At 64.2% G+C, this 55001-nt stretch carries 53 protein-coding genes, 1 tRNA gene and 1 pseudogene (2 of these 55 running past the window's edge); 27 read left to right on the plus strand and 28 right to left on the minus strand.

The features are described from left to right. On the minus strand, window positions 1-453 hold the 5' end (the start) of the coding sequence (locus ACVWY5_RS02720; protein WP_028332849.1) for an MFS transporter. It extends 861 nt beyond the left edge of the window; only the first 453 of its 1314 coding nucleotides appear in the window; the start codon lies at window positions 451-453; the stop codon falls past the left edge of the window. 278 nt (window positions 454-731) lie between these two features. Between ACVWY5_RS02720 and ACVWY5_RS02725 the strand changes: the two genes are divergently transcribed. The 10 genes from ACVWY5_RS02725 to ACVWY5_RS02770 all read left to right on the plus strand — a co-directional run bounded on the left by ACVWY5_RS02725 (window position 732) and on the right by ACVWY5_RS02770 (window position 9655). Further along, window positions 732-1649: a LysR family transcriptional regulator gene (locus ACVWY5_RS02725; RefSeq protein ID WP_028332850.1), complete on the plus strand. Its 918-nt coding sequence runs from the start codon at window positions 732-734 to the stop codon at window positions 1647-1649. A gap of 1081 nt (window positions 1650-2730) precedes the next feature. Then, window positions 2731-2925, plus strand: a complete 195-nt coding sequence (locus tag ACVWY5_RS02730) for a hypothetical protein (protein ID WP_028332851.1) — start codon at window positions 2731-2733, stop codon at window positions 2923-2925. A gap of 5 nt (window positions 2926-2930) precedes the next feature. Beyond that, window positions 2931-3686 (plus strand): metal ABC transporter ATP-binding protein, encoded by a 756-nt coding sequence (locus ACVWY5_RS02735; RefSeq protein ID WP_028332852.1) that lies wholly within the window; start codon window positions 2931-2933, stop codon window positions 3684-3686. 5 nt (window positions 3687-3691) lie between these two features. Further along, window positions 3692-4561: a metal ABC transporter permease gene (locus tag ACVWY5_RS02740; protein ID WP_028332853.1), complete on the plus strand. Its 870-nt coding sequence runs from the start codon at window positions 3692-3694 to the stop codon at window positions 4559-4561. Between the two features lie 5 nt (window positions 4562-4566). After that, window positions 4567-5439 carry a metal ABC transporter substrate-binding protein gene (locus tag ACVWY5_RS02745; RefSeq protein WP_028332854.1) on the plus strand — a complete coding sequence of 291 codons (873 nt, stop codon included), beginning with the start codon at window positions 4567-4569 and terminating at the stop codon, window positions 5437-5439. A 55-nt stretch (window positions 5440-5494) separates the two neighbouring features. Next, the gene (locus ACVWY5_RS02750) at window positions 5495-6547 is read left to right on the plus strand and encodes a CobW family GTP-binding protein (protein ID WP_028332855.1); all 1053 of its coding nucleotides are present in this window, start codon (window positions 5495-5497) and stop codon (window positions 6545-6547) included. Further along, a complete protein-coding gene (locus ACVWY5_RS02755; RefSeq protein ID WP_028332856.1) occupies window positions 6547-7566 on the plus strand; it encodes a WD40 repeat domain-containing protein in 1020 nt (339 codons plus the stop codon). The genes ACVWY5_RS02750 and ACVWY5_RS02755 overlap by 1 nt, the downstream gene beginning before the upstream one ends. 98 nt (window positions 7567-7664) lie before the next feature. Continuing rightward, window positions 7665-8381 carry an MgtC/SapB family protein gene (locus ACVWY5_RS02760; protein ID WP_018269700.1) on the plus strand — a complete coding sequence of 239 codons (717 nt, stop codon included), beginning with the start codon at window positions 7665-7667 and terminating at the stop codon, window positions 8379-8381. A gap of 81 nt (window positions 8382-8462) precedes the next feature. Continuing rightward, window positions 8463-8795 (plus strand): hypothetical protein, encoded by a 333-nt coding sequence (locus ACVWY5_RS02765; RefSeq protein WP_028332857.1) that lies wholly within the window; start codon window positions 8463-8465, stop codon window positions 8793-8795. 119 nt (window positions 8796-8914) lie between these two features. Further along, window positions 8915-9655, plus strand: coding sequence for an acetoacetate decarboxylase (locus ACVWY5_RS02770; protein WP_028332858.1), 741 nt, complete (start codon window positions 8915-8917; stop codon window positions 9653-9655). A 129-nt stretch (window positions 9656-9784) separates the two neighbouring features. On the opposite strand, the gene ACVWY5_RS02775 is transcribed toward ACVWY5_RS02770, so the two are convergent. From ACVWY5_RS02775 to ACVWY5_RS02800, 6 genes are all read right to left on the minus strand, one after another. Beyond that, window positions 9785-11227 carry a saccharopine dehydrogenase NADP-binding domain-containing protein gene (locus tag ACVWY5_RS02775; protein WP_028332859.1) on the minus strand — a complete coding sequence of 481 codons (1443 nt, stop codon included), beginning with the start codon at window positions 11225-11227 and terminating at the stop codon, window positions 9785-9787. Between the two features lie 40 nt (window positions 11228-11267). Then, a complete protein-coding gene (locus ACVWY5_RS02780; RefSeq protein ID WP_028332860.1) occupies window positions 11268-11657 on the minus strand; it encodes a RidA family protein in 390 nt (129 codons plus the stop codon). A gap of 91 nt (window positions 11658-11748) precedes the next feature. Then, window positions 11749-11916, minus strand: coding sequence for a hypothetical protein (locus ACVWY5_RS02785; protein WP_167350407.1), 168 nt, complete (start codon window positions 11914-11916; stop codon window positions 11749-11751). 11 nt (window positions 11917-11927) lie between these two features. Then, complete coding sequence (locus ACVWY5_RS02790) at window positions 11928-12545, minus strand: GNAT family N-acetyltransferase (RefSeq protein WP_028332861.1); 618 nt, start codon at window positions 12543-12545, stop codon at window positions 11928-11930. 130 nt (window positions 12546-12675) lie between these two features. Further along, entirely contained in the window at window positions 12676-13818 is a 1143-nt protein-coding gene (locus tag ACVWY5_RS02795; RefSeq protein ID WP_028332862.1) for a type III PLP-dependent enzyme, read from the minus strand. Window positions 13819-14491: 673 nt separating this feature from the next. After that, window positions 14492-14752: a hypothetical protein gene (locus ACVWY5_RS02800; RefSeq protein ID WP_028332864.1), complete on the minus strand. Its 261-nt coding sequence runs from the start codon at window positions 14750-14752 to the stop codon at window positions 14492-14494. A gap of 130 nt (window positions 14753-14882) precedes the next feature. Between ACVWY5_RS02800 and ACVWY5_RS02805 the strand changes: the two genes are divergently transcribed. Genes ACVWY5_RS02805 through ACVWY5_RS02815 form a run of 3 tightly spaced genes read left to right on the plus strand, consistent with a single transcriptional unit; the run spans window position 14883 to window position 18713 of the window. Continuing rightward, the gene (locus tag ACVWY5_RS02805; RefSeq protein ID WP_028332865.1) at window positions 14883-16958 is read left to right on the plus strand and encodes a M3 family metallopeptidase; all 2076 of its coding nucleotides are present in this window, start codon (window positions 14883-14885) and stop codon (window positions 16956-16958) included. Between the two features lie 13 nt (window positions 16959-16971). Further along, entirely contained in the window at window positions 16972-17610 is a 639-nt protein-coding gene (locus tag ACVWY5_RS02810) for a DUF1007 family protein (protein ID WP_028332866.1), read from the plus strand. After that, the gene (locus ACVWY5_RS02815) at window positions 17607-18713 is read left to right on the plus strand and encodes a nickel/cobalt transporter (protein WP_321176653.1); all 1107 of its coding nucleotides are present in this window, start codon (window positions 17607-17609) and stop codon (window positions 18711-18713) included. Before ACVWY5_RS02810 ends, ACVWY5_RS02815 begins: the two co-directional genes overlap by 4 nt. A gap of 155 nt (window positions 18714-18868) precedes the next feature. Here ACVWY5_RS02815 and ACVWY5_RS02820 read toward each other — a convergent pair whose 3' ends face one another. After that, complete coding sequence (locus ACVWY5_RS02820; RefSeq protein WP_028332868.1) at window positions 18869-19267, minus strand: MAPEG family protein; 399 nt, start codon at window positions 19265-19267, stop codon at window positions 18869-18871. 114 nt (window positions 19268-19381) lie between these two features. Between ACVWY5_RS02820 and hemH the strand changes: the two genes are divergently transcribed. From hemH to ACVWY5_RS02835, 3 genes are all read left to right on the plus strand, one after another. Further along, entirely contained in the window at window positions 19382-20419 is a 1038-nt protein-coding gene (hemH, locus tag ACVWY5_RS02825; RefSeq protein ID WP_028332869.1) for a ferrochelatase, read from the plus strand. Window positions 20420-20602: 183 nt separating this feature from the next. After that, the gene (locus tag ACVWY5_RS02830) at window positions 20603-21607 is read left to right on the plus strand and encodes an SPFH domain-containing protein (RefSeq protein WP_028332870.1); all 1005 of its coding nucleotides are present in this window, start codon (window positions 20603-20605) and stop codon (window positions 21605-21607) included. A 41-nt stretch (window positions 21608-21648) separates the two neighbouring features. Next, window positions 21649-22095: an NfeD family protein gene (locus ACVWY5_RS02835; protein WP_028332871.1), complete on the plus strand. Its 447-nt coding sequence runs from the start codon at window positions 21649-21651 to the stop codon at window positions 22093-22095. A gap of 154 nt (window positions 22096-22249) precedes the next feature. Here the strand turns inward: ACVWY5_RS02835 and ACVWY5_RS02840 are convergent, their stop codons facing one another. Continuing rightward, window positions 22250-22585, minus strand: a complete 336-nt coding sequence (locus ACVWY5_RS02840) for a winged helix-turn-helix transcriptional regulator (protein WP_028332872.1) — start codon at window positions 22583-22585, stop codon at window positions 22250-22252. 87 nt (window positions 22586-22672) lie between these two features. On the opposite strand from ACVWY5_RS02840, the gene ACVWY5_RS02845 reads away from it, so the two are divergent. Continuing rightward, window positions 22673-23212 carry a carboxymuconolactone decarboxylase family protein gene (locus ACVWY5_RS02845; RefSeq protein WP_028332873.1) on the plus strand — a complete coding sequence of 180 codons (540 nt, stop codon included), beginning with the start codon at window positions 22673-22675 and terminating at the stop codon, window positions 23210-23212. A gap of 97 nt (window positions 23213-23309) precedes the next feature. On the opposite strand, the pseudogene ACVWY5_RS02850 reads toward ACVWY5_RS02845, so the two are convergent. Next, window positions 23310-24318, minus strand: a pseudogene (locus ACVWY5_RS02850) (KpsF/GutQ family sugar-phosphate isomerase). A 261-nt stretch (window positions 24319-24579) separates the two neighbouring features. Between ACVWY5_RS02850 and ACVWY5_RS02855 the strand changes: the two are divergent. Then, window positions 24580-26265, plus strand: coding sequence for an outer membrane beta-barrel protein (locus tag ACVWY5_RS02855; RefSeq protein WP_321176652.1), 1686 nt, complete (start codon window positions 24580-24582; stop codon window positions 26263-26265). A gap of 178 nt (window positions 26266-26443) precedes the next feature. Here ACVWY5_RS02855 and ACVWY5_RS02860 read toward each other — a convergent pair whose 3' ends face one another. Together ACVWY5_RS02860 and gltB are read right to left on the minus strand one after the other, a co-directional pair. Continuing rightward, window positions 26444-27901: a glutamate synthase subunit beta gene (locus ACVWY5_RS02860; protein ID WP_028332876.1), complete on the minus strand. Its 1458-nt coding sequence runs from the start codon at window positions 27899-27901 to the stop codon at window positions 26444-26446. Window positions 27902-28060: 159 nt separating this feature from the next. Further along, window positions 28061-32797, minus strand: coding sequence for a glutamate synthase large subunit (gltB, locus tag ACVWY5_RS02865; protein WP_028332877.1), 4737 nt, complete (start codon window positions 32795-32797; stop codon window positions 28061-28063). A gap of 470 nt (window positions 32798-33267) precedes the next feature. Here gltB and ACVWY5_RS02870 point away from each other — a divergent pair, with 470 nt between their 5' ends. Further along, complete coding sequence (locus ACVWY5_RS02870; protein ID WP_028332878.1) at window positions 33268-34068, plus strand: hypothetical protein; 801 nt, start codon at window positions 33268-33270, stop codon at window positions 34066-34068. Between the two features lie 225 nt (window positions 34069-34293). Here ACVWY5_RS02870 and ACVWY5_RS02875 read toward each other — a convergent pair whose 3' ends face one another. Further along, window positions 34294-34770 carry an Hsp20 family protein gene (locus tag ACVWY5_RS02875; RefSeq protein ID WP_028332879.1) on the minus strand — a complete coding sequence of 159 codons (477 nt, stop codon included), beginning with the start codon at window positions 34768-34770 and terminating at the stop codon, window positions 34294-34296. Window positions 34771-34991: 221 nt separating this feature from the next. Here ACVWY5_RS02875 and ACVWY5_RS02880 point away from each other — a divergent pair, with 221 nt between their 5' ends. After that, the gene (locus ACVWY5_RS02880) at window positions 34992-35939 is read left to right on the plus strand and encodes an alpha/beta fold hydrolase (protein ID WP_028332880.1); all 948 of its coding nucleotides are present in this window, start codon (window positions 34992-34994) and stop codon (window positions 35937-35939) included. Between the two features lie 63 nt (window positions 35940-36002). Here ACVWY5_RS02880 and ACVWY5_RS02885 read toward each other — a convergent pair whose 3' ends face one another. Both ACVWY5_RS02885 and ACVWY5_RS02890 read right to left on the minus strand, forming a co-directional pair. Next, a complete protein-coding gene (locus ACVWY5_RS02885; RefSeq protein WP_028332881.1) occupies window positions 36003-36662 on the minus strand; it encodes a hypothetical protein in 660 nt (219 codons plus the stop codon). 60 nt (window positions 36663-36722) lie between these two features. Then, complete coding sequence (locus ACVWY5_RS02890) at window positions 36723-38522, minus strand: adenylate/guanylate cyclase domain-containing protein (protein ID WP_028332882.1); 1800 nt, start codon at window positions 38520-38522, stop codon at window positions 36723-36725. Window positions 38523-38759: 237 nt separating this feature from the next. Here ACVWY5_RS02890 and ACVWY5_RS02895 point away from each other — a divergent pair, with 237 nt between their 5' ends. Continuing rightward, window positions 38760-39395 carry a LysE family translocator gene (locus tag ACVWY5_RS02895; RefSeq protein ID WP_028332883.1) on the plus strand — a complete coding sequence of 212 codons (636 nt, stop codon included), beginning with the start codon at window positions 38760-38762 and terminating at the stop codon, window positions 39393-39395. A 16-nt stretch (window positions 39396-39411) separates the two neighbouring features. Here the strand turns inward: ACVWY5_RS02895 and ACVWY5_RS02900 are convergent, their stop codons facing one another. Continuing rightward, window positions 39412-40164 (minus strand): sulfite exporter TauE/SafE family protein, encoded by a 753-nt coding sequence (locus tag ACVWY5_RS02900; RefSeq protein ID WP_028332884.1) that lies wholly within the window; start codon window positions 40162-40164, stop codon window positions 39412-39414. Between the two features lie 92 nt (window positions 40165-40256). Between ACVWY5_RS02900 and ACVWY5_RS02905 the strand changes: the two genes are divergently transcribed. Beyond that, on the plus strand, window positions 40257-41150 hold the full coding sequence (locus ACVWY5_RS02905) for a LysR family transcriptional regulator (protein ID WP_028332885.1): 894 nt from the start codon (window positions 40257-40259) through the stop codon (window positions 41148-41150). A gap of 8 nt (window positions 41151-41158) precedes the next feature. Here the strand turns inward: ACVWY5_RS02905 and ACVWY5_RS02910 are convergent, their stop codons facing one another. The 3 genes from ACVWY5_RS02910 to ACVWY5_RS02920 form a co-directional block, all read right to left on the minus strand. Then, window positions 41159-42136 (minus strand): tripartite tricarboxylate transporter substrate binding protein, encoded by a 978-nt coding sequence (locus ACVWY5_RS02910; protein WP_321176651.1) that lies wholly within the window; start codon window positions 42134-42136, stop codon window positions 41159-41161. Window positions 42137-42209: 73 nt separating this feature from the next. Further along, window positions 42210-42989, minus strand: a complete 780-nt coding sequence (gene hisN, locus ACVWY5_RS02915) for a histidinol-phosphatase (protein WP_028332887.1) — start codon at window positions 42987-42989, stop codon at window positions 42210-42212. 571 nt (window positions 42990-43560) lie between these two features. Further along, window positions 43561-44448 carry an N-formylglutamate amidohydrolase gene (locus tag ACVWY5_RS02920; protein WP_028332888.1) on the minus strand — a complete coding sequence of 296 codons (888 nt, stop codon included), beginning with the start codon at window positions 44446-44448 and terminating at the stop codon, window positions 43561-43563. Between the two features lie 305 nt (window positions 44449-44753). Between ACVWY5_RS02920 and cpdR the strand changes: the two genes are divergently transcribed. Both cpdR and ACVWY5_RS02930 read left to right on the plus strand, forming a co-directional pair. Then, window positions 44754-45113 carry a cell cycle two-component system response regulator CpdR gene (cpdR, locus tag ACVWY5_RS02925; protein WP_016843340.1) on the plus strand — a complete coding sequence of 120 codons (360 nt, stop codon included), beginning with the start codon at window positions 44754-44756 and terminating at the stop codon, window positions 45111-45113. Window positions 45114-45191: 78 nt separating this feature from the next. Then, window positions 45192-45266, plus strand: a tRNA-Val gene (locus ACVWY5_RS02930). A gap of 42 nt (window positions 45267-45308) precedes the next feature. Here ACVWY5_RS02930 and ACVWY5_RS02935 read toward each other — a convergent pair. The 5 genes from ACVWY5_RS02935 to ACVWY5_RS02955 all read right to left on the minus strand — a co-directional run bounded on the left by ACVWY5_RS02935 (window position 45309) and on the right by ACVWY5_RS02955 (window position 48436). Further along, on the minus strand, window positions 45309-46445 hold the full coding sequence (locus tag ACVWY5_RS02935; RefSeq protein ID WP_028332889.1) for a site-specific integrase: 1137 nt from the start codon (window positions 46443-46445) through the stop codon (window positions 45309-45311). A gap of 208 nt (window positions 46446-46653) precedes the next feature. Continuing rightward, window positions 46654-46863, minus strand: a complete 210-nt coding sequence (locus tag ACVWY5_RS02940) for a hypothetical protein (RefSeq protein ID WP_321176650.1) — start codon at window positions 46861-46863, stop codon at window positions 46654-46656. Then, window positions 46860-47429 (minus strand): hypothetical protein, encoded by a 570-nt coding sequence (locus ACVWY5_RS02945; RefSeq protein WP_321176649.1) that lies wholly within the window; start codon window positions 47427-47429, stop codon window positions 46860-46862. The genes ACVWY5_RS02940 and ACVWY5_RS02945 overlap by 4 nt, the downstream gene beginning before the upstream one ends. A gap of 219 nt (window positions 47430-47648) precedes the next feature. Continuing rightward, complete coding sequence (locus ACVWY5_RS02950) at window positions 47649-47969, minus strand: hypothetical protein (protein ID WP_028332891.1); 321 nt, start codon at window positions 47967-47969, stop codon at window positions 47649-47651. Beyond that, window positions 47966-48436, minus strand: a complete 471-nt coding sequence (locus tag ACVWY5_RS02955) for a hypothetical protein (protein ID WP_038377293.1) — start codon at window positions 48434-48436, stop codon at window positions 47966-47968. The genes ACVWY5_RS02950 and ACVWY5_RS02955 overlap by 4 nt, the downstream gene beginning before the upstream one ends. 83 nt (window positions 48437-48519) lie before the next feature. On the opposite strand from ACVWY5_RS02955, the gene ACVWY5_RS02960 reads away from it, so the two are divergent. The 3 genes from ACVWY5_RS02960 to ACVWY5_RS02970 all read left to right on the plus strand — a co-directional run bounded on the left by ACVWY5_RS02960 (window position 48520) and on the right by ACVWY5_RS02970 (window position 50050). Further along, window positions 48520-48711, plus strand: a complete 192-nt coding sequence (locus tag ACVWY5_RS02960) for a ribbon-helix-helix protein, CopG family (protein WP_080666984.1) — start codon at window positions 48520-48522, stop codon at window positions 48709-48711. Between the two features lie 143 nt (window positions 48712-48854). Continuing rightward, window positions 48855-49328 carry a type II toxin-antitoxin system antitoxin SocA domain-containing protein gene (locus tag ACVWY5_RS02965; protein ID WP_028352048.1) on the plus strand — a complete coding sequence of 158 codons (474 nt, stop codon included), beginning with the start codon at window positions 48855-48857 and terminating at the stop codon, window positions 49326-49328. 152 nt (window positions 49329-49480) lie between these two features. Beyond that, window positions 49481-50050 (plus strand): hypothetical protein, encoded by a 570-nt coding sequence (locus tag ACVWY5_RS02970; protein ID WP_028332892.1) that lies wholly within the window; start codon window positions 49481-49483, stop codon window positions 50048-50050. Window positions 50051-50103: 53 nt separating this feature from the next. Here ACVWY5_RS02970 and ACVWY5_RS02975 read toward each other — a convergent pair whose 3' ends face one another. The 4 genes from ACVWY5_RS02975 to ACVWY5_RS02990 all read right to left on the minus strand — a co-directional run. Next, window positions 50104-50436, minus strand: a complete 333-nt coding sequence (locus ACVWY5_RS02975; RefSeq protein WP_028332893.1) for a hypothetical protein — start codon at window positions 50434-50436, stop codon at window positions 50104-50106. A 3-nt stretch (window positions 50437-50439) separates the two neighbouring features. Beyond that, on the minus strand, window positions 50440-54024 hold the full coding sequence (locus ACVWY5_RS02980; RefSeq protein WP_028332894.1) for a hypothetical protein: 3585 nt from the start codon (window positions 54022-54024) through the stop codon (window positions 50440-50442). After that, window positions 54017-54658 carry a hypothetical protein gene (locus ACVWY5_RS02985; protein WP_321176648.1) on the minus strand — a complete coding sequence of 214 codons (642 nt, stop codon included), beginning with the start codon at window positions 54656-54658 and terminating at the stop codon, window positions 54017-54019. Before ACVWY5_RS02985 ends, ACVWY5_RS02980 begins: the two co-directional genes overlap by 8 nt. A gap of 161 nt (window positions 54659-54819) precedes the next feature. Beyond that, a protein-coding gene (locus ACVWY5_RS02990) for a hypothetical protein (protein WP_028332896.1) crosses the window boundary here: on the minus strand, window positions 54820-55001 show its 3' portion. Its footprint extends 7 nt past the window's final position; 182 of the gene's 189 nt are visible here — the last part of the coding sequence; its start codon lies off the right edge, out of view; the stop codon is at window positions 54820-54822.

The raw sequence follows: 55001 nt of genomic DNA on the forward strand, positions 1-55001 counted from the left end.
GAGCGGCGCCGCGGCCATGAACAGCGCGGTGACGGCGGCGCGCTGCCGCGCCGGGAACCAGTAGGAGAGATAGAGGATGATGCCGGGGAAGAAGCCGGCTTCGGCGGCGCCGAGCAGGAAGCGCAGCACGTAGAAGCTGGTCGCGCCCTGCACCAGCGCCATCGCCGCCGAGACCAGGCCCCAGGTGATCATCACCCGCGCGATCCAGATCCGCGCGCCGATCTTGTGCAGGATGATGTTGGAGGGCACTTCGAACAGGAAGTAGCCCCAGAAGAAGATACCGGCGCCGAAGCCATAGACGGTCGGCGACAGGCCGATGTCCTTGTTCATGGTCAGCGAGGCGAAGCCGATATTGACGCGGTCGATGAACGCCACGAAGTACAGCAGCATGATGAACGGCACGATGCGCAGTGAGATCTTGCGCAATACGCGCGCGCCAAGCTGGCTTTCCATAGGCTTCTTCCCCGGGTTCGTCTTGTTTGTTGGGACGGCGCCTGTCGCGCGCCACCGGAAAGCCTAGAAGCTCGCGCCCTTTCGCTTCAATCCGCGCCGGTTTATACAAAAAAATGATATAATCCCGGCGCCGTCGTTGCGAGCCACCCGGTCGGGGCGAAGCGCCGCCGGATGACAGGCTCCGCGAAGCAATCCATTGCAATCGCATATGTGGAACGATGGATTGCTTCGTCGCTTCGCTCCTCGCAATGACGGCGCGTGAAAGGAACCCCTACGTCTTGGAACTGCACCAGCTTCGCTGCTTCGTCGCGGCTGCCGAGGAACTGCATTTCGGCCGCGCGGCCCAGCGCCTGCAGATGATGCCGTCGGCGCTCGGCCGCCACATCAAGCTGCTGGAGGAGGATCTCGGGGTCCGGCTGTTCGCGCGCACCACGCGCGCGGTGTCGTTGACCGAGGACGGGGCCGTGCTGTTGCGCGAGGGCCGCGCGCTGCTCGGCCGCGCCGAGGCGATCGAGAACGGCTTTCGCCGTCGCTTGCGCAAGCCGCAGGCGCGGCGCTTCCGGATCGGCGCGATCGACAGCGCGGCGGCCGGTCTGCTGCCGCCGCTGCTGCGCGACGTCCGCGCCGCCCATCCCGACGTCGCGGTGCAGCTGCTCGAGGAGAAGACCATCCGGCTGCTGCCGAAGCTATTGTCGGGCGCGCTCGACCTTGCCTTCGTGCGCCCGCCGGAGCGGCCCGACCGCCGCATCGAGTTTGTCCCGCTGCTGCAGGAGACCGCCGTGGTGGCGCTGTCGCACAAGCATGCGCTGGCGCGGCGCAAGCAGATCGTGCTGCCCGACATCGCGGATCAGCCCCTGATCGTGCCGGAGCGCCGCTCGCGGCCGCACAGCCACGATCTGACGACAAAACTGTTCGACGAGGCCGGGCTGACGCCGCGCATCCAAGAGATCGCCGACGAGAAGCAGACCATCGTCAACATGGTCGCGGCAAGGCTCGGCGTTGCCATCGTGCCGCGCTGGACCGCGCGGATGGCGATCCCCGGCGTCCGCTTTGTGCCGCTCCGCCTGAAGCGCGGCAGCAGCGCCGGCCGCCTGCCGCTCGCCGCCGCCTGGCTGAAAGGCTCCCGCGATCCGGTCCGCGACCAGGTGATCGCGGTGCTCGAGGCAAGGTTGAAGAGTTACGCGCGCGAGGCGTGAGGGCGCTGCGTTGCGTGATGCCTCGACGGGCGATGAATGATTTTGGCCGGTTGACCTAGGTCAACGCGACCTGCGCTGGCCGGGTGAGCGTGTTCGGCATGGCGAAGCGTCAGGACTGGGTCATGATCGCAGGGTGCGTCGCTACCGCTTTGGCGGTGGTGGCGCTCGTCGCCCTTTTCTCTGCCTGAGCTGTGTCGCCCCCGTAGTGTTACGGGGGTGTCCAGCTAGGCCCCTGAGATAACTCGGTAATTCCCAAAGCTCGAACACCGCTGGCACAAACTGCACTGGCTTGCCGAGTTCCTCCCGGCATAGCTTCCCCGTCCAACGTAGGGCGGCGTTATGGGCAACCTACTTTACAGCGTGTTTGTCGTGCTGATGGGGCTAAGCCCGGTCATCCTCGTGGCGATTGCCATGTTCATAAACTGAGGGCCGGAGCTGTGTCTTTCGGCGTGCCAACCACCGATCCATGTCGCTGGCGTGCTTAGTTAATAAATCCGCAATGCCTTAACCTGGTGAAAGGTTGGCGTCAGCGCCGGCGTGTACGCTCGCGCCCATGAATTGGGACCTGCTGTATTTCCGTCTCTCGCTCGTCTGGATGGCGATCACCGCTGCCATGCTGGTCTATGTGCTGGTCGCATAAAGGCTGCCTCTGAAGTTTGCCTTACGCGCGGCACCGCACAATTAGTGTCGTCCCGGCGAAGGCCGGGACCCATAACCACAAAAGCCGATTGTTACGCACCGTTGGAACAACAAGTCCCATCAACAACACGCGCCACGGCGTATGGGTCCCGGCCTGTGCCGGGACGACGCTGAATTTGAGGCGCGCAGGTGGGCCTCGCAATCTGCACCACGGATTCGCCGTTGTCTCGGCCGTCGCCAGGACGACGCGGAGAGAACTGCGCACGGGTGCGCCTTTGCTCCGGCACAGGTAGCCAACGGTTCCCATCCAGGCAGGTTTCCGGCAAAGCTGTCGACCGGGGCGTCACTCTGCCGGCGCGGCTCAAATCTCCCCGGTTTTGCGGGTCGGCCATGAGTTCCTCGTTTGTAGACTCGCGTTATGTTATAATATAACAGTCATTCCATGGCGCATACGCACACCCACGAGGAAAACCATCACGGCCACGCCCATCCCCACGGGCACAGCCACGCCCCGCACGCGCATCCGGCGCAGGCCGCGCACTGGTCGATCCTGCGCATGCCCGTGCCGGCCCGACTGCTCGCGGCACTGGCGGTCAGCGCCTGCCTGTGGGCTGTCGTCTGGCTGGCGATGAGGTGAGACCTGTGGCTGCTCTTGTTACCTTCCGCGACGTCACGCTCGGCTATGACCGCCACCCGGCGGTGCATCACCTCAATGGCGCCGTCGAGGCCGGTGCGCTGCTCGCCGTGATCGGCCCGAACGGTGCCGGCAAGTCGACCCTGCTGCGCGGCATCGCCGGCGTGCTCAAGCCGCTGTCGGGCGTGATCGATCTCGACGGGCTGGATCACCGCGACATCGCCTATCTGCCGCAGTCCGCCGACATCGACCGCAGCTTCCCGATCTCGGTGTTCGACTTCGTCGGCACCGGGCTGTGGCGCTCGACCGGGTTCTTCGGCGGCATCGGCAAGGCCGCGCGCGAGAAGATCCTGGCGGCGCTCGCCGCGGTCGGGCTCAATGGTTTCGAGAACCGCCCGATCGGCACGCTGTCCGGCGGCCAGACCCAGCGCATGCTGTTCGCGCGCGTGCTGTTGCAGGACGCCCGCCTGATCGTGCTCGACGAGCCGTTCAACGCCATCGATGCCAAGACCACCGCCGACCTGCTGGCGCTGGTGAAGCGCTGGAACGGCGAGGGGCGCACCGTGCTGGCGGCGCTACACGACCTCGACATGGTGCGCAACAATTTCCCGGAGACGCTGCTGCTGGCGCGCGGTCCGGTGGAATGGGGACCGACCGCCGAGGCGCTGACTGCGGACAATCTGATGGTCGCGATGCGGATGTGCGAGGCGTTCGACGACAGCGCCGCGGCCTGCGCCGCCGATCCACGCTCGCGGGCCGCCTGACGCCGATGCTATCCGACGCGCTAGTCACGCCCTTCACCGAATTCGAGTTCATGCGCCGCGCGCTGGCGGCGGTGATCGCGCTGTCGCTCGGCGGTGCGCCGATCGGCGTGTTCCTGATGCTGCGGCGGATGAGCCTGGTCGGCGACGCCATGGCGCATGCGATCCTGCCGGGGGCGGCGATCGGCTTCCTGCTTTCCGGGCTCAACCTGTTCGCGATGACGACCGGCGGCCTGATCGCGGGCTTTGCCGTGGCGCTGCTCGCCGGCCTCGTCGCCCGCACCACCGAATTGAAGGAGGACGCCTCGCTTGCGACCTTCTATCTGGTCTCGCTCGCGCTCGGCGTTACGATTGTTTCGATCAAGGGCACCAATATCGACCTGCTGCACGTGCTGTTCGGCAACATCCTGGCGATGGACGACCAGACGCTGCTGGTGATCGCGTTCAACGCCACCCTCACGCTCCTGGTGCTCGCGGTGATCTATCGCCCGCTGGTGATCGAATGCGTCGATCCGGTATTCCTGCGCACCGTGAGCCGGGCCGGCGCGCCGGCGCATCTCGCCTTCCTCGCGCTGGTCGTGGTCAACCTCGTCAACGGCTTCCACGCGCTCGGCACGCTGCTCGGCGTCGGACTGATGATCCTGCCCGCGGGCATTGCGCGGTTCTGGTCGCGCGACATCACCACCATGATCTGCATCGCGGTGGCGAGCGCGATGCTGTCGGGCTATGCCGGACTGGTGCTGTCGTACCAGACCCGGATTCCCTCCGGCCCCGCGATCATCCTGGTTGCGGCTGGGCTCTATATTATGTCGCTGCTGTTCGGCAATGTCAGCGGCCTGGTGCGGCAGCTGTTTCCCGGCCGCCATCTCGAGGCGTGAGTACGATGCGGCGATTGTTCGGTTTGATTGGTCTGGCGCTGCTGCTGGCGAGCGGACCGGCGCGCGCCGCCGAGCGCATCAATGTCGTCGCGAGCTTCTCGATCCTCGCCGACATGGTGCGCAATGTCGGCGGCAACAGCGTCGACGTGACGGCGCTGGTCGGGCCTGACGGCGATGCGCATGTCTACGCGCCGACGCCGGCGGACGCCAGGAAGGTCGCCGACGCCAAGCTCGTGGTCATCAACGGCCTCGGCTTCGAGGGCTGGATGCCGCGGCTGCTGCAGGCCGCGGGCAGCAAGGCACCGGTCGCGGTGGCGACCAAGGGGATCATGCCACGGAAGATGGGCGGCCATGACGATCCGCATGCCTGGCAATCCGTGGCCAATGCGAAGATCTACGTCGTCAATATTCGCGACGGGCTGATCGCCGCGGCCCCGGACCAGGCAGCCAACTTCAAGGCCAATGCCGACGCCTATCTGGCCAAGCTCGAGGCGCTCGACCGCGAGGTGCACGAGGCGGTGGCGAAAGTGCCAGAGGCGCGGCGCAAGGTGATCTCGACCCATGGCGCCTTCGGCTATTTCGCCGATGCCTACGGCGTCACGTTCTTCTCGCCGCTCAGCGTGTCCACGGATTCCGAGCCTAGCGCGCGCGATATCGCCGCGATCATCGCCCAGATCAAGGTTGCGAAAATTCCGGCAGTTTTTCTCGAAAATATCAGCGATCCCCGCCTGATCGAGCGGATCGCGGCCGAGACCGGCGCCCGGGTCGGCGGCACCCTGTATTCGGACGGTTTGACGGCCGAAAAGGGCGATGCACCCACTTACATTGATATGGTCAGGCACAATATAAAGGCCCTGACCAGCGCGCTCGCCGAGTAGGGCAGGGGCCTCCCTGCCGGGATTGAGTGCGGCCCCAAGTTCCTTCGGAGTTGTTATGGCTGAAGCTTCGCAAAAAATTCCTGTGACCGTGCTGACGGGCTATCTCGGCGCCGGCAAGACCACGCTGTTGAACCGCATCCTGTCGGAAAACCACGGCAAGAAATACGCCGTCATCGTCAACGAATTCGGCGAGATCGGCATCGACAACGACCTCATCATCGGCGCCGATGAGGAAGTGTTCGAGATGAACAATGGCTGCGTCTGCTGCACGGTGCGCGGCGACCTCGTCCGCATCATGGACGGCCTGATGAAGCGCAAGGGCAAGTTCGACGCTATCATCGTTGAGACCACCGGCCTCGCCGATCCCGCGCCGGTCGCGCAGACCTTCTTCGTCGACGAGGACGTGCAGAAGAACGCCCGGCTCGATGCGGTCGTGACCGTCGCCGATGCCAAATGGCTGAGCGACCGCCTCAAGGACGCGCCGGAAGCCAAGAACCAGATCGCGTTCGCCGACGTCATCGTGCTGAACAAAACCGACCTGGTCTCCAAGCCCGAGCTCGCCGAGGTCGAAGCCCGCATTCGCGGCATCAATCCCTATGCCAAGCTGCACCGCACCGAGCGTTGCCAGGTCGGGCTGACCGACGTGCTGGAGCGCGGCGCGTTCGATCTCGACCGCATCCTGGAGATCGAGCCGGATTTCCTTGAGGCCGGCGACGATCACGACCATGACCACGGTCATCACCATGACCATAATCACCACCACCATGATCACGACCACGGCCATGGCGGGTTGAAGCATTATCACGACGAGGACATGCAATCGCTGTCGCTGCGCTCCGAGAAGCCGCTCGATCCGACCAAGTTCATGCCCTGGCTGCAGCAGCTCGTCGCCACCGAGGGTCAGAAGATCCTGCGCTCAAAGGGCATCCTCGCCTTCACCGGCGATGACGACCGCTACGTGTTTCAGGGCGTCCACATGATGCTGGAGGGCGACCATCAGCGGAAATGGAAGGACGGCGAGAAGCGCGAGAGCCGCGTCGTGTTCATCGGTCGCGAACTGCCCGAGCAGGCGATCCGCGACGGCTTCGAGCAGTGCATCACCACGTGATGAAAGAGTTCGATCCGGGCGAGGCCCCTTCTTCCATCGTTTCGATCACCGACCGCGTCAAGCCGCTGCCGCTCGGCGCGGCGGTGGGCTCGGTGCATTTCCTCGGCGACCGCGCGTTCTTCGTCGGCGCCGAGGAGGGTGTTGCGATCGCGACCGCCGACGGCGAGATCACACGGACGCAGACGCATTTCGGCGCCATCCTGTGCGCCGCCTCCGACGGCAAGCGGCTCGTCACCGGCGGTGACGACGGCAAGCTGATCGCGATCGACGCCAAGGGCGAGACCGCTGTCATTGCGACCGACGCCAAGCGGCGCTGGATCGACAATGTCGCGCTGCATGGCGACGGCACGCTGGCGTGGTCGGCGGGCAAGACCGCGTTCGTGCGCAATCCCAAGGGCGAGGAGAAGACCTTCGAGGTACCGTCGACCGTCGGCGGGCTTGCTTTTGCGCCGAAGGGCCTGCGGCTCGCGATCGCGCATTACAACGGCGTGACCTTGTGGTTTCCCAACATGGCGGCCAATCCGGAGTTTCTGGAGTGGGCCGGCTCGCATCTCGCCGTCATGTTCAGCCCGGACAACAAATTCCTCGTCACCGCGATGCACGAGCCCGCGATGCATGGCTGGCGGCTCGCCGACAACCGGCATATGCGGATGAGCGGCTATCCCGGCCGCGTCCGCTCGATGTCATGGAGCGTCGGCGGCAGGGGGCTCGCGACCTCGGGCGCCGATACCGTGATCGTCTGGCCGTTCACCAGCAAGGACGGCCCGATGGGCAAGGAGCCGGCGATGCTGGCGCCGATGCCGGCGCGGGTCGCCGTGGTCGCATGCCATCCGAAGAACGACATCATGGCGGTCGGCTATGCCGACGGCACCGTGCTGATGGTCCGGCTCGAGGACGGCGCCGAGATCCTGGTGCGCCGGAACGCCGGCACGGCGGTGTCCGCGCTCGGATGGAATGCCAAGGGCACGCTGCTTGCCTTCGGCACGGAAGATGGTGACGCGGGCATCGTGGAAATGTAAGAGATCGCGGCAGACGAAGCGTTTTCGAGCGAAGTGGGTACCGGTTCGCGTGAAGAAAACGCGTCAAAAGACGAAGCTCGCGCCGGGGCCGCAGCGTCATGCGATTTCTCACCACGTTCCAGCTCGCCGACTTCATCGACACGTTAGTCAGCCTGACCACGGCCTTCGTGCTCGGCACCCTGATCGGTGCCGAGCGGCAGTACCGGCAGCGCACCGCGGGTCTGCGCACGAATGTGCTGGTCGCGGTCGGCGCTGCCGCCTTCGTCGACCTCGCGATGCATCTGGCCGGTGCCGACGGCGCGGTGCGGGTGATCGCCTATGTGGTGTCGGGGATCGGCTTCCTCGGCGCCGGCGTCATCATGAAGCAGGGCATGGATGTGCGCGGCCTCAACACCGCGGCCACGCTGTGGGCCTCGGCCGCGGTCGGCTCCTGCGCGGGTGCCGACCTCGTGGCGCAGGCGGCGGCGCTGACCGTGTTCGTGATCGCCGGCAACACGCTGCTGCGTCCGCTGGTCAACGCCATCAACCGCATCCCGCTGAACGAGAAGGCCTCGGAGGCGACCTATTACTTCAAGCTCGCGGTTACCCCCGAGGCATTGCCCGACATGCGCGACCGCCTGGTCGAGAAGCTGGAGGCAGCGAACTATCCGGTCGCCGATGTCGACGTGGTCGAGGCCGGTGACGACTTCCTCGAGATCGTGGCGACGCTGGTCTCGACCGCGGTCGAGCCCAACGAGCTGAACGCCGTGGTGGTCGACCTGCAGCATCAGCCCGGCGTGCGGCACGCGACCTGGGAGGTCAGTACCACGGATTGAGCCGAGGTTCCCGCAGGCGCCGCTTCGGAACCATGCCGTGGCGGGATCGTTGACCCCGCGGACAAGGCGCAGGTGAACGAGATGGCTGTGGATCGGACCAGGTTGCGAATCGACATGCTGATCGCCTCGACGCTGGTGGCGGCGGGCGTTGCGATCGCGGTGCTTTCGCTGCACGCGATCAATGCCGCCCCGCCGCAAGAGATCGCGCAGGCGACCCAGCCGCTGCAACCGACGCCGACGCCCGAGCCGCAGAAGACGGCGCCGCCGGCCGAGTCGAAGCCGGGCGGCGAGCGGCCGACCACGCCGGCGCCGCAGCCCGCGCGTCCCGACGATGAGGCACGGAAGGCCGGCGCCAAGCCGGTGCTGCCGCCCGCGCCCGCGGAGAAGACCGCGCCGCCGATCGAGAAAAAGTAAGCGCACCGCGGCCCGCATTGTGACGCGGATTTGACGGACGCTGCCGATTATACGGTCTCGCCTCCACCGCCCGCGCACCCCATAATCCGTCGTCTCGCCAACGACAGATGGGGCCTGCCATGAAGATCGAGGATATCCGGCGCACCGCCTATTCGATGCCGCTCACCAACCCGTCGTTTCCGCCGGGACCCTACCGGTTCTTCGACCGCGAATATTTCATCATCACCTACAAGACCGACCCGGAAGCGCTCGCCGCCGTGGTGCCGGAGCCGCTCGAGGTCGCCGAGCCGGTGGTGAAGTACGAGTTCATCCGCATGCCGGACTCGACCGGCTTCGGCGACTACACCGAGACCGGGCAGGTGATCCCGGTTCGCTTCAGGGGTGAGGAGGGCGCCTACACCCACGCGATGTATCTCGACGATGAAGGCCCGATCGCCGGCGGCCGCGAGCTGTGGGGATTTCCGAAGAAGCTGGCAAAGCCCAGGATCGAGGTCGAGAGCGACGTGCTGGTCGGCTCGCTGCATTACGGCTCGGTGCTCTGCGCCTCAGCCACCATGGGCTACAAGCATCGCAAGGTCGACCACGACACCGTCTTGAAGTCGATGACGGCGCCGAACTTCATTCTGAAGATCATCCCGCATGTCGACGGCAGCCCGCGGATCTGCGAGCTGGTGCGGTTTCATCTGGAAGACATCACGCTGAAGGAGGCCTGGACCGGCCCCGCCGCGCTCGGCCTGTTTCCACACGCGCTGTGCGACGTCGCCCGCCTGCCGGTGCGCGAGGTGGTCTCGGCGCTGCATTTCAAGGCGGACCTGACCCTCGGCCTCGGCTCGGTCGCGTTCGACTACATGGCGAGATGACGAAGTCATTCCGGGGCATCGCGTCGGCGATGAACCATGGTGCGCACTCGCGCACTGAGAATCTCGCGCAACGATCTCGAGATCCCGGGTCTGCGCGTCTAAGCGCGCATCCCGGGATGACCCTTCGGGTCAGCGCACCAGAATATTCTTGAACTGCCAGGGATCGCTGGTGTCGATGTCTTCCGGAAACAGTCCCGGACGATCCGTCAGCGGGGTCCAGTCGGTGTAGAAACCCTTCACCGGGCCGAGATACGGCAGCTGGATTTCCAAGAGACGATCGAAGTCCATCTCGTCGGCCTCGACGATGCCTTCGTTCGGGTTTTCCAGCGCCCACACCATGCCGCCGAGCACGGCGGAGGTCACTTGCAGGCCGGTGGCGTTCTGATAGGGCGCGAGCCTGCGAGTCTCCTCGATGGAGAGCTGCGAGCCGTACCAGTAGGCATTGTTGTCGTGGCCGAACAGCAGCACGCCGAGCTCGTCGATGCCGTCGACGATCTCGTTCTCGTCGAGGATGTGGTGCTTTTCCTGCATCTTCGCTGCGCGGCCGAACATTTCGTGCAGCGACAGCACGGCGTCGTCGGCCGGGTGATAGGCATAGTGGCAGGTCGGCCGATAGATCGCCGTGCCCGATGCGTCACGCACCGTGAAGTAATCGGCGATCGAGATCGACTCGTTGTGGGTGACGAGGAAGCCATACTGCGCGCCGCGGGTCGGGCACCAGGTGCGCACGCGCGTGTTGGCGCCGGGCTGCATCAGATAGATGGCGGCGCCGCAGCCGGCTTCGTGGGTGTGCGCATTCTCGGGCATCCATTTCTCATGGGTGCCCCAGCCGAGTTCGGACGGCTGCACGCCTTCCGACAGGAAACCTTCCACCGACCAGGTGTTGACGAAGACATCAGGCTCTTTCGGCGACTTGGAGCGCTGGGTGTCGCGTTCGGCGATGTGGATGCCCTTCACGCCGGCCTGCCGCATCAAGTCCGCCCATTCGGCCTTGGTCTTCGGCTTCGGGGCATTGAGCTTCAGATCGGCGGCGACATTGAGCAGAGCCTGCTTGACGAAGAATGAGACCATGCCGGGATTGGCGCCACAGCAGGACACGGCCGTCGTCGAGCCCGCGGGGCGCGCCTTCTTGGCGGCCAGCGTCACTTCGCGAAGCGCGTAATTGGAGCGCGCTTCCGGGCCCTTCGAGGAATCGAAATAGAATCCGAGCCAGGGCTCGTTGACGGTGTCGATATAGAGAGCGCCGAGTTCGTTGCAGAGCTCCATGATGTCGGTCGAGCCGGTATCGACCGACAGATTGACGCAAAAGCCCTGGCCGCCGCCTTCAGTGAGCAGCGGGCTCAGCAGGTCGCGATAATTGTCCTTGGTCACGGCCTTCTGGATGAATTTGACGTTGTGCTTTTCGCAATGCGCCTTGCGGCCCTCGTCCTTGGGGTCGATCACGGTGACGCGCGACTTGTCGTAGTCGAGATGCCGCTCGATCAAAGGCAGCGTGCCTTTGCCGATCGAGCCGAAGCCGATCATGACAATGGGACCTGTGATCTTCGCGTAGATCTGCGAGGCGGGGCTCATCATTTTCTCCAGGAGAGTGCCTAGCGGCGGATAGAGTGGATCAGGGGTTGCGACGCTTCGCGGTGACTTCGATCTCGACCTTCATCTCGGGCTTGTAGAGCCCCGCGACGATCAGCATCGTTGCGGCCGGGCGGATGTCGCCGAGGACCTCGCCGCAGACCGCGAAATGGGCATCCACGTCACGGGCATCGGTGAGGTAGTAGGTCGCGCGCACGATGTCGGCCATCGCAAAGCCTCCCTCCTTGAGGGCGGCCTCAATGGTCTTGAAGCAGTTCCGTGACTGGCTCGTGACATCTGATGGCATGGTCATCGTGGCGTAGTCATAGCCGGTGGTTCCCGCGACGAAGGCGAAGTCGCCGTCGATCACGGCACGGCTGTAGCCGGCGGTCTTCTCAAAGGGCGAGCCGGTGGAAATCAGGCGGCGGGACATGTTGGACCTCGACTGAAATGGCTTTGCGCGGGGTTTACGGGCATTTTCGGCGCCCGCGCAACCCCTTGGTTCAGGCCTGGCGCGGCCGGCGTTAGCGGGACTGCAGCGTGGTGTCCGGCGGCGACGGCGGCGTGCCGGTCCAGCGCCGGACCAGGATATCCCTGACGATCATCACCGAGATCAGGATCAGCATGACCGTGGTGACGAGGCCGCGCCAACGCGGGCGCGCGCCATCGGTGATGGGAAGGTGCTCCGACATGGCGGCCCGCCTTACGCCGCGTGCGGCACGGCGAGCGGTGCCTTCCGGCTTCGGGATCGCGTCCGCGATGCCTTGGCCTCGGGCAGCGGCGCGCCGGTCGGCGTGATCATGCCCCAGGCGCCGTCCAGCGCGCCGGCGACAAGCTCGAGGCCGAGCAGCCGCTCGCGCTCGAACGTGCCAGGCAGCGACAGCTCGCCGGTCTTGGCGGCGGTGAAGCCGAAGCGGGCGTAGTAGGGCGCATCGCCAAGCAGGATCACGGCGCCGTGGCCGCGCGCCTTAGCGACCGCCAGCGCACGCTGCATCAGCGCGGCGCCGACGCCGAGGCCGCGGCAGTCGTCGTCGACTGCCAGCGGCCCCAGCATCAGCGCGCTGCGGCCCCCCGCGCTGACGTGCCACAACCGCACGGTTCCAACCACCCGGCCGTCCTGGCGCACGGCCGCAAGGCTCAGGCCTTCGGCGGGCGCGCGTCCGTCGCGCAGGCGCTGGCAGGTGCGCGTATGGCGATTACAGCCAAAGCAGGCATCCAGCAGCGCTTCGCGTGCGACGACGTCCGAGCCACGCTCCGCACGGATCGCGAACGGGGCGGCATCTCGGATGAGGGCAACGGGGGTGTTCCGTTTTGCAGTCATGGCACGTCAGTCCCCGCTTGCAACGGCATATCGTACGCCGCGGCAAGCGTCGTTCAGGAAAATCAAAAATGATCGGGGAGGAGCCGGCGGGGCCGGCTCCCGGTTTATCGGGCCTCGAAAAGGAGGCGAGTCAGATGTGGTAGGTCTTCAGCGGCGGAATGCCGTTGAACGCCACCGACGAGTAGGTCGACGTATAGGCGCCGGTGCCTTCGATCAGCAGCTTGTCGCCGATCTCGAGCGTCACCGGAAGCGGATACGGCAGCTTCTCGTACAGCACGTCGGCGCTGTCGCAGGTCGGGCCCGCGAGCACGCACGGCGTCATGTCCGCCCCGTCATGCGGGGTGCGGATGGCGTAGCGGATCGACTCGTCCATCGTCTCGGCGAGACCGCCGAACTTGCCGATGTCGAGATAAACCCAGCGCACCTCGTCCTCGTCGCTCTTCTTCGAGATCAGAACGACTTCGGTCTCGATGATTCCGGCATTGCCGACCATGCCGCGGCCCGGCTCGATGATCGTCTCCGGGATCTGGTTGCCGAAATGCTTGCGCAGCGCGCGGAAGATCGACCGGCCATATTGCAGGACCGGCGGAACGTCCTTGAGGTACTTGGTCGGGAAGCCGCCGCCCATGTTGACCATGGTGAGGTTGATCCCGCGCTCGGCGCAGTCACGGAACACGGTCGACGCCATCGCGAGCGCGCGGTCCCATGCCTTCACCTTGCGCTGCTGCGAGCCGACATGGAACGAGATGCCGCACGGCTCCAGACCCAGGCGCTTGGCGAGGTCGAGCACCTCGACCGCCATCTCCGGGTCGCAGCCGAACTTGCGCGACAGCGGCCACTCGGCGCCGGCGCAGTCATAGAGGATTCGGCAGAACACCTTGGCGCCGGGGGCGGCACGAGCGACCTTCTTGACCTCGGCGGCACAGTCGACCGCGAACAGGCGAATGCCGAGTGCGAAGGCACGCGCGATGTCGCGCTCCTTCTTGATCGTGTTACCATAGGAGATGCGGTCCGGCGTCGCACCGGCGGCCAGCGCCATCTCGATCTCCGCGACGGTCGCGGTGTCGAAGCAGGAGCCGAGCGAGGCCAGCAGCGACAGCACTTCGGGCGCAGGATTGGCCTTCACCGCGTAGAACACGCGGCTGTCCGGCAGCGCCTTCGCGAAGGTCTGGTAGTTGTCGCGCACGACTTCGAGGTCGACGACGAGGCACGGCTCGGTGTCGAGACCATCCTGACGGCGGTTGCGCAGGAATTCCTGGATACGTTCAGTCATGGCACTCTCCAACGGCCCCAGCGACGGGATCCGCATCAACGTGACGTCGGGTGAGAGCGCTTCGGCCACATCGCGCGATGGAGGCGCGTTGAGGCCAAGAGACTCAAACCAGACTGTGCTGCCGTGGATTGGTTGGGAGAGTTTCCCGCCCGATCACCTGGCAATGAAGGACAAGCCTTTTCAGTAGCCCGGGCCGGCGTTGGACCGCCGGTAGAGACCAAAAAAGCCCGATCCGTCGTTGCTTTAAGTCGCGTCCCCCGTTGAGAGCGGGGTGCGCCGGTTCGCCTCCGGCTGCCAGTCACGGTTGCAAAGAGTGGTGAGACCTTCAACGCGGCATCCCTGGAGAGAGATGCTGGCCGCCTCGTGTCCTGATGGACGTAAGCGACCCTCGGTTCTTCCACCCCTTGGCGGCTGTCCGGCCTCTTGTCCGGATACCTACCGACTGACACACGACCACAGGCACGTGCGAAATTGGGCAAGGCAGGAAATAAGTCTTTTGACTTCGTGGCGCAAGAATTTTTTTGCGATAGCGACAAATTTCCCTAACGCGTGCTTGCGATATCGCGCGGAGCACGCGTCGGACGCGCTGAGGATGAACGGCTGTTAAGAATGACTAACGAAGCGTGTGTGCGTTTTGGCCTTGTGCCGCAGTGCTTTCTTGAATCGCTCAAGCTCACGCGCGACGCGTGAACGGCTCGACGCGTTGAGCTGCGCGGATGAAGGCGATCATGATCAGGACGCCGATGCCGAACAGCACCGCCTGCAGGATGTGCGCGGCGACGTCGTCGAGCCCGAGCAGGATCGCGAGCGCCCAGCCGCCGGCGAACGCCGCGCCGAACACTTCCGCGCCGATCAGGATCGCCGCCGAGATCACGGTGATGACGCTCGGCCAAGCGATGGTGCGGTTGCCTGAGGTGGAGGGCTGCATGGTCATGGAATAGGTCCTGTTCAGGGGGCGCAATCTCTCCGAAAAGTGCCCATCTATCAAGCGCAAAAGGCCCAAAAATGCCGTATCGCGTGATATAGATTGGGCAGCATTTTCAAGGCGAAAAACGGGACATTCGATGTCAGGAACCAGCGCAGACGCTCACGCCAACCCCCTCCTGCAGGCATGGCGGACGCCGCTCGAGACGCCGCCCTTCGCCGAGATCAAGCCGGAGCATTTCCTGCCCGCCTTCGAGCAGGCCTTCGCCGATCATTCCGCGGAAGTGGCTGCGATCACCCATGATCCGTCGCTGCCCGACTTCGACAACACCATCACCGCGCTGGAGCGCTCCGGCAAGCTGCTGTCGAAGGTCTCAGCGGTGTTCTACGACCTGGTCTCGGCGCATTCGAGCCCGGCGATCCTGGAGATCGACAAGGAGGTGTCGCCCCGGATGGCGCGGCACTGGAATCCGATCATGATGAACGCTGTGCTGTTTGGCCGCATCGCCATGCTGCACGAGAAGCGCGCCTCCCTCGGCCTGACCGGCGAGCAGATGCGGCTGCTGGAGCGCACCTACACCCGCTTCCGCCGCTCCGGCGCCGGCCTCGACGATGCGGCGAAGGCCCGCATGGCCGAGATCAACGAGCGTCTCGCCCATCTCGGCACCTCGTTCAGCCACCATCTGCTCGGCGACGAGCAGGAGTGGTCCATGGAGCTCGGCGAGGACGACCGCGCCGGCCTCTCCGACACATTTGTGGCGGCTGCCAAGGCTGCGGCGGAAGAGCGCGGCATGCCCGGCAAGGCGATCGTGACGCTGTCGCGCTCCTCGGTCGAGCCGTTCCTGCAGAGCTCGTCGCGGCGCGACCTGCGCGAGAAGGTCTACAAGGCCTTCACGGCCCGCGGCGACAACGGCAACGCCAACGACAACAACGCGACCATCGTGGAGATCCTCAGGCTCCGCGAGGAGACCGCGAAGATCCTGGGCTTCCCGACCTACGCCGCTTACCGCCTCGAGGATTCCATGGCCAAGACGCCGGAGGCGGTGCGCGGCCTGCTGGAACGGGTCTGGAAGCCGGCACGGGCGCGGGCGCTCGCCGACCGCGACGCGCTGCAGGCACTGATCGCGGAGGAGGGCGGCAATTTCGCCCTCGCGTCCTGGGACTGGCGCTACTACGCCGAGAAGCTGCGCCAGCGCCGCGCCAATTTCGACGATTCCGCGATCAAGCCCTATCTGGTGCTCGACCACATGATCGAGGCCGCGTTCGACTGCGCTACCCGCCTGTTCGGCGTCACCTTCGAGGAGCGCAAGGATATTCCGGTGTGGCATCCGGACGTCCGGGTCTGGGAGGTCAAGGGCCGCGACGGCCAGCACAAGGCACTGTTCTACGGCGACTACTTCGCGCGGCCCTCGAAGCGCTCCGGCGCCTGGATGACCTCGCTGCGCGACCAGCAGAAGCTCGACGGCGGCGTCGCGCCGCTGGTGATCAATGTCTGCAACTTCGCCAAGGGCGCCGATGGCGCGCCGTCGCTGCTGTCGCCCGACGATGCGCGGACCCTGTTCCACGAGTTCGGCCACGGCCTGCACGGCATGCTGTCCAACGTGACCTATCCGTCACTGTCCGGAACCAGCGTGTTCACCGACTTCGTCGAGCTGCCTTCGCAGCTCTATGAGCACTGGCAGGAGCGGCCCGAGGTGTTGCAGCGCTTCGCCCGCCACTACCAGACCGGCGAGGCGCTGCCGGACGACCTGCTCACGCGCTTCCTCGCTGCGCGCAAGTTCAACCAGGGCTTCGCTACCGTGGAGTTCGTCTCCTCGGCGCTGGTCGACCTCGAATTCCACACCCAGCCGGCGGCGGCGAGCTGGGACGTCCGCGCCTTCGAACAGAAGGAGCTGAAGAAGATCGGCATGCCCGCCGAGATATCGCTGCGGCACCGGCCGACCCAGTTCGGCCATATCTTCTCCGGCGACCATTATGCGTCGGGCTATTACAGCTACATGTGGTCGGAGGTGATGGACGCCGACGCGTTCGGCGCCTTCGAGGAGGCCGGTGACATCTTCGATCCCGCGACCGCCAAGCGGCTGCATGACGACATCTATTCGTCGGGCGGCTCGCGCGATCCGGAGGAGGCCTATGTCGCCTTCCGCGGCCGCGAGCCCGAGCCGGACGCGCTGCTGCGCCGCCGTGGCCTGCTCGAAACGCCTGAGGCGGCCTGAGGTGCGGCCGTCATTGAACCGGCTGATCGGCTGGCTCGTGCTTGCGGTGTCCGTCGTGCTCTGCACGGCGGCCGCCGAGGCCCATCCGCATGTCTGGATCGTTGCCAAGAGCGAGCTGATCTACGCGCCCGACGGCACCATCACCGGGGTCCGGCACGCCTGGACGTTTGACGACATGTTCTCGACCTACGCGCTGCAAGGCATCGAGACCAAGGTGAAGGGCGCCTACAGCCGCGAGGAGCTGGCGCCGTTGGCGCAGACCAATGTCGAGTCGCTGAAGGAATACGCCTACTTCACCTTCGCCAAGGGCGACGGCAAGAAGCAGAAGTTCACGGAGCCGGTCGACTATTTCCTCGAATACAAGGATTCGGCGCTGACGCTGCACTTCACCTTGCCGGTGAAGACGCCGTTCAAGGCGAGGCAGCTCTCGCTCGAAGTGTTCGACCCGACCTATTTCATCGATTTCCAGTATGCCGAGAAGGAGCCGGTCAAGCTGGTCGGCGCCGCGGCGAACTGCAAGATGCAGTTCGAACGGCCGAATAGTGACGGCACCGCCGCCGCGCAGAAGCTCGGCGAGCAGACCTTTCTCGACGGCGGCAACGGCAATTTCGGCATGATGTTCGCCAACAAGGTCTCGGTGGAGTGCCCATGACGCCAATCGTCTCGCGCATGACGCGCGGCCTCGCCGTGTCCGCGGCCGTATTGACGGCGTTTGCGCTGCTCGATGGCGCCGTTCATGCGCTGCTGGCACAGAATCCGTTCGGCGCGCCGCGCGCGGCGGAGCCGCAGGGCGGGCTGGTCGGCTGGCTATTGGCGAAACAGTCGGAGTTTTACCGCGAGATTTCGCAGACGATTCGCGCTGCGAAATCCGACGGCTCGGCGGTCTGGACGCTGCTTGTGATCTCCTTTGCCTACGGGATTTTCCATGCCGCCGGCCCCGGCCACGGCAAGGCGGTGATTTCCTCCTACATGGTCGCCAACCGCGAGACCGCGCGGCGCGGCATCGTGCTGTCGTTCGCCTCGGCGCTCATGCAGTCGGTGGTCGCCGTTCTCATCGTGGGCATCTGTGCCTGGCTGCTCAACGCGACCGCGAAGACCATGTGCGGGGCGGAGAAGGCGATCGAGATCGCAAGCTACGCGCTGATCGCGGCGTTCGGCGCCCGGCTGGTGTGGGTCAAGGGCGGCGGCTTCTTCCGCGCGCTGCAGATGCCGCGCCCGGCGCTGGCGATGGCCGGCGCGCATCAGCACGATCACCACCACCATGATCACGGCCATGATCACCATCATCGTCACGCGCATGACGATCACGAGCATCATCATGACCATGGCCACGATCACGGGCATGAGGCGCAGCACGTCCATGACGAGCATTGCGGCCATTCGCACGGGCCGACGCCGGCCGAGCTTGCCGGTCCTGGTGGCTGGCGGCGCGGCTTAGGTGCGATCCTTACGGTCGGGATCCGGCCCTGCTCGGGCGCGATCCTGGTGCTGGTGTTCGCGCTGGCGCAGGGTCTGTTCTGGGCCGGCATTGCCGCGACCTTCGTGATGGGGCTCGGCACCGCCATCACCGTGGCGGCGATCGCGCTGGTCGCGGTGTCGGCGCGCGGTGTGGCCGAGCGGCTGAGCGCGGCGCGCGACGGCGGCGGCATGGTCATCATGCGCGGCCTGGAATTCGCCGCCGCGGGCCTCGTGCTGCTGTTCGGGCTCGGGCTATTGTTCGGCTACGTCGCGGCCGAGCGCGCGACGTGCCTTTGAAGTTGCCTCGCCCGCTTGCGGGGAGAGGTCGAAATTCGCGTGCGCGAATTTCGGGTGAGGGGGTCTCCGCACGCTGCCTTCAATCGAATTTGCGGAGACGGCCCCTCACCCCAGCCCTCTCCCCGTAAGAACGGGGAGAGGGGGAAGAAACTGGCTCAACTCGTCAGATAGCCCCTGATCGCCGGCAGCAGGAAGATCGCGATGTTGATCGCGAAACCGATGCTCCAGAGGATCGAGCGCAGCGTCGGGCGGTTGCCGATATAGGTGAAGACGTAGGCGATCCGCACGATCAGGAATAGCACCGCGAGCTCGTCGATCAGCCGCAGCGGGCCGACGCGGAGTTCGGCAAGCAGCACGGCGAAGGCGAAGAACGGGAAGGCCTCGATGCCGTTCTGGTGCGCGCCGAGCGCCCGTGAGCGGATCGGGTCGTCGTAGAAGTCGGGATCGCGCGGCCTGGCATTGTCGAAGCTGCGGAAGCCGGCCCACTTCACCGACACGATCGTCAGCAGCGAGAGCATCAGCGTCCCGAAGACGCACCATTCGGCGATCGTCATGGTTCCCCCTTATTCCGCACGGGAACGTAGCCAACCCGCACTCGGCTTGACAAGGTTGGAGCAACGCGCGAAGCCCAAAGCCCCCAGGCGAAGGATATCAAGCGCAAGGCCATCATGAGCACGGTGATCCCCTTCGAGAGCGCGAAGCCTGCCGCGGCGCCGAAGCCGGAACGCGTCGGCGTGCTGCTGGTCAATCTCGGCACGCCCGATACGGCCGATGCCGCCGGCGTGCGGGTCTATCTCAAGGAGTTTCTGTCCGATCCGCGGGTGATCGAGGATCAGGGCCTGCTCTGGAAGCTGATCCTCAACGGCATCATCCTGCGCGTCCGGCCGGCCCGCAAGGCGCGCGACTATCTGAAGATCTGGAACACCGAGAAGAACGAGTCGCCGCTGAAGACCATCACGCGCTCGCAGGCAGACAAGCTGGCGGAAGCGATCGCCGATCACGATCACGTCGTGGTCGACTGGGCGATGCGCTACGGCAACCCCTCGATCAAGGAGCGCATCGAGGCGCTGGCGGCGCAGGGCTGCGGCCGGCTGCTGGTGGTGCCGCTCTATCCGCAATATTCCGCCGCAACGTCGGCGACGGTCTGCGACGAGGCGTTTCGCGTGCTGGCCGGCATGCGCGCGCAGCCGATCCTTCGGGTGACGCCGCCCTACTACGACGATCCCGACTACATCGAGGCGCTCGCGGTCTCGATCAATGCGCATCTTGCGACATTGCCGTTCCAGCCCGAGATCATCGTCGCGTCGTTCCACGGCATGCCGAAGGAATACGTCGACAAGGGCGATCCGTATCAGGCGCAATGCATCGCCACGACCAATGCGCTGCGCAAGCGGCTCGGGCTCGATGCCAACGGGCTGATCCTCACCTTCCAGTCGCGCTTCGGCAAGGCCGAGTGGCTGCAGCCCTATACCGACAAGACGGTCGAGAAGCTGGCCAGGGACGGCGTGCGGCGCATTGCCGTGGTCACGCCCGGCTTCTCCGCCGATTGCCTGGAGACGCTGGAGGAGATCGCGCAGGAGAATGCCGAGATCTTCCGGCACAATGGCGGCGAGCAATTCGCGGCGATCCCCTGCCTCAACGACAGCGACGGCGGCATGGACGTGATCCGCCAGCTCGTGCTGCGCGAGCTGCAAGGCTGGATCTAACAAGGCTGGATCTGATTGTTAACGATCCGTGACACCGGGCACGGGCATTCGTTGGCATCTGGTCATCCGACAGCAGCTTCCTATGTGCTAGGGAGAACAACAGCCGGCTGAACCGGCGGAGCGGTCCTGCCGACCAATGCACGACCGTGACTGGCGACGGTCTCGCCGGCCTTGGAGGACTTTATGACTGGCTTCGACGTCTTCGCGATCGCGTTTGTTCTTCTCGTCATCGTTACGCTGTTCGCCGGGATCAAGACCGTTCCGCAGGGTTTTGACTGGACCATCGAGCGGTTCGGCAAATACACCCGCACGCTGTCGCCCGGCCTCAATTTGATCGTGCCCTATTTCGACCGCATCGGGCGCAAGATCAACATGATGGAGCAGGTGATCGACATCCCCGAGCAGGAGGTGATCACCAAGGACAACGCTACCGTGACGGTGGACGGTGTCGCGTTCTACCAGGTGTTCGATGCCGCCAAGGCGAGCTACGAGGTCGCCAATCTCAACCAGGCGATCACCGTCCTGACTATGACCAACATCCGCTCGGTGATGGGTTCGATGGATCTCGACCAAGTGCTGTCGCATCGCGACGAGATCAATGAGCGGCTGCTGCGCGTGGTCGACGCCGCGGTGTCGCCCTGGGGCGTCAAGGTCAACCGCATCGAGATCAAGGACATCGTGCCGCCGGCCGACCTCGTCGAGGCGATGGGCCGCCAGATGAAGGCCGAGCGCGTCAAGCGCGCCGACATTTTGCAGGCCGAGGGCCAGCGGCAGTCCGAAATCCTGCGCGCCGAGGGCGCCAAGCAGGGCCAGATCCTGCAGGCCGAGGGCCGCCGCGAGGCCGCCTTCCGCGACGCCGAGGCGCGCGAGCGGCTCGCCGAGGCCGAAGCCAAGGCGACCCAGATGGTGTCGGAATCGATCGCCAAGGGCGACGTCGCCGCGCTGAACTATTTCATCGCCGACAAGTACATCAAGGCGTTCGGCCAGCTCGCGGAATCGCCGAACCAGAAGGTCCTGATGCTGCCGATCGAAACCTCGAGCGTGCTGGGCTCGCTGGCCGGCATCGGCGAGATCGCCCGCGCCACCTTCGGCGAGAGTGCGGCGTCCGCTACGGCCGCAGCACGGCGTGGCGGCTCGGTCCCGCCGGCCGGGCCGCCGGTGCCACCGCCGGTGCCGCCGCAGCGGTGAGGGCGTGACGGTGTCGCGCCCGCAATGGTAGAGGTCACGTCATGGCCGAGATGTTTTCGACATTGGGTACCTGGAACTGGCTGATCTTCGGCTTCATCCTGATGGCGCTGGAGCTCGCGGCGCCTGGGGTGTTCTTGTTCTGGCTCGGGCTCGCGGCGCTCCTTGTGGGGCTGCTGTCGTTCGCCTTCACGCCGTCCTGGCAGATACAGCTCTTGATGTTCGCAGTGTTCGCCGCGTTGGCGGTGCCGGCATGGCGCCATTTCGCGAAGGGCGCGACGGCGGCCAGCAAGACCAATCCCTTCCTCAACCGCCGCAACGAAGCTCTGGTCGGCCGCGAATTCACGCTGGAGAAGCCGATCGTCGACGGATCGGGCACGGTGCGGATCGACGACACGGTGTGGCGCGTCGCCGGCCCCGATGCGCCCGCCGGCAGCCGGGTCAAGGTGGTCCGCGCCGACGGCGCCAGCCTGACGGTGGCGATCGCTTAGTCTGGCCTGAGCCATTGACGACGACCCGGCCCCGAGCGTCGGATGCTGCTTCGGGCGAGTAATTCGTAGCCCGGGTGAGCGCAGCGATACCCGGGGAAACCGGTCCCGCATATCGCTCCGCTCATGCGGGCTACACACTGACGGCCGCCGAGGTCTAGCTGCCGCCCCGCTTGCTCCAGCGCTCGGCGAAACGGTGGAGCGGCGTGAAGGTCGGGAACAGCTCGCGGCCGAGCGCGGTGAGCCCGTAACCCTCATCCGTCAGCTCGACGAACCCGGCCTCGCGCAGCTCCGTCAATCGCGTCTGCAGGATCGTCGGCGAGGCCTCGTCGCAGGCGGTGCGCAGCGCGCGCGAGGTCAGCGCGCCCTCGCGCAGCTCCCAGATGATGCGCAAGGTCCAGCGCCGTCCCAAGAGATCGAGCAGCGCCATGATCGGGCGGCCGGACCGCGAGCCGCGGACGGCGGGTCTTGTGACTGGGCCCTGCTTCGGCATGTCGCGAATTCCTGTCGAATCTCTCTTGCGAGTCGCTACAGATATTGTAGCGTGTCGCTACATTAAATGTAGCAACGGGATCAGCCCATGTCACGCCTCGCGCCGCTCGATCCGCCCTATCCGGCGGACGTTCAACAGCATTTCGATCGCATCATGCGCGGCAAGCCGCCGCTGGTGCTGTTCCGCATGTTGGCCGGCCATCCGCGTGCCTGGGAGAAGTTTCGCGGCGGCAGCCTGCTTGACCGCGGGCCGCTTCCCTTGCGGGCGCGGGAGATCGTGATCGACCGCACCTGCGCGCTCAATGCCTGCGAATATGAATGGGGCGTCCATGTCACGGCGTTCGGCGCGGCCGCCGAACTGACGGAGCAGCAGGTCCACGCCACCGTGCGCGGTGCGGCCGATGCCGGCTGCTGGTCGCCGGCCGAACAGGCGATGATCGCGGCGGTCGACGCGCTGCATGCCCGCGCGACGCTGGATGACACGGAATTCGCGGCGCTCTCGGCGCATTACGATGAGGACCAGATCCTGGAGATCATCCTGCTGTGCGGCTTCTACCGCACGGTCTCCTACCTCGCCAACGCGCTGGCCCTGCCGCTGGAGGAAACCGCGGCGCGGTTTCCGAGGTAGCCGCTGTCATTCCGGGGCGATGCGAAAGCATCGAACTATGGTGCGCAATTGCGCATCTGAGGTTCACGCTTCGCGTGCCCCGGAATGACCGAGTGAATTACGCCACACCCGCCCGCAGCAGATCGTGCAGATGGATGATGCCGACCGGCTTCTTGGCGTCGGTCACGATCAGCGTCGTGATCTTCGAGGCGTTGAGCAATTCCAGCACTTCGCCGGCCAGCGTATCGCGGCTGATCGTCTTCGGCGTCCTGGTCATGACCTCGTCGACCGACAGCGTCAAAAGGTCGGGGCGCATCTGCCGGCGCAGATCGCCGTCGGTGACGATGCCGACGAGATGGTCGTGGCGGTCGACGATGCCGACGCAGCCAAAACCCTTGGAGGTCATCTCGACCAGCGCATCCGACATCTTGGTGCCGAGCGGCTTCAGCGGCAGCGCGTCGCCGCCATGCATCAGGTCGCGGGCATATTTCAGCAGCGCGCCGAGCTTGCCGCCCGGATGCAGCACGCTGAAATCGGTCGAGGTGAAGCCGCGGCCCTCGAGCAGCGCGATCGCCAGCGCATCGCCGAGCGCCAGCATCATCAGCGAGGAGGTGGTCGGCGCCAGATTGTGCGGGCAGGCCTCGCGGGCCTTCGGCAGCGTCAGCTGCACGTCGGCGGCCTTGCTCAGCGTCGAATCCTTGTCGGCCGTCATCGCGATCAGCGGAATGCCGAAGCGCGCGGCATAGGCGATCAGGTTGCGCATCTCCGGCTGCTCGCCGGACCACGACAGCGCCAGGATCACGTCATCGATCGTGATCATGCCGAGGTCGCCATGGCTCGCTTCGGCGGCGTGCACGAAGAACCGCCGGGGTGCCTGTCGAGGCAAAGGTCGCGGCGATCTTGCGCCCGATATGGCCGGACTTGCCGAGCCCGGTGACGATCAGCCGTCCCTTGGCCTTGCCGATCAGCTCGGACGCGGCGGTGAACGGCGCGCCGAGGTCGGACTTCAGTGCGGCGGACAGCGCTGCGACGCCGCTTGCTTCGGCATCGAGGGTGCGGAGCGCCGATTGAACGGCGCCGTCATCGGGGCCGGATGATTTTGTCATCAGCGGTTTCGGTTTGGCCATTTCGGATTCCAGGGGATGGGTTTTGCACCCGGGCGTCTCCCTTAGCACGTTCGATTCCGCGATGCGACGCGCGGCAGCCGATCCTCAACGGCTCATTAACCATAATTGTTTTAACTCCATTAACGACGTTTTCCGCCGCCCGGTGGAGCGCGTCCGACAAGTATGTGAATTCGTTGGAGTTTTTCCATCGTGTTGCGGCGGCCAGCAAGCGGCCCAGACCGGCGTGGACGCCTCGTCCGCGCGGTTTTGCCATGTCCGGCCGTGACCGCTCTGGCGCTGACCGTGACCACCGGGGTCGCCGCGGCCCAGACCGTGACGCCCGATCTGTTCAGTCCCAATCGCCAGAGCCAGGTGATCACACAGGATTCGCCGCTGCGCCGGACCACGGCCGACGCCATGGATCCGCTCAATGGCCTGAAGCTGCCTGACGCCGATCGCGATCGCCGTTCCTCTTCGTCTTCATCGACATCAACGACGACGCGGATCGGACAGGTCCCGACCTACGGGCTCCCCGCGGCGAACGGCGCCGCGACGTCGGGCTATGACTCGCTCAACCGCAAACGCCAGAAGCCGAAATATTATCCCGGCCAGGCCAGGCCGAAGCCGCCGGCCGGACCCGGCTCGCCGCAGCCGACGCCGGCGCCATCGAACGCCACCGGGCAGCTGCGACTGTCGATCCCGCCCTCGGAGACCGCCAACAAGACGCCGCTGCCGCCGGCGATGGCCGGCACCATCGTCGGCCAGCCGCCGCGCAAGCGGCTCAAGATCGACGACGATCCGTTCGGCGCGGTCGGCGATTATGCCGGCTCGTTCATGGTCAAGACCGCGGTCGAGGTGATGGCCGGCTACGACACCAACCCCGGTCGGCTCTACTCGCCGCAGGGCAGGGCGTTCTACATGGTCGCGCCGGAATTCCTCGCGGTCTCCGACTGGGAGCGTCACGCCGTCGTCGCCGATTTGCGCGGCTCCTTCAACGGCTATGGCTCCGGCCTGACGCCGAACGCCGACGGCACGCCGCTGTCGGCGCCGCTCGACATCGACCGTCCGAATTTCACTGGCCATATCGACGGCCGTCTCGACGTCACCAAGGACACGCATCTGCTGGGGCAGGCCCGCCTGCTGGTCTCGACCGACAATCCCGGCAGCCCGAACGTGCAGGCCGGCCTCGCCAGATATCCGATCTACACCACGGTCGGCGGCACCTTCGGCATCGACCAGCATTTCAACCGCATGCAGGTCTCGCTCGGCGGCACCGTCGACCGCACCGACTACCAATGGTCGAAGCTCACCGACGGCACCTCGTCGTCGAACGACGATCGCAACTTCACCCAATACGGCGGCGTCGGCCGCGTCAGCTATGAGCTCAATCCGGCCGTGAAGCCCTTTGTCGAAGTCGAGGGCGACAGCCGCTTCCATGATCTCTATCTCGACCGCAACGGTTACGCGCGCAATTCGTCGGGCGGTTATGCCAAGGTCGGTACGTCGTTCGAGTTCACCCGGCTGTTGTTCGGTGAGATCTCGATCGGCTATGCCATGCGCGACTATGTCGACCCGCGGCTTAGCCGACTCGAAGGCCTGCTCACCACGGCCTCGCTGACCTGGACCGCTACGCCGCTAACCACGGCCAAATTCTATTCCGACACCCAGATCGGCGAGACCACGCTGCCCGGCACCTCGGGCGTGCTGTCGCGCACCTACACCGTCGAGGTCGATCACGACTTCCGCCGCTGGCTGACCGGCATCGGCAAGTTCACCTACGGCACGCTCGATTACCAGGGCGACAACCGCACCGACAAGATCTACGCGTTGTCGGGCGACCTGATCTACAAGCTGACCCGCAGCCTCTGGATCAAGGGCACGCTGAGCCGGAACTGGCTGGATTCGAATCAGCCGGGACAGAGCTCGGCGTCGACGGTGGTGATGCTGGGCGTGCGGGTGCAGAATTAGCGGCGAGGATGCCTACGTCGCATCTCAAATGAGATGTCGTGCCCCGCGAAGGCGGGGCACCCAGTACGCCGCGGCCTATCCGTTCAAGCTCTGACGTCTCTGGAATACTGGATCGCCCGCTTTCGCGGGCGATGACAGCTGCGTTTGTGGATGCAGTTCGGCGAAACCGCCGGGGCACTCACCCCGGCAGATCCGTCTTCCCCATCAGGAAGGTGTCGATCGAGCGCGCGCACTGGCGGCCTTCGCGGATTGCCCAGACCACGAGCGACTGGCCGCGGCGCATGTCGCCGGCCGAGAAGATTTTTGCGCGCGAGGTCTGGTAGTCGTGCAGGGACGCACGGACGTTGCCGCGCTGGTCGAGCTCGACGCCCAGCGTCTTGAGCAAGCCCTCGTGCACCGGATGCACGAAGCCCATCGCCAGCAGCACGAGCTCGGCGTCGAGCGTGAACTCGGTGCCGGGCAGCGGCTTGAACTTGTCGTCGACCTTGACGCAATGCAGCTTCGTCACCTTGCCGTCGACGCCTTCGAACTTCGTCGTCAGCACGGCGAATTCGCGCACCGCGCCTTCGGCCTGGCTCGACGACGTGCGCATCTTCAGCGGCCAGTTCGGCCAGGTCACGCCCTTGTTCTCGTGCTCGGGCGGCGCCGGCATGATCTCAAGCTGGGTCACCGACGTTGCGCCTTGCCGGAACGAGGTGCCGATGCAGTCCGATCCGGTGTCGCCGCCGCCGATCACGACGACATGCTTGCCGCCGGCGAGGATGTCGGCGGCGCCGTTCAGCGGCTCGCCGGAGACGCGGCGGTTCTGCTGCGGCAGGAAGTCCATTGCGAAGTGGATGCCGGAAAGCTCGCGGCCGGGGATCGGCAGGTCGCGGGGGGCTTCCGCGCCGCCGGTCAGCGCCACGGCGTCATACTGCTTGGCGAGCTCCTGCGGATCGATCGCACCCGGCGTCGAGCCGCCGACGGCCTTGCCGTAATGGAAGGTGACGCCCTCGGCCTCCATCTGCGCCACGCGGCGGTCGATGATGCCCTTCTCCATCTTGAAGTCGGGAATGCCGTAGCGCAGCAGGCCGCCGGCCTTGGCGAACTTCTCGTAGACATGCACCTCGTGGCCGGCGCGCGCGAGCTGCTGCGCGGCGGCCATGCCGGCGGGACCCGAGCCGATCACGGCGACCTTCTTGCCGGTCTTAACGGCTGCGATCTCCGGCTTCAGCCAGCCATTGTCCCAGGCGCGGTCCACGATCGCGCATTCGATGGTCTTGATGGTGACCGGATTGTCGTCGATGTTGAGCGTGCAGGACGCCTCGCACGGCGCCGGGCAGATGCGGCCGGTGAATTCGGGGAAGTTGTTGGTCGAGTGCAGGTTGCGCGAGGCTTCTTCCCAGTTGCCCTGATAGACGAGGTCGTTGAAATCGGGGATCTGGTTGTTGACCGGGCAGCCCGGCGTGCCCGGCGCGGTCGAGCCGGTGCCGTGGCAATAGGGGATGCCGCAATTCATGCAGCGCGCCGCCTGGTCGCGCGTGTCCTTCTCGCTCAGCGGAATGACGAATTCCCTGAAGTTCTTGAGTCGATCGGCGACCGGCTCGTACTTGCGGTCATGCCGCTCGATCTCGAGAAAACCTGTGATCTTACCCATTGAAACCCGATGCCCCTGCATCATGTGTTCGTCTGTTCTGTTTGACCCTCATCCTGAGGAGCGGCGCGTGCGCCGCGTCTCGAAGGATGGAGGCCCGTGTGGCGGCCTCATGGTTCGAGGCGGCGCTGCGCGCCTCCTCACCATGAGGGTCTTTCAGGCCTACGCGCCGATCGCGATCTTCGGCTCGGCGTCGGCGTTCGCCTTCATTTCCTTCAGCGCGCGGCGGTACTCCACCGGCATCACCTTGCGGAATTTCGGCAGCCAGCTCTTCCAGTCGGCGAGAATCTCCGCCGCCTTCTTCGAGCCCGTCAGCTTGGCGTGACGCGTGATCAGGACGTGCAGCCGCTCCACGTCGGAGTCGAGCAGGTTCTGGAACACGTCGACCCGGCCATGCGCCTCGAGATCGCCGGAGTGGTGGTAGGTGTCGGCGTTGATCATCTCCTCCGAGAGCACCGGCTCGAGCTCGACCATCGAAAGGTTGCACAGCTTGTCGAAGTCGCCGGCCTCGTCCAGCACATAGGCGATGCCGCCGGACATGCCGGCCGCGAAGTTGCGCCCGGTCTTGCCGAGCACCACGACGATGCCGCCGGTCATGTATTCGCAGCAATGATCGCCGGCGCCCTCGACGACCGCGACTGCGCCGGAGTTGCGCACCGCGAAGCGCTCGCCGGCGATGCCGCGGAAGTAGCACTCGCCCGCGATCGCGCCGTACATCACGGTGTTGCCGACGATGATCGACTCTTCCGGCACGATGCCGGAGATCTTCGGCGGCTTGACGATGATGCAGCCGCCCGAGAGGCCCTTGCCGACATAGTCGTTGCCTTCGCCCTCGAGCTCGAAGGTGACGCCCTTGGCGAGCCAGGCGCCGAACGCCTGTCCCGCCGTGCCCTTCAGGCCGACATGGATGGTGTCGAGCGGAAGGCCGGCATGGCCGTAGATCTTGGCCACCGCGCCCGACAGCATCGCGCCGGCGGAACGGTCGGTGTTGTTGATCTCTTCCTCGATCTTGACCGGGGCGCCGCGATCGAGCGCGGCCTGCGCCTTCTCGATCAGCCGGCGGTCGAGCACGGTTTCCAGATGGTGGTTCTGGCGCTCCGAGTGATAGATCGTCTGGCCCTTCTCCTCCTTCTGCCGCACGAACAGCTTGGAGAAATCGAGGCCCTTGGCCTTCCAGTGCGAGACCAGCGCGGTCTGGTCCAGCATCTGGACCTGGCCGACCATCTCGTCGAACGTCTTGTAGCCGAGCTGCGCCATGATCTCGCGGACTTCCTCGGCGACGAAGAAGAAGTAGTTGATGACGTGCTCGGGCTGGCCGGTGAAGCGCTTGCGCAGCACCGGATCCTGGGTCGCGACGCCGACCGGGCAGGTGTTGAGGTGGCACTTGCGCATCATGATGCAGCCCGCCGCGATCAGGGGCGCGGTGGCGAAGCCGAACTCGTCGGCCCCGAGCAGCGCCCCGATCACGACGTCACGGCCGGTGCGGAAGCCGCCGTCGACCTGGACCGCGATGCGGCTGCGCAGCCGCTGGCGCACCAGCGTCTGATGGGTCTCGGCAAGACCGATCTCCCACGGCGAGCCGGCATGCTTGATCGAGGTCAGTGGCGAGGCACCGGTGCCGCCCTCGAAGCCCGCGATGGTGACATGGTCGGCGCGCGCCTTGGCGACGCCGGCGGCAACCGTGCCGACGCCGACTTCCGACACCAGCTTGACCGAGACCTGGCCGTCGGGATTGACGTTCTTAAGGTCGTAGATCAGCTGGGCGAGGTCTTCGATCGAGTAGATGTCGTGATGCGGCGGCGGCGAGATCAGGCCGACGCCGGGCGTCGAATGCCGGACGCGGGCGATCGTCGCGTCGACCTTGTGGCCGGGCAGCTGGCCGCCTTCGCCGGGCTTGGCACCCTGCGCCATCTTGATCTGCATCATGTCGGAGTTGACGAGGTATTCCGTCGTCACGCCGAACCGGCCCGAGGCGACCTGCTTGATCGCTGAGCGCATGCTGTCGCCGTTGGGCATCGGCTTGAAGCGGTCGGATTCCTCGCCGCCTTCGCCGGTGTTCGACTTGCCGCCGATCCGGTTCATCGCGATCGCGAGTGTGGTGTGCGCCTCGCGCGAGATCGAGCCGAACGACATCGCGCCGGTCGAGAACCGCTTGACGATGTCCTTGGCCGGCTCGACGTCCTCGAGCTTGACCGGCTTGCGCTTGTCGTCCTCGGCGCTCTTGATCCGGAACAGGCCGCGCAGCGTCAAGAGACGCTCGGACTGCTCGTTGAGGATCTTGGCGAACGCCCGGTAGCGCTCCTGCGAATTGCCGCGCACGGCATGCTGCAGCGTCGAGACCGATTCCGCGGTCCAGGCATGGTCCTCGCCGCGGGTGCGGTAGGCATATTCGCCGCCGACATCGAGCGCGCTCTTGTAGATCTGGCCGTCACCGAAGGCGTCGGTGTGGCGCCGTACGGTCTCCTCGGCGATCTCGCCGAGGCCGACGCCCTCGATGCGGGTGTGGGTGCCGGCGAAATACTTGACGACGAAGTCCGCCTTGAGGCCGACCGCGTCGAAGATCTGCGCGCCGCAATAGGACTGGTAGGTCGAGATGCCCATCTTGGACATCACCTTGAGCAGGCCCTTGCCGATCGACTTGATATAGCGCTTGACGATCTCGTAATCGTCGAGCGCGCCGGGCAGCCGGTCCTTCATCGCGAGGATGGTTTCGAACGCGAGGTAGGGGTTGATCGCTTCGGCGCCGTAGCCGGCGAGGCAGGCGAAGTGATGCACCTCGCGCGGCTCACCGGATTCCACGACGAGGCCGACCGAGGTGCGCAGGCCGGTGCGGATCAGGTGATGATGCACGGCGGCGCAGGCCAGCAGCGACGGGATCGGAATCCGGTCGGTGCCGGTCATGCGGTCCGACAGGATGATGATGTTGATACCCTCGCGCACCGCGCCCTCGGCGCGTGCGCAGAGCTCGTCGAGCACCTGCTCCATGCCCGCCGCGCCGAATCCGGCGTGGAAGGTGGTGTCGAGCGTGCGCGACTTGAAGTGGGTCTCGGCGACGTCGGAGATCGAGCGGATCTTTTCCAGATCGGCGTCGGTCAGGATCGGCTGCCGCACCTCGAGGCGCTTGGTCGAGGCGACGCCCTGCAGGTCGAACAGGTTCGGCCGCGGCCCGATGATCGAGACGAGGCTCATGACGATTTCCTCGCGGATCGGATCGATCGGCGGGTTCGTCACCTGCGCGAAGTTCTGCTTGAAGTAGGTAAACAGCTGCTTCGGCTTGTCCGACAGCGCCGAGATCGGCGTGTCGTTGCCCATCGAGCCGGCAGCTTCCTCGCCGATGGCCGCCATCGGCGTCATCAGGATCGCGATGTCTTCCTGGCTGTAGCCGAAGGCTTGCTGGCGATCGAGCAGCGGCAGGTTGGAGCGCACGCCCTTGGCTGGCGCATCCGGCAGCTCCTCGAGCTGGATCTGGGTGCGATGCAGCCAATCGCTGTAGGGGTGACTCTTGGCGAGGTCGGCCTTGATCTCATCGTCGGGAATCAGGCGGCCCTGCTCGAGGTCGACGAGCAGCATCTTGCCGGGCTGCAGCCGCCACTTGGTGACGATCTGGTCCTCCGGAATCTTCAGCACGCCCATTTCGGACGCCATCACGATGCGGTCGTCCTTGGTGACGAGGTAGCGCGCCGGGCGCAGGCCGTTGCGATCGAGCGTGGCGCCGATCTTGCGGCCGTCGGTGAAGGCGATCGCGGCCGGGCCGTCCCACGGCTCCATCAGCGCGGCATGATATTCGTAGAAGGCGCGGCGCTGCTCATCCATCAGGGGATTGCCGGCCCACGCTTCCGGAATCATCATCATCACAGCGTGCGGCAGCGAGTAGCCGCCCTGCACCAGGAATTCGAGCGCGTTGTCGAAGCAGGCGGTGTCGCTCTGGCCTTCATAGGAGATCGGCCACAGGCGGCTGATGTCCTTGCCATAGAGCTCCGAATGCACGGAGGCCTGCCGCGCCGCCATCCAGTTGACGTTGCCGCGCAGCGTGTTGATCTCGCCGTTATGGGCGATCATCCGGTAGGGATGCGCCAGCGACCAGGTCGGGAAGGTGTTGGTCGAGAAGCGTTGATGCACCAGCGCCAGCGCGCTGTCGAAGTCGGCCTCGTGCAGGTCAGGATAGTACTTGCCGAGCTGGTCGGCGAGGAACATGCCCTTGTAGATCACGGTGCGGCACGACAGCGAGCACGGATAGTAGCCCGCCATGCCGCGGTCGCGGCGCTGATAGATCGCCTGCGAGATCGACTTGCGCAGGATGTAGAGGTGGCGCTCGAAATCGTCCTCGGTCTTCGCAGCACCATTGCGGCCGATGAAGACCTGCATGTGGTAGGGCTCGGTCGGCTTCACGGTGACGCCGAGCGAGGAATTGTCTGACGGCACATCGCGCCAGCCGAGCAGCTTGAAGCCCTCGTTCTTGATCTCGTCGGCGATGATGCTCTTGATCACGTTCCGCCACGCGGCATCGCGCGGCATGAACAGCGCGCCGATGGCGTATTCGCCGGGCTGCGGCAGCTTGAAGCCGAGCTCCGCGGTCTTGCGCGCAAAGAAGGCGTGCGGGATCTGCACCAGGATGCCGGCGCCGTCACCGGCGCGCGGGTCGGCGCCGACGGCGCCGCGATGCTCGAGGTTGCACAGGATGTTCAGCGCGTCGGAGACGATCTGGTGCGACTTCTGGCCCTTGATGTTGGCGATGAAGCCGACGCCGCAGGAATCCTTTTCCAGGCTCGGATCAAACAGGCCTTCGGCTTCCGGGCGCCAAGTATGCAACTCACGCGCGGGCTCGGCCGCTTTCGAGTCCGCGGTCGCCGACAGCGTTCCTGCCACGATGTTTTCGCGCTCGAATTCCGACCCGCTCATGTGTCCTCTCCCTTTCGTAAGGGCCCCACCGTATTTGGCGCACCTTGGACGTTGCGGCACCCACCGGGCCACCGCTCGTCCGCCGCGAGCCGCATTTTCCTAAATTCAGACGACGGGCGTTTCAACGTCCCCTGAGGGACGGCCCTGCCTGCAGCATTCTCGGAGCTCGGGGCGCCGAGGTCTCGTTGCAATCCCTATGCCGGGATGGCCTCGAAATTGAGACAGCTTTACTGTCCTAACTTAGACCTTGCCAAATTTTTGTCTATCACACAAGCGCGAGGAAGTCCTCGCCCGCATGCTCGGATCGAACGGCTCGGCGGGGATGAGGCGCCCCCGATTCGAAGCAAACACGCCGTGATCTGGCCCAAGGAGCGACCAAGGACCGCCGAATTTGAAACTGAAGTTTTGCCCCGGGCAAGCCGGCAAGAGAGCGGAAACGCTCTAGGGCGGGGCAGACAGGAGTTACGGCGATGAAGTTGTTCACAGGTTCGGTTGCTGCCGCCGCCCTCGCGCTCAGCGCAGCCTCGGCCGAGGCCCAGCTGGCGACGTCCGCCCGGATCGGCAGCCCGCTTCTGGTCAGGGTATCCGACATGGACGGGCCCTATGCCGCCATGCCCGAGGTTCCGCCGCCGCCGCGCTTTGGCCGGGTCCCGAGCCTGTTGCCGCCGGTCGAGGTCTATACCGTCCTGCGCGAGAACGGCTATCTGCCGCTTGGCGCGCCCCGGCAGCGCGGGTTCGTCTACACGATCTCGGTGATCGACCAGGGCGGCGACGACGGCCGGCTGGTGATCGATGCCCGCGACGGCCACATCATCCGCTTCACGCCGGCCTCCCGGCTCGGCGACAATTACGAAGAGGAAATGAGCGCGACCGACGGTCCCGTCGGGCCGATGCCGCGGCCAATCCAGGCCCGGGTGCCGCGCCCGCCGCTCCCGATCCCGCATGTTGCCAGCCGTGTGCCGGTGCCGAAGCGGAACCCGCTGGCGGCCAAGGCCCAGGTTCCGGCGACCCAGGCTCCGGCGGCAGCCCAGGCTCCTGTCCCGGCGGCCCAGGCCGCCGTCCCGCAGGCGGCCACGGCCACGCCGCAGCCTGCTCAGGCAGCCGCACCCGCGACGGCCGAGCAGGCCGCAGCCCCGAAGCCGGCCGAGGCCCAGGCTGCGCCGCAAGCCGTCCAGCAAGCCGAGGCTCCGACCGTCGGTCAGGGGGCTCCGGCGCCTGCGCCCGCGATCCTGCCGACCCAGGCAATGCCCAAGGTGCAGGGATTGGAGTGACCCGCGTCGCTCTGTAGCCCGGATGGAGCCAACGGGTCGCGCGAACGCGCGCCCGATGACAGGCTCCGCGAAATCCGGGGCGGTCCCGTCGCGGACAAGTTCCCCGGATTGCGCTTCGCTTCATCCGGGCTACGCCACCACTGCGGATCGTCGGCAACAAAAAACGCCCCGGTTTCCCGGGGCGTTTTCGCGATCAGCCAATATCTGCTGACGCGGGTTTGTTGCTTAGGCGGCGGCCTTGCCGGCCGAGCCGTCAACGACCTGCGGAGCCTTCTCGCCGCCGCCGATCGGAATGCTGCGGGGCTTCTTGGCCTCGGGAATCTCGCGGACGAGATCGACGTGGAGCAGACCGTTCTCGAGCGAAGCGTTCTTCACCTGCACGAAGTCGGCAAGCTGGAAGACGCGCTCGAAGGCGCGGGAGGCGATGCCGCGATAGAGCACTTCGGAGCCGTTGCCGGAGTTCTCGTTGGCGGTTTTCTCGCCCTTGATCGTCAGCGTGTTCTCCTTCGCGACGATCGAAAGCTCGGCCTGCGAGAAGCCGGAGACCGCAACACTGATCCGGTAAGCATTCTCGCCGGTGCGCTCGATGTTGTAGGGGGGATAGCCGGGGCTGCCGTCCGAGGTTACCTGATCGAGCAGGTTGAAGAGGCGGTCGAAGCCGACGGTGGAACGATAAAACGGAGTGAGGTCGTAGCTACGCATAGGAATAGTCCTCCATTGAGCGACTGTTTCAGTTACCCGCCCGCCATCGGGCCGGGCTTAGATGTGTGCAGCCTGATGTTTCGGTTCCGAAGCACTGGTAGCGGCCTGCACGGAGGTGATATGGGAGAGGTCACGTCGCGTTCAAGAGGCGGAAACCGCGTCGCATTTTTTGGCGCCGGCGTCCTTAATCTCCACCCTGTCTCACCACTCCGGTCCCCTTCATGACGCTCGTCTCGATTCCCGCCAACCCGGTTCCGGACGACGTTGTTAGTGGCACCATCAAGACATCAGACGGGGCCGAGCTGCGCTTTGCGCGCTGGGCGCCGCCGCCCGGCCGCAAGGGCACGGTTTGCGTGTTCGGCGGGCGCGGCGAGATGATCGAAAAATATTTCGAGACCGTGCGCGATCTGCGCGACCGCGGCTTTGCGGTGGCGATGATCGACTGGCGCGGACAGGGCCACTCGTCGCGGCGGCTGCGCGATCCCCGCAAGGGCTATGTGCGCGACTTCGCCGACTACGAGGTCGACGTCGAGACCTTCGTGCAACAGGTGGTGCTGCCGGATTGCCCGCCGCCCTATTTCGCGCTGGCGCATTCGATGGGCGGTGCGGTGATGCTGCGCCTCGCGCATGCCGGCAAGCGCTGGTTCGACCGCATGGTGCTGTCGGCGCCGATGATCGACCTGCCGCGCCGCCGCGTGTCGTTCTTCCCGAGCACGCTGCTTCGGATCATGCGGCTGGCCGGGCAGGGCGGCCGCTATGTTCCCGGCGGCAGCGACGAACTGGTCGGCCTCGCGCCCTTCATCGGCAATCCCGTCACCAGCGACCCGGTGCGCCATGCCCGCAACGCGGCGATCCTGGAAGAAGACCCGACGCTCGGCATCGCGGCGCCGACGATCGCCTGGGCCGACACCGCGTTCACCGCGATGCGCACCTTCCGCGGCATGTCGTATCCGTCCGAAATCCGCCAGCCGATCCTGATGCTGGCGGCGAGCAACGACGAGGTGGTGTCGACGGCCGCGATCGAGGAGTTCGCCTATCACTTGCGCGCCGGCTCGCATCTCGTGATCGCCGGCTCCAAGCACGAAATCCTGCAGGAGCAGGACCGCTACCGCGGCCAATTCTGGGCGGCGTTCGATGCGTTCGTGCCGGGCACGCCGCTGTTCAAGTGAAACATGGCGTTTTCGAGCGAAGCGGATACCGGTTCGCGTGAAGAAAACGCGTCCAACAAAAATCTAGCGCTGTAGCAGCGCGACGATCCGGTCAGGAAAGCGCTTGTCCACGAACAGCGTCCTGACCTCGGCGACGCTGAGATAGCGGTCCTTGCCTTCGCCCTTGCCCATGATGTCGAGCAGCACCGGCCACTCGCCGAGCATCAGGAGCGGATAGTAGCAGTGCAGGATGCCGTAGGACGGCGGATGCCCGTCCTTGGCGCGCTGGAAGTTCGCCGCCATGAAGGTCTTGATCTCGGCGGTCGACAGCCCGCGTTCGACGCTGCCGTCGGGTGCCTTGTAGTCGCTGCCGAAGGTCGCGAGCCGCGCGATCTCGTCCTCATGGACCACCGCGTGCTGGTCGAGGATGCGCGAGCCGGCGCCGTGCTTGTCGAGCGGGCCGTTGCGTAACGCGTCGAGAATGGCGCCCTGGAACAGGCTGCGCAGCTGGCTGAAAGGACCGAGGCCGTTGGCGATCTGCGCCACCATGAAGATCTTCGCCCGCGCGGTGAATCCCTCGAACCCGGTCTTGCCGGTTGCGCGCCCGATGGTGCCGGTCAGTTCAGGCAGCGGCACGATATGGCCGCCGACATAGTTGCCGGCGACGAGCGCCCGCAGGAACGGGCAGGGATTGTCAGGGGAGATCTGCGGGGCGGGCGCCGCGCTTGCAGCCGTATCGGACATCAAACCACATCCTGAAAAGCTTCAGCTTAAAAAGCATCCATTACCGGTGGATGAATTCGCTCAGGAGTCGACGGCGAATTTCGAGGTGGATGCAACCAGAGCGAGTTTGCCGAACGGCAGGCCGGCTTTCAAGAGGCCGTCGCGATAATGCGCGATGTCGGCCGGGTTCTTCCAGTGGAAATTGCGCAAGTGACGCTCGACCGTCAGCTCGGGATGGTTGGCGAGCAGGGCCTCGGCCGCCTGCGCGGCCTCGTCGGCGCGGCCGAGCTGAGCAAGCGCTGCGGTGCGCACCGCAAGGCACTGCAGATGGTTCGGGTTCAGATACAGCCCCTCGCGCGACCACGATAGCGACGCGTCATATTGCCCGAGCAGATAATGGCTGAATGCGTTCAGCGCCGCCCATTGGTAGCGCGGGTCGCTGTTGCCGCGCTGGACCGCCGTCGAGAACAGATCGACCGCCTTGCGATGATCGCCGATCACCATATGGCAGATTCCCAGCACGCCGCGCGCGCCCATGTCGTAGGGGTTGAGCTCGATCGCCCGCTTGATGGCATCCATCGCGGCTTCGTAGTGGCCCTGCATCGCATGCAGATAGGCCAGCAGCGAAAATGCGAACGAGGAGCGCGGGTCGAGCCGCACGCTGCTCTCGGCCAGGCTGACCGACGAGGCCCACAATTCGCGCGTGCTCGGAATCCAGCCGAACTGGATGCTCTGGATCTGGATCAGCGCCAGATAGGCGCGCGCGATCGACAGCGCGGGGTCGAGCTCGATCGCTTCCTTGAACAGCGCGATCGCGGTTTCGCAATCGTCCTTGGTCTGTTGGTAGTAGTGCGACAGCCCCTTCAGGAAGCGATCCCACGCCGTCAGCTCGGCGTTCGGCGAGCGCGCCGGTGCCGACGCCTCGGCGCGATAGATCTCCTGGGCGACGGCGGCGGAGAGATTCGCGGTGATCTCGTCCTGCATCGCGAACAGGTCGCCCATGTCGCGGTCGTAGCGGCCGGTCCACAGCTGCTCGCCCTTCTCGGGCGCGATCAGCTCGGCGGAGACGCGGATCTTGTTGCCGGCGCGCCGTACCGAACCCTGGATCAGATAGGTCGCGTCGATCTCGCGCGCGATCAGCCGCGTCGAGACGTTCTTGCCCTTGTAGGCGAAGGTCGAGTTGCGGCTCAGCACGCGATAGAAGGATTGCAGCGACAGCGCGTGGATCAGGTCCTCGGTCAGGCCGTCCGAGAAATATTCGTCGGCGCCGCCGCTCAGATTGTCGAACGGCAGCACGCCGACGATTGCGGTCCGATATTGGCCCGGCAGATGCGGACCATCCTCCGGAACCTGCTCCTGGGCATCGGACCCGGCCGGCGCCCAGGTCCAGACATTGACCGGCTCGGCGATGTTCTTGAAGCGGTGCGGGCCGGCGTCAACGAGGGTGACGGCAAGCCGCCGTCCCGCTTCAGTGCGGGCCTTGTCCGACACCGCGATGCCGCCGGGCGTTGCGACCGTCTCGAGGCGGACGGCGATGTTGACGTCGTCGCCGAACACCTCGTCCTCGTCGGCCATGACGTCGCCCATGTGGACGCCCATCCGGAAGTGCATGGCGCGGTCGGCCGGCAGATGTTCGTTGCGCTCGGCCATCAGGGTCTGCATCGCGACGGCGGCCTCGATCGCGCCGATGATGCTCGGAAATTCCAGCAGGAAGCCATCGCCGGTGTTTTTGACGATTCGGCCGCCATGGTTGAGGATGATCGGGTAAATCGCGCTACGGTGCGCCTTGAACGAGGCATGCGTCCCCGCCTCGTCGGCACCCATCATGCGGGAATAGCCGGCGATGTCAGCGCAAAGAATGGCAGCGAGCCGTCTTTCCATGTCTTCTGTGCCCTGGAATGGCCACTTAGCCGAGGTGACCGAATCCGATACTTACAAGACAGGCCGGGTCCGGCGGAAGCCCGGTTTGCAGGCACCTATAATGCATAGTAGCAGAATTGGCATGCGACCAACGGATCGTACAGTCGTTTCTCTACTGAATTCGTGTGTCGCTGGGATGGCGCCGGCTGGCTGATCATCCTTTCCGGGCAGTTACTTGCATAGGTTAACCTCGCTGACATGCTGGGAATTCACGAACTTTGGCTGTTTGTCCTGTCCGGGCTGCTGCTCAACGTCACACCGGGCCCGGATACCGCTTATATCATTGGGCGCACGATTCAGCTCGGATGGCGCGGCGGCGCCGCTGCGGCGATCGGTATCAGCGCCGGCTGCCTGGTCCATGTGCTGGGCGCGGCGATCGGCCTGTCGGCGCTGCTGATGGCCTCGTCGACCGCGTTCCTGGCCGTCAAGCTGGTCGGCGCGGCCTATCTGGTGCTGACCGGCCTGCAGATGCTGCTGACGCGCGCCAAGCCGCTCGCGGAGATCGCCGGGCAGGGCGGCGAGACCTCGATCTCGCGCGTGTTCTGGCAGGGGGCGCTGACCAATATCCTCAACCCCAAGGTGGCGCTGTTCTTCCTGGCTTTCCTGCCGCAATTCGTGGCGGCCGATTCGCCGCACAAGACGCTCGCCTTCCTGGTGCTCGGCCTGATCTTCATCACCGGCGGCACGCTGTGGTGCCTCGGTCTTGCGGCCTTCGCGGCGCGGGCTGCCGGCCGCATCAGGCAATCGGCCGGCGTGATCGCCTGGATCAACCGCTCGCTCGGCGCGCTCTTCATCTATCTCGGCGTCCGCGTCGCGACGCTGGAGGCGCGGTAGCTCTGGCTCCGCCGCTCTAGCCGTGGATCTTGAGCAGCGCGCTGCCGGCGAGATAGACGCCGAGCAGGATCATCGCGATCAGGAACCAGCGGCGGAACACCTCGGGGTGCATCCGTGTGCGAACCGCCTGGCCGATGAACATGCCGGTGAACGACGCCGCCATCGCGACCGCGCCGGGCAGTGCGGTGGCCGCTGTCAGCAGGCCCGATGCCGTGAGGTTGAACGCGAGCGCCACGGTCGCAGTGGTAAAGAACACGCCGAGCGCCTGCACGAGTTCGTCCTTCTCCATTCCGATCGCCTGCATGAACGGCATCGAGGGGATGACCTGAACGCCGGTCGCCGCCGAGATCAGCCCGGTGATGACGCCGACGATGCCGCCGATCCATTTTTCGTCGCGCCGCGGGACCTTGAAGCTGAACCGGCTCAGGCCGACGATCGCGTAGATCACCAGCAGCACGCCCAGCACGACAGTGCCGTAGGCCGCGTATGGCCCGGTCAGCAGCCCGGCATTGATCCAGATCCCGGCCACGGTGCCGAGCATCAGCGGCCACAACCGCTTGATGATGTCGCGCAGATAGGGCCCGACGAAGGTCTGCCAGATATTGGTGACGATCGCGGGCACAATCACGATCGCGATCGCCTGGCCCGGCGCCATCGTGGTTGCGAGCAGCCCCATCGCGACCGTCGGCAGGCCGAGGCCGAGCGTGCCTTTGACGAAGCCGGCGAGCAGGAAGGCGAAGGCGATGAAGATCAGGAGATGGTCGACCATGGCGGCACATTGACCGATCGAGCCGATCGGCACAATCTGGAGGTTACGGAGTTAGCCTTCGGGTGATCCGAAGGTATGGGGCGGGAAACGTCATGCGATTCGACCTGATCGACTTGCAATTGTTCATCGCGGTTGCCGATGCGCGCAGTATCACGCAGGGCGCGGCGCGCGCGAATCTTGCGCTGGCTTCGGCCAGCGAGCGGATCAAGGGCCTCGAGGAGGCGCTCGGCGTCGCACTGCTCAAGCGCGGCCGCCGCGGTGTCGAACTCACGGCGGCGGGCGAGAGCCTGCTCGGTCATGCCCGCATCGTGATTCACAATGTCGAGGCGCTGCAAAGCGATCTCGCCGCCTATGCCAGCGGCGTGCGCGCCAACGTGCTGTTGCTGGCCAACACCTCGGGCCTGTCGGAGCATCTGCCGCGGGCGCTCGCGGCCTTCCTGCACGAGCATCCCGATATCAGCGTCGATGTCGAAGAGCGCGAGAGCACCGATATCGCGACCGCGATCGCCAGCGGCGCCGCCGATCTCGGCTTCGCCGCGGAGCACGCGCTGCCCGACAGCGTCGAGCGCTTCCTGTTTAGCGAGGACCGCTTGATGCTGGTAGCGTCGCGACGCAGCGATCTCGGCGGCCGCCGCCAGATCGACTTCCAGGAGGTGGTCGGCCGCGATTTCGTCGGCCTCACGGTAACGTCGGCGCTGCAGGTCCATATCTCGCGGCACGCCGCAAAGCTCGGCGCGCGGCTGCGCTTCCGCGCCCGCCTGCGCGGCTTCGACGCGATCTGCCAGATGGTCGCCGCCGATGTCGGCATCGCCGTGATTCCGGAGACCGCGGCGCGGCGCTGCGCGGCATCGATGCCGATCACGACGATAAGGATCCGCGACGCCTGGGCCAACCGCCGGCTGACGATCTGCGCGCGCAGCTTCAAGGCGCTGCCGCGCGCGGCCAAGCAGCTCGTGGATTATCTGCGCGCCGAAGCGCAGCGCTGACGGCTGGCTCATTTCGTCGTCACCACGCCGGCGTCCTGGATCACCTTCGCCCATTTCCTGATGTCGGCGGCGATGAAGTCACGGAAATGCTCCGGCGTGTCGCCGGCCAGCGTCAGACCCTGCTCGGCGAGCTTCTGCTTGACGATCGGATCGGCCATCGCCGCGGTGGCGAGCTGGTTCAGCCGGGCGAGGATCGCGGGCGGCGTGCGTGCGGGCGCGACCATGCCGTACCAGTTCTCGATGACCAAGTCGGGCATGCCGGCCTCGGCGGTGGTCGGCACGTCGGGTGCGATCGGCGCGCGTTCGCGCCGACCGAGCGCGATCGGGCGCAGCGCGCCCGCCTTGATCTGCGGCAGGATCACCGGCAGGTCGAGGAAGGTCATCTGCACCTGCTGACCCAACAGATCGTTCAGCGCCGGCGCAGCGCCGCGATAGGGCACGTGCACGATGTCGATCTTCGCCGTCAGCTTGAACAATTCGCAGGCGAGATGCGGCAGGCTGCCCGGGCCGGAAGAGGCGAAGTTGAGCTTACCCGGCTGCGCCCTGGCGAGCGCGACCAGCTCGTTCATGTTCTTCGCCGGCACGTTGGCGGCGACCACCAGCATCTCCGGCACTGTCGCGACCAGCGTCACCGGCGCGAGGTCGTTCAGCGTGTCGTAGGCGACCTTTTCCATGCTGGGGCTGATCGCCAGCGCGCCGGCGCTCGCGATCGCCACCGTGTAGCCGTCGGGCGCGGCCTTCGCGACCGCATCGGTGCCGAGCACGCCGCCCTGGCCGGCGCGGTTGTCGACGATGACGGGCTGCCTTGCGAGCTCCGAGATCTTCTGCCCGATCACCCGCGCGATGATGTCGTTCGGCCCGCCGGGCGGGAACGGCACGATCAGCCGGATCGGCTTGGTCGGGAAATCCTGGGCGAAAGCCGTGACGGGCGCGAGAAGCAGGAGAACGGCTGCAAGCAGCCTGCCGCACATCGTCATGTCGCCCATCCCTGACTTTTCTGGTTGCGGTCAGGATGGGCGCAGATCAGACGCCCGGCAACTCAAGAATCAGACCGGGAACTCAGGCGTTCAGCAGCTTCATCGCCGCTTCGTGCACGCGCGGGTCGCCGGCCGCGATGATGCGGCCGCCGCTTTGTGCCGGCTTGCCGTCCCAGGTGGTGACGACGCCGCCGGCGCCGGTGATGATCGGGATCAGGCCGGCAATGTCGTAAGGCTTCAGCTCGGTCTCGACCACGAGGTCGAGATGACCGGCGGCGAGCATGCAATAGGAGTAGCAGTCGCCGCCATAGCGCGACAGGCGCGCTGCATTCTCGATGCGGCCGAAGCGGGCGCGGTCATCCGGATTCATCAGCAGCGGGCTCGTGGTGAACACAGTGGCCTCCTTGACCGAGGCGCAGCGCCTAACCGAAAGCCGCCGTTCGCCCGACGGGCCGGAGTAATGCGCCGAGCCGTTGTCGCCGGAGAAGCGCTCGCCGATATAGGGCTGGTGCATCATGCCGAATACCGGCGTACCTTTGTGCAGCAGCGCGATCAGCGTGCCCCAGATCGGAAAGCCGGCGATGAAGGATTTCGTGCCGTCGATCGGATCGAGCACCCAGACATAGTCGGCGTCCTCGCGCTCATTGCCGAACTCCTCGCCGACGATGCCGTGCTGGGGGAAGTTCGACTTGATCAGCCGCCGCATTACGGCTTCCGCCGCCCGGTCGGCCTCGGTGACCGGATCGAAATCGTTCGAGCTCTTGTTGTCGACCGAGAGCGAGGTGCGGAAGAACGGCAAGATGGTCTCGCCGGATGCGGTCGCAAGGCGGCCGATGAAGGCGGTGAAGTCGATGACCGTCACGGCATGTCCCTGAACTGCGCAAACGACGCGGTAGAAATCGGATGCGTTCTTGCCTAGCTCAATCCGGCGCGGCGCGCACGATTAACGGAGTGTTATCCAGCCCGATGACGCGGTTCCGGACTTTCGATTTGGCTTCGGATTCGAAAGCGCTCCGGGTCCCGGCCTCGATCACGAAGTTGCGAATTCTGGTATACAAGCTATGCGCAGAGCGCTGGCCGCCCAGGGCTTCCCTTGTAAAGTATTGATCCTACATAAGGAAAGCCGCTCCTGCCGGCCTGTTGCAGTTTCGCCAGACTTTCCAACATTACCCAAGAAATGTTTCGAAAGTTCTTGCGCTTTGTGCAGCGCGGTCGCATATTGTTGCGGTGCGGTAGCGCCTCGCGCTATCGCTGCCCTCCTTGGGCGTTTCCTCCCTAGACTTGGGCCGCTTGTTCATTCAAGCGGCCCTTTTTTCTTGGCTCATTGCTTCCGCGCGTGAATACGGAATCCAGTTTCGCGTCAGGCCCGGTCGCCAATTGAATTCCAAGTTCACGGCTTCGGTTGGCAACCGCAGTCCCGGCTGAACCGACCGCTACTCCGCGGCCGCCTGGAACGGGCCGAGATCGCCGAACGGGATTTTCGCCAGCGCATCCGCCAGGGTGGCAAAGTCGGCGGCCACCTGCGCGAAGCGCGGGCCGCGCTCGCGGCGGCGCTCATCCATGTAGACCGCGCGGTTGAGCTCGATCTGCACGGTGTGCAGGCCGCTCGCCGGATTGCCGTAATGCTCGGTGATGAAGCCGCCGGCATAGGGCTTGTTGCGGCCGATCGAATAGCCGAGCGAGCTCATGATCTCCTCGACGAGGTCGGGCAATAGCGGCGCACAGCTCGTGCCGTAGCGGTCGCCGATCACGACGTCGGGCCGGCGCGGCTCGTCGCGCGACACGCCGACCGACGGCATCGAGTGGCAGTCCACCACGATCACCGCGCCGAACGCCTGGTGCGCCTTGTTGATCAGCCGGCGCAGCGCGCGGTGATAGGGCTTGTAGAGCACCTCGATCCGGCGCAGCGCCTCGTCGACGTCGAGCCGCTCGCGGTAGATCTCCTGGCCGTCGCCGACCACGCGCGGGATGGTGCCGAGGCCGCCGGCCACCCGCATCGAGCGCGTATTGGCAAAGCTCGGCAGCCGCCCGGTGAACATGCGCGGGTCGAGCTCGTAGGGCTCGCGGTTCACGTCGACATAGGAGCGCGGGAAGTTGACCCGCACGATCGGAAAGCCGCGATCGCTGAGGCCCGCGATCAGCTCGTCCATGAAGGAGTCTTCGGAGCGCCGCAGCGACACTACGTCGATTCGCGCCGCCTCGAGGAATTCGGCCGGATAGACCGAGCCCGAATGCGGGGAATTGAAGATGATCGGCGCGCGCCAGGCCTGCGGCTCAACGATCTCGAACGGGGGCGACAACTCGCCAGCAAATTCGGTCATTCCCTTGGCGCCGTCCCTTGCGTCCGCCTCGCCCCGCAGCAACTGAGTCTGCCGGAAAAGCGGAGATTTATGGGCACGCATTGTCGGTAATCGCGATCATTCTGCCAAGTGAAAAGAGTGTGGTTTCAGCTGGAACGCGTCTTAAAAGCAGCAAATGCGGCACCCGGTTGATTCGATGTCCGGTTCGGTCCACAAATGGGTGGCGCGCATTTGCCGCTGGCTTGACGCAAATTTCACCCGAAATTTACCGTCTGTCGGGCTTACTGTTCGGACTGCTCCTCAAGCCGGATTCGACGATTCCTGCCATGCCGAAAATACTTCTCGCCGAAGACGACACCGATATGCGCCGCTTCCTGGTCAAGGCGCTCGAAAACGCGGGTTTCAAGGTCTCGCCGCACGACAACGGCATGTCGGCCTACCAGCGGCTGCGCGAGGAGCCGTTCGAAATGCTGCTCACCGACATCGTGATGCCCGAGATGGACGGTATCGAGCTGGCGCGCCGTGCCTCGGAACTCGATCCCGATATCAAGATCATGTTCATCACCGGCTTTGCCGCGGTGGCCCTCAATTCCGATTCGGAGGCGCCGAAAAACGCCAAGGTGCTGGCCAAGCCCGTGCACCTCAGGGAATTGGTCAGCGAAGTGAATAAGTTGCTGGCGGCCTGATTCGCCAAAAAACCTTCACTTTGTATCCTTGCCTGCCCCGCCGCCGTCCGTTATAGGGACCCGATCCAAATACGCTTTGGGTGCGTAGCTCAGCGGGAGAGCACTACCTTGACATGGTAGGGGTCACAGGTTCGATCCCTGTCGCACCCACCATCGCTTTCAATGAGTTAGCGGTGGTCATTCGATGCCTCGTTTTCATCGGCCCAAGCTTCGCCCAGAAAACCCTGTTCGCGCTGCGTTCAGGTGATCGGGCGAGTGGTGGCCGTAGGTGTCGCGGATAACTTTTTCAGAGGTGCCAACGAAGCCGGCCACCTCCCAAATCGGCACCCTGTTTTGCAACAACCATGTGATGCATGTGTGCTTCAGGATGTGCGGGGTGACCTCATCGCCTAGACCCGCAAGCTCGCACGCGCGGTCCCAGCCGGTGCGTTCTTTTGCAATTAAGCGACCAGCGTATTCGACTGGCCCAGTGACAGTCATTCTGCGCCATCGCTTCAGATGTGGAAGCAGACGATCGGGGATTGGCGCCGGCACTCGGCGCTTGTTGCTGTCGTTCTCGCCCTGGCCGCGGCGATACATCACACCGTGATCTAGATCGAACCATCCGCTTTTTGAGTTCACTCCCCAACGCATGCTGAGGTTCGCTTCGTGCCGAGTGCCAGTGTAAAGGCCGATCAGAATGAAACGCGCGACATGATACGATGGCTGGAACAGCCGGCCCCATTTCACCGGCGAACGTGACTTGATGTCGAAGGCTGTCGCGGTGATGCCGAGAGCGCCAGCGAGCAACCGCGCCGCCTGGCCTCGTTTCAGCCAACCGGCTCGTGGCTCAGACTCCTTTGGAAGCGACACCGAGATAGGATGTGAGAGCTTTCGCTGATCATAAGCGAAGGTGAGGGCCGCGCTGAGCGTGACTAGCTCGCGGCGGGTGGTGCTCTCTTTGACGCGGCGGCCAAGCTCGCCAGCCATTCGGCGGGTGACATAGGTCTTGCAACTCTCCGCGTCGATCTCCCAGCAAGTCATTGAACCGAAGTGCTTGAGCAGCGGCACCATGTGGTAGCCAACCAATTCAGGATGGCCGAGAGAGGGTGCCTTGTTTGATCCGTAATATGCGAGCACGTCTGCGATAGCTACCTCTGCAGGGTGACTATTTTGCCAGTCTGGTTTGTGTTTGGCGGTGATGTAGTCGGCGAGGGCTTTTTCAGCGCCTCTGCTATCGTCTGGGCCGCAACCAGTGCTGACTTCGTCTTTTCCGTCGAGGATGACCCAGACCGGTTCGCGGCCTCGACGTTTACGGAAGTAGAGGCGAGGCCCTTTGGATTTGCGCGGCATAACGCCCTCATTTGTTCGATGCCAGCTAAGGTAACGTACTGCTTATTCGCGACGCGCTCGCACTCGAGATGCCCGCGCGCAATTTCGCGGCGAAGACCGCTTTTCGTCATTGAGCCGTCAGGATAGGCAAGGCGCGCAGCGACTTCGAGACGAAGCGGCGTCGTTGGGCCGATCGTCGACAAATCGATATTTGCTTCGCGCTTCGTCATCAGCTTTTCTGAGCCAGTCCAAAATGTCGTAGAATGGGGCGAAGATCACTAACCTGATATCGTCCGTTCTGGAGTTGGACTGCGGGAATCGCGCCATCGATGACGGCGTTATAGATACGTCGATATGTCGGCACAGAAGCCTTGTCGCGCACGAGTTTACTCAGCTCGCGCGGAACGCGGGTGAGGGGGATCATTTCAAGTTCGCTCATTTCTCTTGCTCCTTTTGGACTGTGCTCCAGCGTTGCTCGCGAATTTTCGCGATCTCTCCCTCGTACTCCGCAACAGCAGCCTTCACGTCTGAAAGCTTCTGGCCACGGCAATTGCCGAGTATCGCGGCTTTGATTTTTGGAAAGAGTCTGTCGAAGATCGGCCAGCTGCGGATGTGGATGGCAACCACATCATCCGCACCGTCGACGCCGACCCATCGGCCTTCTTTGTTCTGGGTCAGAAAGAACGTGCCTGGATATCGGCCAAAGACCCCGGAATCATTGGCGATCCCGGGATCATGAAGCATGGAGCCATAAGGACTGCTGTAAGGTCGAAGCGCCTCGAAAGCTCGTTCAGGAGTCAACCCGGCGGCAATCAAGCGCGCAGCCGCGTCGAGCTGCATGAGATCCTTCAATCCATATGAGATCGCATAGCCGCGTCCGCGTGACTTGTGTGGGAATGGCGAATAGCGCTTTGTCCAATTCGCAAACTGACGCTCGCTCCAACCCAAAATGTCCGCTGCCTCCGCGGCTGAAAATTGCCAACTCTCGATGTGTTCAGCACGCATCCCTTACCAAGGCCTCTGAGGTTAGAAGGTTCATGGTGAGTCTACGTAAATTCGCGACGGGCGCAAGGGAGAGAGTGGGTTACAAACAGCAAAATGCCCGGGACCGGCCCGGGCATCTCGTCATTGCAGTGCGTTGAGCTTCTTATCGATGCCAACCTCTTCTAGGGTCCGCCTAACTTGGTTCTCTGCAGGAACTAAGTCTGGTGCTTGACCCGGCGATCAGTTGACCGTGCCATTGACTGCGGCCAGCCGTGAAACCGCCTCCTGAACCGTCCCCGCAAGGTCGGCATAGTAACCAGCCAGCTGCGTGCCTTCGCTGATCAGCCGGGACACGGCGCCAGGAGCGATATTCGGATCCGCAGCGACTTCGGCGCACTTCTTTGCAAGGCCAGCCGGCGAGTCGCGGAGGGCCTTGAGCAGGACAATCAAGTATTCCCGCTGGCTGTCGTACTGTTCGAGCACGCCATCGAGGTCGAACTTTTCGGCCTTGAAGGTCGGCTTTTTGCTCGGGAATTGGACAACGTTTGTTGCGGTCCTCATGCCGTCACCCGATCAGCCAAGACGGTCGCAGCGGCGGCCAGCCGTTGGAATGAGTCGATGAAGTTGCGGACCACGAGGTGATCCCACTCAGCATCCTCGTCGGATCCGGCCCACATATGCCAGGCGCCGAAGACTGCCAGTCTGGCTTTCACCGCCAATCCGTCGATCGTCGTCGCTGGGGTCGCAAGGATAGCTCTCATGACGCTTTCTGCTTCGCTCTCCACGTCGTCGGGATGCTCCCAATCCGGCTCGGGCGTTTCATCATCCTCCCAGTGCGGAATCCACTTATCGGTAGCCGTTTTTTCCCGCTGAACAAACTCATCCAATTGCTTCCCCAACTCGAGCAACTCGACGTCGGACGCGCGTGGCGCGCCCGCAACAGCAGCGGCGGGGACAACTGCCGCGACGGCCGCCCCGGCGAGAAATCGCCGTCTCGATGTGATATTTGTGGTCTCAGCCTGTGACATGGATCAAGCTCCAAGTTGTGGGTCAGAGCCAAGGCGGAAGCTCCAACTTCCCCTTGGCTTGCTTTTATGGTAGCACCGTAAATATGGGAAAGTCAATTACGGTAGCACCAAAAAAGAAGCGCGGCCGTCCGCCGTCCGGCGGGCGTGATCCGGGCGTACACATCCGTCTTCCCGAGGAGATGATCGAGGCGATCGACGCCTACTCGACTACCCAGTCAGTGAGCCGGTCCGAGGCGATCCGCCGATTAGTCGAGATCGGGCTGAAGAAGACGTAGCGCAGGTTCCGGTGGGTATGGAAAATCGTTAACGCCGACGCGGCAAAATGGATCGGAACCGGATTTGTACGTACAGGTTGGTGCAGTGACGCAAGCTAGCGATTCGTGGTAGATTCGCGTACTACACGCCGAGGGTGTCCCAAATGCAAACTGACGATGCATGTGACTACATCATCGTGAAGCTTAGCGAGGGCGGCATCTTTTTGAACGTCCTCAAGCTTCACAAATTGCTTTACTATTGCCAGGCATGGAGTCTGGCTTTCGGTCGTGGTCTGCTATTCCCCTCGAGATTTCAGGCTTGGGTCCATGGTCCCGTTAGCCGTGAGATCTACGATAGATTTGTGAGAAACAAGGCGCTGTATTCAGCGGTAGGTCTCGCGGACGTGCGCGCTGGTTTCAATCCTCATACACTGCCTGAGACGGAGCGCGCCCTAATCAATTCCATCTTGGAGGTGTATGCCCCGCTTTCAGGCGATCAGCTCGAAGAGATGACGCATCGTGAGGACCCGTGGATTGAAGCCAGACGAGGAGTCCCTCCTTCCGCGCGATCGGAAACCTACATCAACGAAACAACCATGCAAAACTATTACGCTGCAAGATTGGGAAATCGAAACTGATCAAACCCGTCGCGGGGCCAATTCCGGCCGCGGCGCCTCGACCTAACGCAGGTATAGTCCCACCAAAAGCGAAGTGGCGCTTCTCACTTCGCTTTTGGCGACAGGTCGAATATTTCGGCGTCGATCAATGTGACAAGTCTTGGTTCGTGTCATTGCTCGAGCGTCTGTCCGAGCTTTCTAAATGTGACATCGACGATTTGATTACTGGAGCGAACGCTTCCGCTATTAGGTTTCATCCAATCAACTGGCAGGCAAGAAACATCCCTATCGCGCGGGACGACCTTGACTGGTTGGGAAACTACGCCAGCGCTGACTTCGAGATGGTTCAATTCCACTTGTCTAGAGCGATGGGTCGAGTGGTCGGCTTCTTCGACGAAGATCGTGTATTCAACGTGGTGTTGCTAGATCCTCTTCATAACATCCAACCGTCGAAAACTTACAATTATCGTGTTCGCGCCAGCTACATCGCACAGTGTCAGCTCACTAAGTTGACTGTCACGATGGAGAACCTCATCCGGAAGCGCGCCGATCTCGAAGAAAAACAGCGCACCGAAATGTTGGCTGAGCTACGTGCGCAAAACATGCGGCACTACGATGCAGCGGTACACCTGACAATCTCGGACGAGCACCTCCATAAAGCCTACGAATACGCAAGCGTCGGCTTGATCACTGATCTCGGCGAATTGCTCCAATTGACGATCGACGAACTATCAAAGCAATAAAGTCCTCCGCCCTCGTCCTCGCCACTCCGGCGAGTCGCCAGCCAGTGGCTGATTCACGCGCTGCCCGCCGGCTCGGCCTGCTGCAGCGAAGTCCTCGCTTCCTGCGCTCGTGCGGCCTGCGTCTCATCGCACCATGCGAAGCACCTTCGCATCAGCTCGTCCGCTGACTGAACGAGTTCAGCCGCGACCAGCACGGCCTCGCCGATCTGCCGTATCTCTTCGAGGGTGGTGAGTTCGGTCTGTCGAGATCCGCTGCGCTCTCGTTCGTTGATGAAACATTCCGCGAGACCACGGGGATGGGCCAACGTGATCGATTTCAGAACGAATAAGCGCTCGCCGAGTAGCCGCCACATCTCCATGAACTGCTGGTTATCGAGATTATCCATTTGTTAGCCAACCCACGATGGTGCTACCCCGCTGCTCCTAACGGCCTGCATCACTGCTTCACGTCGAAGCTCGTCGACGACACTTCTCCGCGCGGATAGGCCACCGATCGAACGGCCGTCCGGCAAGTGGATGTTGACGGGGTGAGAGACTTCTTCACCACCAGTCCTGGCGATATTGTGCGTACTTACTTGCGGCAGTCCGATGTCACCCATGAACCCGACAGGGCCGCCTATTGCGAAGTGATGCAGGCTCTTGCCGCCGAAGTTGATGGCGTCCAAATTCTTGATGCCAACCCGCTTGGCTGCCTTGGCATTCAGAACATACTCTTCGTCGGACAACATCGCTGGGATCGAGTCCGAGGTCGACGTGCCTGCTCCGCGGATTTGACCGCCAGTTGCCGCGTAGGTGGTGTCGTCCTCCTCAACGGATTTGCTTTTCCTGATCGCACTTGTCGCCTCAGCAACTGCCTGCGCGAACTCGTCCAAGTTCTTGTCGGCTTTGTCGACAGACTGCCCGCTATCCGACGACGAGCCTGCATCACCTTCGCCGCGGATACCCATAGCTTCCGGATTGTCGACGCTGTTGTTCTGCTGTTTCGCGCTGTTGATAGAAGCGGAGATGCCCTCGATCAGGCTTCTAAAGGCGTCGCCGAGAGCGGCCACCTCCTGCGGTGCCGGCAGTGAACTTTGCTGACCCTGTCCTGGACCCGCCTCCGGCGGCCGCGGCTGGGGCAGTGGGACGTCACCGCCAAGCGGCAACGTATCCCGCAGGCCCTTGATGTAGCCGGGGTAGCTCAGAGGATTCGGCTGGCGGCCATTATAAATGGGCGTGTTCGGACCACTATCACCGCCGTAGTCGAACACATCTTCTAGCTTGTTGTATGGACGATCTGAGAAGAACGGCTTTTTGCGGAGGCGCGCATACGGTTGGCGCTTGTTCGGAACAAAGCTGCCATTCTCGTCGTAGCTTCCAAGCTGAGGCGGCTCCAGGTTGGCATCTCCGCCTGTGTACCGATACCGAAGCGGCCCGCCGGGATATTGACGCTCGCTAAGATCAGCAATCCCACCGTTCGGATGGGGAACGAAGCCGTGCTGCTTGCGCCTCGCCGCTTCAATGGTGTCCGAGCCTTTTCCGAGTTGGTCGGCTACGCCCTTCATCAGTTCGTTCTGAGAGACACCCTCATACTGGCTGATCTGCCTCTGGTTACGGAGTGTGCGATTAAGCTCCTCCTGCGTCGTCGGCGCGATCCCGCGAATTGACCCGTCGGTTCGATCGCTCAGCGCCTGAAGCTTCTGCCACGCGTCAGGGTCAACAGTCTGCAGCTTTGTGCCGTGCTGTTTGAACTTGGCAAGGGCATCGTCGATCTCATCAGGCGAGATTTTCGGAGCGTCATATTTGACAGAAGGTAGAGAGGCTGCCCGCTTCGCAAACGCCTTGCTGATCTCTTCCTGGGTGGCATTCTGAGGGATATTGACGACGCCATCTGGTCCAACGAGATCGCGGACGCTGCCAGCACCGGGGGAAGCTGAACCCGATGAGGAACCGGCGCCGCTGGATTCCCCAGATCGCTGCTCTCCGGAACGCCCTTCGCCGGGTTGGCCTGAACCTTCGCCTGAGCTGCGGCCTTCCGATTTTCCCGATCGGTTTTGGTCCTGCTTCTGAAGCGTCGACAGAATTTGGCTGAGGATATCCTTCTGCTTCTCGGTAAGCTCATGAATTGTCTTTTCTTCCGTCAGCTGTGCATCCAAATAGCGAAGCTGAGTGACTTCGCTCGAAAGCTTTTTACCTTCACTATCCTTGGTGAACTTGAGATTCGACTCGCGTTCCAGGTAGTTTGCAGAGGTGACGTCAGCCTGAGCCTTCTGCTGCGCGAGTTCGGCTTTCTTAGGTTCAAGATAGGCGAACCTACGATTGACATCCGCGACTTTCCGCGCGGTGTCGGCGTCATTCAGCTCGTCTATGGCATCTCGAATAGGATTGGTGCGGTCGAGGGCCCTTGTGTCGTATCCTTGCAATCGGCGAAGGTTTGACAGCGCCTTGGTGTATCTGCTCTCGGCGCTGCGTGACGCACTCTCCGCCTGCTCTGGAGCAAGGTTAGCAAGCTCCTTGTTTTTTGCGGCATCCTGCACGCCGATCTGAGCGCTCTGCTTCACCAGATCCGCGTTTTGAACGGCGAGCCTATCCCGGCCGAGCTGAAGGTCCAACTCTTCTGGCTTATACCTGGCGTCGATCTCCGCTTGCTCGGCAGACAGTTTTGCGCTCGCAGCGGAGAGCGCCTTCTCTTGATTGAGGGCCTTGTCTCGATCAAAGACCTGCTGCGCGCCGTCCGCGCTCTGGGCCGTCTTGTCCAGCGCGCCGGAGAGGTTCTCCGCCGACTTGGCCGCCTTATCCATATTTTCGGCAGCGACGGTCTGGTCACCTTCGCCGCCAAGGATCTTGTTGACCGGTTGAGCAACAATTCCCGGCGTGCCAAGTTCGTCAGCCGACAGAGGCGCATCGCCCGGGCTCCGGTATCGACTCGTTGCCCTGACGGCCTGAGGATTCGGTCGGAGATCATCCTTAATACCGCTGTCCTGCCGAGCTTTCTTGATCCCCTCGATACCTTCGGCGGTGGCCCCCAGAAATTTCGCCGCGCCTTCGATCGCCGTCGACACGATCTGCGTGCCGTTCAACGAATCGCCGAGCTTCGATGCCTCGGCCTTGAGGTGCGAAAGGGCCTGACCGATGCCGGTGCCGAAGGTGGTTTGCGTGGTCCGCTGATCTTCTTCCAGCTGAGGAAGGATGTTGCTGAGCGACTTCAGTGTTTCGGGCGCGGAATAGACATTCGCGTTGGGAAGCCTCTTCTGTAGATCCTCCAATAACCGCGTAACGAGCGTCGGCATAACTTTGCCGAGACCGTCTGCCAATTCCGACGTTAAACGGCCCGTATCTCGCAATCCCTCCAAAAAAGCCTTCCGGGCTGGATCGGCTTGCTCATCTTCGACCCGGTCGGCTTCAGCGCCGGTAAAAAGTGACTTCAACGCGTTCGTCTGCTCAGCGCCGGACAACTTGCTGCCAAAGCGCTGGTTTGTACGCGTGATCTGTTCGAAGGGGTCCGTCAGGCTAGACGTCGGGACCTTGAGATCCTTCGCGGTCTCCTGCAGATCCTTGTAGGCCGCAATGCCTTTTTGCGCTGAGCCGGTGAACACGCCGAGCCGCTGCGCTTGACTTCTCGCAGTGTCTCCGGCTTTTTCCATCGCAGCAACGAACGCGCCAGCAACGGCCGCGGCAAATGCGATGACATTGGTGCGGCTGAGTTTGGCAAAATCGCCGACCCCGTCCAGCTCGAGACCTGCTTTTGCGGCAGCCGGTTTGACCGCTTCGACCAACTTTTTAGCGCGTTCGATGCGCTCTCGGGATTCCGCGGTTTTTCCGTTCAGCTCAGCAAAAAAATTTCCGAAACCGCCATCCGCACCAGGACGGGAGTCCTGGATCGTCTTTTCGGTAGCGGCGAGGGCTTTCTGGCCTGCCTCGCCTACCTTTTGAAGGCGAGCGATGACGTCCGCGTCACCAGTGATCGCAATTCGTTGAACGATTTTGTCAGCCATTGCGCTTGTCCCTCGGTGATGTGATGCCGGCCGCGCGGCGCCGGCGCTTCAGGTCTTCCTGGATTAGGCTGACCGCCACATTGATCATCCTGCTGGCGACCGCGACTGGATCGTTGATGTCCAATGGAACGGCCTCTTCGTCACCCTCAACGTCGGGCGCCATTGCGCGGCCAAACCTGCGCACCAGCCCAAAATTCAACGCTTGAGCATTCATGTTGTCCGAGCTCTCTTCGGGACCAATCGGATCGGTGTCGTCCATCGTCGACAGGCCTATGTCGGCCGGTGGGTCACCTCCGCCCCGCCATCCCAGCTTCCAGGCCTCCCGCTCGAGCAGATTGGTGCCGTGAAATGCGGTCGCCAACCCAATCGTCTCGAGGTCTTTTCGGTAGGGACTGTTCGTCAGAAGAAACACCCCGAGAGCGTCCGTGGTCTCTTCGCTGAACTCCGGGAAGTCCCAACCGTGGTACTGCGCAACGTCGTCGGGAATTTGCGCGGTAACCTGCGCAACGTCTGCCTTTACGCGCTTCTTCGCCTTCGGTCGGTAGTTGCGCAGCCACATCCCGCCAAGCTGCGACGGGTCGAGCGTCCCATCGGGTAGCTCGACTAACCGCCTCTTGCGCAACGCATATCGCACGGCGCCCTCGCTGCACCCTTCAGCCTCTGCGAACGCTCGTCTGCTCAATCCCATGCGTAAACCTTGGAGTGCGTAAATAAATTTGGAGGTCTGGCGCTAGAGAGGTCGAGCCCTCTGCTGTCCCGTACTCGTTTTTTCGGCGTGACAGGACCCGGGAACTTTCACTTCCGACAGCGCCCCATGACTTTGAGCTGAACGCGCACGCCGCTGCCGATCGACACAAGGCCGCCGGTCGATGCCAGCTCGCGGTCGACCGTGTCCGGACCGGGCCCTCCTGCCAAGTCGGCGCTGCTGACATCCACTTCCAGGACAACCTTGCCGTCCTTGATCGATGCGTTGATGT

The sequence above is a fragment of the Bradyrhizobium sp. USDA 3256 genome (genome assembly GCF_054058275.1).

Bases quoted from the DNA above. Each gene is read 5' to 3' on its own strand.
- ACVWY5_RS02730 (WP_028332851.1), top strand. From the start codon at position 2,731: ATGGCGCATACGCACACCCACGAGGAAAACCATCACGGCCACGCCCAT.
- ACVWY5_RS02740 (WP_028332853.1), top strand. From the start codon at position 3,692: ATGCTATCCGACGCGCTAGTCACGCCCTTCACCGAATTCGAGTTCATG.
- ACVWY5_RS02745 (WP_028332854.1), top strand. From the start codon at position 4,567: ATGCGGCGATTGTTCGGTTTGATTGGTCTGGCGCTGCTGCTGGCGAGC.
- ACVWY5_RS02750 (WP_028332855.1), top strand. From the start codon at position 5,495: ATGGCTGAAGCTTCGCAAAAAATTCCTGTGACCGTGCTGACGGGCTAT.
- ACVWY5_RS02755 (WP_028332856.1), top strand. From the start codon at position 6,547: ATGAAAGAGTTCGATCCGGGCGAGGCCCCTTCTTCCATCGTTTCGATC.
- ACVWY5_RS02760 (WP_018269700.1), top strand. From the start codon at position 7,665: ATGCGATTTCTCACCACGTTCCAGCTCGCCGACTTCATCGACACGTTA.
- ACVWY5_RS02765 (WP_028332857.1), top strand. From the start codon at position 8,463: ATGGCTGTGGATCGGACCAGGTTGCGAATCGACATGCTGATCGCCTCG.
- ACVWY5_RS02770 (WP_028332858.1), top strand. From the start codon at position 8,915: ATGAAGATCGAGGATATCCGGCGCACCGCCTATTCGATGCCGCTCACC.
- ACVWY5_RS02775 (WP_028332859.1), bottom strand. From the start codon at position 11,227: ATGAGCCCCGCCTCGCAGATCTACGCGAAGATCACAGGTCCCATTGTC.
- ACVWY5_RS02780 (WP_028332860.1), bottom strand. From the start codon at position 11,657: ATGTCCCGCCGCCTGATTTCCACCGGCTCGCCCTTTGAGAAGACCGCC.
- ACVWY5_RS02785 (WP_167350407.1), bottom strand. From the start codon at position 11,916: ATGTCGGAGCACCTTCCCATCACCGATGGCGCGCGCCCGCGTTGGCGC.
- ACVWY5_RS02790 (WP_028332861.1), bottom strand. From the start codon at position 12,545: ATGACTGCAAAACGGAACACCCCCGTTGCCCTCATCCGAGATGCCGCC.
- ACVWY5_RS02795 (WP_028332862.1), bottom strand. From the start codon at position 13,818: ATGACTGAACGTATCCAGGAATTCCTGCGCAACCGCCGTCAGGATGGT.
- ACVWY5_RS02800 (WP_028332864.1), bottom strand. From the start codon at position 14,752: ATGACCATGCAGCCCTCCACCTCAGGCAACCGCACCATCGCTTGGCCG.
- ACVWY5_RS02805 (WP_028332865.1), top strand. From the start codon at position 14,883: ATGTCAGGAACCAGCGCAGACGCTCACGCCAACCCCCTCCTGCAGGCA.
- ACVWY5_RS02815 (WP_321176653.1), top strand. From the start codon at position 17,607: ATGACGCCAATCGTCTCGCGCATGACGCGCGGCCTCGCCGTGTCCGCG.
- ACVWY5_RS02820 (WP_028332868.1), bottom strand. From the start codon at position 19,267: ATGACGATCGCCGAATGGTGCGTCTTCGGGACGCTGATGCTCTCGCTG.
- hemH (WP_028332869.1), top strand. From the start codon at position 19,382: ATGAGCACGGTGATCCCCTTCGAGAGCGCGAAGCCTGCCGCGGCGCCG.
- ACVWY5_RS02830 (WP_028332870.1), top strand. From the start codon at position 20,603: ATGACTGGCTTCGACGTCTTCGCGATCGCGTTTGTTCTTCTCGTCATC.
- ACVWY5_RS02835 (WP_028332871.1), top strand. From the start codon at position 21,649: ATGGCCGAGATGTTTTCGACATTGGGTACCTGGAACTGGCTGATCTTC.
- ACVWY5_RS02840 (WP_028332872.1), bottom strand. From the start codon at position 22,585: ATGCCGAAGCAGGGCCCAGTCACAAGACCCGCCGTCCGCGGCTCGCGG.
- ACVWY5_RS02845 (WP_028332873.1), top strand. From the start codon at position 22,673: ATGTCACGCCTCGCGCCGCTCGATCCGCCCTATCCGGCGGACGTTCAA.
- ACVWY5_RS02860 (WP_028332876.1), bottom strand. From the start codon at position 27,901: ATGGGTAAGATCACAGGTTTTCTCGAGATCGAGCGGCATGACCGCAAG.
- gltB (WP_028332877.1), bottom strand. From the start codon at position 32,797: ATGAGCGGGTCGGAATTCGAGCGCGAAAACATCGTGGCAGGAACGCTG.
- ACVWY5_RS02870 (WP_028332878.1), top strand. From the start codon at position 33,268: ATGAAGTTGTTCACAGGTTCGGTTGCTGCCGCCGCCCTCGCGCTCAGC.
- ACVWY5_RS02875 (WP_028332879.1), bottom strand. From the start codon at position 34,770: ATGCGTAGCTACGACCTCACTCCGTTTTATCGTTCCACCGTCGGCTTC.
- ACVWY5_RS02880 (WP_028332880.1), top strand. From the start codon at position 34,992: ATGACGCTCGTCTCGATTCCCGCCAACCCGGTTCCGGACGACGTTGTT.
- ACVWY5_RS02885 (WP_028332881.1), bottom strand. From the start codon at position 36,662: ATGTCCGATACGGCTGCAAGCGCGGCGCCCGCCCCGCAGATCTCCCCT.
- ACVWY5_RS02890 (WP_028332882.1), bottom strand. From the start codon at position 38,522: ATGGAAAGACGGCTCGCTGCCATTCTTTGCGCTGACATCGCCGGCTAT.
- ACVWY5_RS02895 (WP_028332883.1), top strand. From the start codon at position 38,760: ATGCTGGGAATTCACGAACTTTGGCTGTTTGTCCTGTCCGGGCTGCTG.
- ACVWY5_RS02900 (WP_028332884.1), bottom strand. From the start codon at position 40,164: ATGGTCGACCATCTCCTGATCTTCATCGCCTTCGCCTTCCTGCTCGCC.
- ACVWY5_RS02905 (WP_028332885.1), top strand. From the start codon at position 40,257: ATGCGATTCGACCTGATCGACTTGCAATTGTTCATCGCGGTTGCCGAT.
- ACVWY5_RS02910 (WP_321176651.1), bottom strand. From the start codon at position 42,136: ATGGGCGACATGACGATGTGCGGCAGGCTGCTTGCAGCCGTTCTCCTG.
- ACVWY5_RS02920 (WP_028332888.1), bottom strand. From the start codon at position 44,448: ATGACCGAATTTGCTGGCGAGTTGTCGCCCCCGTTCGAGATCGTTGAG.
- cpdR (WP_016843340.1), top strand. From the start codon at position 44,754: ATGCCGAAAATACTTCTCGCCGAAGACGACACCGATATGCGCCGCTTC.
- ACVWY5_RS02935 (WP_028332889.1), bottom strand. From the start codon at position 46,445: ATGCCGCGCAAATCCAAAGGGCCTCGCCTCTACTTCCGTAAACGTCGA.
- ACVWY5_RS02940 (WP_321176650.1), bottom strand. From the start codon at position 46,863: ATGAGCGAACTTGAAATGATCCCCCTCACCCGCGTTCCGCGCGAGCTG.
- ACVWY5_RS02945 (WP_321176649.1), bottom strand. From the start codon at position 47,429: ATGCGTGCTGAACACATCGAGAGTTGGCAATTTTCAGCCGCGGAGGCA.
- ACVWY5_RS02950 (WP_028332891.1), bottom strand. From the start codon at position 47,969: ATGAGGACCGCAACAAACGTTGTCCAATTCCCGAGCAAAAAGCCGACC.
- ACVWY5_RS02955 (WP_038377293.1), bottom strand. From the start codon at position 48,436: ATGTCACAGGCTGAGACCACAAATATCACATCGAGACGGCGATTTCTC.
- ACVWY5_RS02960 (WP_080666984.1), top strand. From the start codon at position 48,520: ATGGGAAAGTCAATTACGGTAGCACCAAAAAAGAAGCGCGGCCGTCCG.
- ACVWY5_RS02965 (WP_028352048.1), top strand. From the start codon at position 48,855: ATGCAAACTGACGATGCATGTGACTACATCATCGTGAAGCTTAGCGAG.
- ACVWY5_RS02975 (WP_028332893.1), bottom strand. From the start codon at position 50,436: ATGGATAATCTCGATAACCAGCAGTTCATGGAGATGTGGCGGCTACTC.
- ACVWY5_RS02980 (WP_028332894.1), bottom strand. From the start codon at position 54,024: ATGGCTGACAAAATCGTTCAACGAATTGCGATCACTGGTGACGCGGAC.